The 55,546-nt window shown below is 62.4% G+C and carries 52 protein-coding genes, 1 tRNA gene and 2 pseudogenes (1 of these 55 running past the window's edge); 32 read left to right on the top strand and 23 right to left on the bottom strand.

Features of this window, described 5'->3' with window-relative positions; all coding sequences use genetic code 11:
• The 4 genes from G5V57_RS30290 to G5V57_RS30275 all read left to right on the top strand — a co-directional run.
• On the top strand, positions 1–705 hold the 3' portion of the coding sequence (locus G5V57_RS30290; RefSeq protein ID WP_165172378.1) for an outer membrane protein. Its footprint begins 33 nt before the window's first position; the window shows 705 of its 738 coding nt (coding positions 34–738); the start codon falls outside the window, past its left edge; it ends in the stop codon at positions 703–705.
• 495 nt (positions 706–1,200) lie between these two features.
• Positions 1,201–1,890 (top strand): outer membrane protein, encoded by a 690-nt coding sequence (locus G5V57_RS30285; protein WP_165172376.1) that lies wholly within the window; start codon positions 1,201–1,203, stop codon positions 1,888–1,890.
• A gap of 294 nt (positions 1,891–2,184) precedes the next feature.
• Complete coding sequence (locus G5V57_RS30280) at positions 2,185–2,952, top strand: outer membrane protein (RefSeq protein WP_165172374.1); 768 nt, start codon at positions 2,185–2,187, stop codon at positions 2,950–2,952.
• Positions 2,953–3,517: 565 nt separating this feature from the next.
• Positions 3,518–4,234 (top strand): outer membrane protein, encoded by a 717-nt coding sequence (locus G5V57_RS30275; protein ID WP_165172372.1) that lies wholly within the window; start codon positions 3,518–3,520, stop codon positions 4,232–4,234.
• A 186-nt stretch (positions 4,235–4,420) separates the two neighbouring features.
• Here the strand turns inward: G5V57_RS30275 and G5V57_RS30270 are convergent.
• Both G5V57_RS30270 and G5V57_RS30265 read right to left on the bottom strand, forming a co-directional pair.
• Positions 4,421–4,506: transfer RNA gene (locus tag G5V57_RS30270), tRNA-Leu, on the bottom strand.
• A gap of 44 nt (positions 4,507–4,550) precedes the next feature.
• Complete coding sequence (locus tag G5V57_RS30265) at positions 4,551–5,990, bottom strand: MATE family efflux transporter (protein ID WP_165172370.1); 1,440 nt, start codon at positions 5,988–5,990, stop codon at positions 4,551–4,553.
• A gap of 306 nt (positions 5,991–6,296) precedes the next feature.
• Here G5V57_RS30265 and G5V57_RS30260 point away from each other — a divergent pair, with 306 nt between their 5' ends.
• Both G5V57_RS30260 and G5V57_RS30255 read left to right on the top strand, forming a co-directional pair.
• Entirely contained in the window at positions 6,297–7,607 is a 1,311-nt protein-coding gene (locus G5V57_RS30260; RefSeq protein WP_165172368.1) for an aspartate aminotransferase family protein, read from the top strand.
• Entirely contained in the window at positions 7,604–8,077 is a 474-nt protein-coding gene (locus G5V57_RS30255) for an HIT family protein (protein WP_165172366.1), read from the top strand. Before G5V57_RS30260 ends, G5V57_RS30255 begins: the two co-directional genes overlap by 4 nt.
• Here G5V57_RS30255 and G5V57_RS30250 read toward each other — a convergent pair whose 3' ends face one another.
• Both G5V57_RS30250 and G5V57_RS30245 read right to left on the bottom strand, forming a co-directional pair.
• A complete protein-coding gene (locus G5V57_RS30250) occupies positions 8,078–8,803 on the bottom strand; it encodes a 2OG-Fe(II) oxygenase (protein ID WP_206530120.1) in 726 nt (241 codons plus the stop codon). It abuts the gene before it with no gap.
• Positions 8,800–9,354: a methylated-DNA--[protein]-cysteine S-methyltransferase gene (locus tag G5V57_RS30245; protein WP_165172364.1), complete on the bottom strand. Its 555-nt coding sequence runs from the start codon at positions 9,352–9,354 to the stop codon at positions 8,800–8,802. Before G5V57_RS30245 ends, G5V57_RS30250 begins: the two co-directional genes overlap by 4 nt.
• A gap of 253 nt (positions 9,355–9,607) precedes the next feature.
• Here G5V57_RS30245 and G5V57_RS30240 point away from each other — a divergent pair, with 253 nt between their 5' ends.
• Positions 9,608–11,008 carry an aminotransferase gene (locus G5V57_RS30240; protein WP_165172353.1) on the top strand — a complete coding sequence of 467 codons (1,401 nt, stop codon included), beginning with the start codon at positions 9,608–9,610 and terminating at the stop codon, positions 11,006–11,008.
• A 35-nt stretch (positions 11,009–11,043) separates the two neighbouring features.
• On the opposite strand, the gene G5V57_RS30235 is transcribed toward G5V57_RS30240, so the two are convergent.
• The 4 genes from G5V57_RS30235 to G5V57_RS30220 form a co-directional block, all read right to left on the bottom strand.
• Positions 11,044–11,577 carry a GNAT family N-acetyltransferase gene (locus G5V57_RS30235; protein ID WP_165172351.1) on the bottom strand — a complete coding sequence of 178 codons (534 nt, stop codon included), beginning with the start codon at positions 11,575–11,577 and terminating at the stop codon, positions 11,044–11,046.
• The gene (locus G5V57_RS30230) at positions 11,574–12,788 is read right to left on the bottom strand and encodes a winged helix-turn-helix domain-containing protein (protein WP_165172349.1); all 1,215 of its coding nucleotides are present in this window, start codon (positions 12,786–12,788) and stop codon (positions 11,574–11,576) included. Before G5V57_RS30230 ends, G5V57_RS30235 begins: the two co-directional genes overlap by 4 nt.
• Positions 12,785–13,264, bottom strand: a complete 480-nt coding sequence (locus G5V57_RS30225) for a GNAT family N-acetyltransferase (RefSeq protein WP_165172347.1) — start codon at positions 13,262–13,264, stop codon at positions 12,785–12,787. Before G5V57_RS30225 ends, G5V57_RS30230 begins: the two co-directional genes overlap by 4 nt.
• A 365-nt stretch (positions 13,265–13,629) precedes the next feature.
• Positions 13,630–13,875 (bottom strand): zinc-finger domain-containing protein, encoded by a 246-nt coding sequence (locus tag G5V57_RS30220; protein ID WP_165172345.1) that lies wholly within the window; start codon positions 13,873–13,875, stop codon positions 13,630–13,632.
• A 137-nt stretch (positions 13,876–14,012) separates the two neighbouring features.
• Between G5V57_RS30220 and G5V57_RS30215 the strand changes: the two genes are divergently transcribed.
• Positions 14,013–14,765 (top strand): alpha/beta fold hydrolase, encoded by a 753-nt coding sequence (locus G5V57_RS30215; RefSeq protein ID WP_165172343.1) that lies wholly within the window; start codon positions 14,013–14,015, stop codon positions 14,763–14,765.
• A gap of 22 nt (positions 14,766–14,787) precedes the next feature.
• Here the strand turns inward: G5V57_RS30215 and G5V57_RS30210 are convergent, their stop codons facing one another.
• Positions 14,788–15,582: an enoyl-CoA hydratase gene (locus tag G5V57_RS30210; RefSeq protein ID WP_165172341.1), complete on the bottom strand. Its 795-nt coding sequence runs from the start codon at positions 15,580–15,582 to the stop codon at positions 14,788–14,790.
• 233 nt (positions 15,583–15,815) lie between these two features.
• Here G5V57_RS30210 and cysE point away from each other — a divergent pair, with 233 nt between their 5' ends.
• The 4 genes from cysE (at position 15,816) to G5V57_RS30190 (ending at position 19,377) form a co-directional block, all read left to right on the top strand.
• Positions 15,816–16,646, top strand: coding sequence for a serine O-acetyltransferase (gene cysE / locus G5V57_RS30205; protein WP_165172339.1), 831 nt, complete (start codon positions 15,816–15,818; stop codon positions 16,644–16,646).
• Positions 16,647–16,712: 66 nt separating this feature from the next.
• On the top strand, positions 16,713–16,922 hold the full coding sequence (locus G5V57_RS30200) for a DUF3126 family protein (protein WP_165172337.1): 210 nt from the start codon (positions 16,713–16,715) through the stop codon (positions 16,920–16,922).
• A gap of 24 nt (positions 16,923–16,946) precedes the next feature.
• Entirely contained in the window at positions 16,947–18,668 is a 1,722-nt protein-coding gene (locus tag G5V57_RS30195; protein ID WP_165172335.1) for a SulP family inorganic anion transporter, read from the top strand.
• A gap of 172 nt (positions 18,669–18,840) precedes the next feature.
• Complete coding sequence (locus G5V57_RS30190; protein ID WP_165172333.1) at positions 18,841–19,377, top strand: gamma carbonic anhydrase family protein; 537 nt, start codon at positions 18,841–18,843, stop codon at positions 19,375–19,377.
• A 118-nt stretch (positions 19,378–19,495) separates the two neighbouring features.
• Here the strand turns inward: G5V57_RS30190 and G5V57_RS30185 are convergent, their stop codons facing one another.
• The 3 genes from G5V57_RS30185 to G5V57_RS30175 all read right to left on the bottom strand — a co-directional run bounded on the left by G5V57_RS30185 (position 19,496) and on the right by G5V57_RS30175 (position 21,847).
• Complete coding sequence (locus G5V57_RS30185; protein WP_246737422.1) at positions 19,496–20,143, bottom strand: transglutaminase-like cysteine peptidase; 648 nt, start codon at positions 20,141–20,143, stop codon at positions 19,496–19,498.
• A 359-nt stretch (positions 20,144–20,502) separates the two neighbouring features.
• Positions 20,503–21,069 carry a PilZ domain-containing protein gene (locus G5V57_RS30180; protein WP_165172331.1) on the bottom strand — a complete coding sequence of 189 codons (567 nt, stop codon included), beginning with the start codon at positions 21,067–21,069 and terminating at the stop codon, positions 20,503–20,505.
• A 142-nt stretch (positions 21,070–21,211) separates the two neighbouring features.
• Positions 21,212–21,847, bottom strand: coding sequence for a PAS domain-containing protein (locus tag G5V57_RS30175; RefSeq protein WP_256378620.1), 636 nt, complete (start codon positions 21,845–21,847; stop codon positions 21,212–21,214).
• Between the two features lie 54 nt (positions 21,848–21,901).
• On the opposite strand from G5V57_RS30175, the gene G5V57_RS30170 reads away from it, so the two are divergent.
• The 10 genes and pseudogenes from G5V57_RS30170 to G5V57_RS30125 all read left to right on the top strand — a co-directional run bounded on the left by G5V57_RS30170 (position 21,902) and on the right by G5V57_RS30125 (position 31,118).
• Positions 21,902–22,633, top strand: a complete 732-nt coding sequence (locus G5V57_RS30170) for a rhomboid family intramembrane serine protease (RefSeq protein WP_165172327.1) — start codon at positions 21,902–21,904, stop codon at positions 22,631–22,633.
• A gap of 40 nt (positions 22,634–22,673) precedes the next feature.
• Entirely contained in the window at positions 22,674–23,108 is a 435-nt protein-coding gene (locus tag G5V57_RS30165; RefSeq protein ID WP_206530119.1) for a CBS domain-containing protein, read from the top strand.
• Between the two features lie 36 nt (positions 23,109–23,144).
• Positions 23,145–23,972, top strand: coding sequence for a helix-turn-helix transcriptional regulator (locus G5V57_RS30160; RefSeq protein ID WP_165172323.1), 828 nt, complete (start codon positions 23,145–23,147; stop codon positions 23,970–23,972).
• Positions 23,973–24,223: 251 nt separating this feature from the next.
• A complete protein-coding gene (locus G5V57_RS30155) occupies positions 24,224–25,816 on the top strand; it encodes an ABC transporter substrate-binding protein (protein WP_165172321.1) in 1,593 nt (530 codons plus the stop codon).
• Between the two features lie 18 nt (positions 25,817–25,834).
• The gene (locus G5V57_RS30150; RefSeq protein ID WP_165172320.1) at positions 25,835–26,797 is read left to right on the top strand and encodes an ABC transporter permease; all 963 of its coding nucleotides are present in this window, start codon (positions 25,835–25,837) and stop codon (positions 26,795–26,797) included.
• A gap of 13 nt (positions 26,798–26,810) precedes the next feature.
• The gene (locus tag G5V57_RS30145; protein WP_165172319.1) at positions 26,811–27,671 is read left to right on the top strand and encodes an ABC transporter permease; all 861 of its coding nucleotides are present in this window, start codon (positions 26,811–26,813) and stop codon (positions 27,669–27,671) included.
• Entirely contained in the window at positions 27,668–27,904 is a 237-nt protein-coding gene (locus tag G5V57_RS30140; protein ID WP_165172318.1) for a hypothetical protein, read from the top strand. The genes G5V57_RS30145 and G5V57_RS30140 overlap by 4 nt, the downstream gene beginning before the upstream one ends.
• Positions 27,835–29,250: pseudogene (locus tag G5V57_RS34670) on the top strand (oligopeptide/dipeptide ABC transporter ATP-binding protein); the annotation flags it as partial. The gene G5V57_RS30140 and the pseudogene G5V57_RS34670, both read left to right, overlap by 70 nt.
• A 51-nt stretch (positions 29,251–29,301) precedes the next feature.
• Positions 29,302–29,703, top strand: a complete 402-nt coding sequence (locus G5V57_RS34665) for an oligopeptide/dipeptide ABC transporter ATP-binding protein (protein ID WP_371744841.1) — start codon at positions 29,302–29,304, stop codon at positions 29,701–29,703.
• Positions 29,700–31,118, top strand: coding sequence for a C69 family dipeptidase (locus G5V57_RS30125; RefSeq protein ID WP_165172311.1), 1,419 nt, complete (start codon positions 29,700–29,702; stop codon positions 31,116–31,118). The genes G5V57_RS34665 and G5V57_RS30125 overlap by 4 nt, the downstream gene beginning before the upstream one ends.
• Before the next feature lie 8 nt (positions 31,119–31,126).
• On the opposite strand, the gene G5V57_RS30120 is transcribed toward G5V57_RS30125, so the two are convergent.
• From G5V57_RS30120 to folE, 3 genes are read right to left on the bottom strand one after another with little or no spacing between them, the layout of a single operon-like run.
• Positions 31,127–31,969: a patatin-like phospholipase family protein gene (locus G5V57_RS30120; RefSeq protein ID WP_165172309.1), complete on the bottom strand. Its 843-nt coding sequence runs from the start codon at positions 31,967–31,969 to the stop codon at positions 31,127–31,129.
• A 38-nt stretch (positions 31,970–32,007) separates the two neighbouring features.
• Entirely contained in the window at positions 32,008–32,385 is a 378-nt protein-coding gene (hisI, locus tag G5V57_RS30115) for a phosphoribosyl-AMP cyclohydrolase (protein WP_165172307.1), read from the bottom strand.
• Positions 32,385–33,014, bottom strand: a complete 630-nt coding sequence (gene folE, locus G5V57_RS30110) for a GTP cyclohydrolase I FolE (RefSeq protein WP_165172305.1) — start codon at positions 33,012–33,014, stop codon at positions 32,385–32,387. The genes hisI and folE overlap by 1 nt, the downstream gene beginning before the upstream one ends.
• Positions 33,015–33,128: 114 nt before the next feature.
• Between folE and G5V57_RS30105 the strand changes: the two genes are divergently transcribed.
• Positions 33,129–33,584, top strand: coding sequence for an iron-sulfur cluster assembly scaffold protein (locus G5V57_RS30105; protein WP_165172303.1), 456 nt, complete (start codon positions 33,129–33,131; stop codon positions 33,582–33,584).
• Between the two features lie 6 nt (positions 33,585–33,590).
• On the opposite strand, the gene betC is transcribed toward G5V57_RS30105, so the two are convergent.
• Positions 33,591–35,141 carry a choline-sulfatase gene (gene betC, locus G5V57_RS30100; protein WP_165172301.1) on the bottom strand — a complete coding sequence of 517 codons (1,551 nt, stop codon included), beginning with the start codon at positions 35,139–35,141 and terminating at the stop codon, positions 33,591–33,593.
• A gap of 52 nt (positions 35,142–35,193) precedes the next feature.
• Here betC and yidD point away from each other — a divergent pair, with 52 nt between their 5' ends.
• On the top strand, positions 35,194–35,508 hold the full coding sequence (yidD, locus tag G5V57_RS30095; RefSeq protein ID WP_165172299.1) for a membrane protein insertion efficiency factor YidD: 315 nt from the start codon (positions 35,194–35,196) through the stop codon (positions 35,506–35,508).
• A gap of 77 nt (positions 35,509–35,585) precedes the next feature.
• Here the strand turns inward: yidD and G5V57_RS30090 are convergent, their stop codons facing one another.
• Positions 35,586–36,299: an outer membrane protein gene (locus G5V57_RS30090; RefSeq protein ID WP_165172297.1), complete on the bottom strand. Its 714-nt coding sequence runs from the start codon at positions 36,297–36,299 to the stop codon at positions 35,586–35,588.
• Positions 36,300–36,509: 210 nt separating this feature from the next.
• Between G5V57_RS30090 and thrS the strand changes: the two genes are divergently transcribed.
• On the top strand, positions 36,510–38,474 hold the full coding sequence (gene thrS, locus G5V57_RS30085; RefSeq protein WP_165172295.1) for a threonine--tRNA ligase: 1,965 nt from the start codon (positions 36,510–36,512) through the stop codon (positions 38,472–38,474).
• Between the two features lie 38 nt (positions 38,475–38,512).
• On the opposite strand, the gene G5V57_RS30080 is transcribed toward thrS, so the two are convergent.
• Positions 38,513–39,442, bottom strand: a complete 930-nt coding sequence (locus G5V57_RS30080; protein ID WP_165172293.1) for a LysR family transcriptional regulator — start codon at positions 39,440–39,442, stop codon at positions 38,513–38,515.
• Positions 39,443–39,506: 64 nt separating this feature from the next.
• Here G5V57_RS30080 and G5V57_RS30075 point away from each other — a divergent pair, with 64 nt between their 5' ends.
• From G5V57_RS30075 to G5V57_RS30065, 3 genes are read left to right on the top strand one after another with little or no spacing between them, the layout of a single operon-like run.
• The gene (locus G5V57_RS30075) at positions 39,507–40,397 is read left to right on the top strand and encodes a DMT family transporter (protein ID WP_165172291.1); all 891 of its coding nucleotides are present in this window, start codon (positions 39,507–39,509) and stop codon (positions 40,395–40,397) included.
• Positions 40,398–40,454: 57 nt separating this feature from the next.
• A complete protein-coding gene (locus G5V57_RS30070; protein WP_165172289.1) occupies positions 40,455–41,579 on the top strand; it encodes a linear amide C-N hydrolase in 1,125 nt (374 codons plus the stop codon).
• Positions 41,576–44,791 carry an AAA family ATPase gene (locus G5V57_RS30065; RefSeq protein ID WP_165172287.1) on the top strand — a complete coding sequence of 1,072 codons (3,216 nt, stop codon included), beginning with the start codon at positions 41,576–41,578 and terminating at the stop codon, positions 44,789–44,791. Before G5V57_RS30070 ends, G5V57_RS30065 begins: the two co-directional genes overlap by 4 nt.
• Before the next feature lie 207 nt (positions 44,792–44,998).
• Here G5V57_RS30065 and G5V57_RS30060 read toward each other — a convergent pair whose 3' ends face one another.
• The gene (locus G5V57_RS30060; RefSeq protein WP_165172285.1) at positions 44,999–45,880 is read right to left on the bottom strand and encodes a hypothetical protein; all 882 of its coding nucleotides are present in this window, start codon (positions 45,878–45,880) and stop codon (positions 44,999–45,001) included.
• Positions 45,881–46,049: 169 nt separating this feature from the next.
• Here G5V57_RS30060 and G5V57_RS30055 point away from each other — a divergent pair, with 169 nt between their 5' ends.
• From G5V57_RS30055 to G5V57_RS30045, 3 genes are read left to right on the top strand one after another with little or no spacing between them, the layout of a single operon-like run.
• Positions 46,050–46,637 (top strand): nitroreductase, encoded by a 588-nt coding sequence (locus G5V57_RS30055; RefSeq protein ID WP_165172283.1) that lies wholly within the window; start codon positions 46,050–46,052, stop codon positions 46,635–46,637.
• 4 nt (positions 46,638–46,641) lie between these two features.
• Positions 46,642–47,352 carry an HAD family hydrolase gene (locus G5V57_RS30050; protein ID WP_165172281.1) on the top strand — a complete coding sequence of 237 codons (711 nt, stop codon included), beginning with the start codon at positions 46,642–46,644 and terminating at the stop codon, positions 47,350–47,352.
• Positions 47,352–47,948 (top strand): flavin reductase family protein, encoded by a 597-nt coding sequence (locus G5V57_RS30045; protein ID WP_165172279.1) that lies wholly within the window; start codon positions 47,352–47,354, stop codon positions 47,946–47,948. The genes G5V57_RS30050 and G5V57_RS30045 overlap by 1 nt, the downstream gene beginning before the upstream one ends.
• Positions 47,949–48,236: 288 nt before the next feature.
• Here the strand turns inward: G5V57_RS30045 and G5V57_RS30040 are convergent, their stop codons facing one another.
• Together G5V57_RS30040 and G5V57_RS30035 are read right to left on the bottom strand one after the other, a co-directional pair.
• Positions 48,237–51,716: an RICIN domain-containing protein gene (locus tag G5V57_RS30040; RefSeq protein WP_165172277.1), complete on the bottom strand. Its 3,480-nt coding sequence runs from the start codon at positions 51,714–51,716 to the stop codon at positions 48,237–48,239.
• A gap of 169 nt (positions 51,717–51,885) precedes the next feature.
• A complete protein-coding gene (locus G5V57_RS30035) occupies positions 51,886–53,214 on the bottom strand; it encodes a hypothetical protein (protein WP_165172275.1) in 1,329 nt (442 codons plus the stop codon).
• A 264-nt stretch (positions 53,215–53,478) separates the two neighbouring features.
• Here G5V57_RS30035 and G5V57_RS34965 point away from each other — a divergent pair.
• Positions 53,479–53,610, top strand: a pseudogene (locus G5V57_RS34965) (transposase); the annotation flags it as partial.
• Between the two features lie 56 nt (positions 53,611–53,666).
• Here the strand turns inward: G5V57_RS34965 and G5V57_RS30025 are convergent.
• The gene (locus G5V57_RS30025) at positions 53,667–54,491 is read right to left on the bottom strand and encodes a CoA ester lyase (RefSeq protein ID WP_165172273.1); all 825 of its coding nucleotides are present in this window, start codon (positions 54,489–54,491) and stop codon (positions 53,667–53,669) included.
• A 7-nt stretch (positions 54,492–54,498) separates the two neighbouring features.
• The gene (locus G5V57_RS30020; RefSeq protein WP_165172271.1) at positions 54,499–54,951 is read right to left on the bottom strand and encodes a MaoC family dehydratase; all 453 of its coding nucleotides are present in this window, start codon (positions 54,949–54,951) and stop codon (positions 54,499–54,501) included.
• Between the last annotated feature and the right edge of the window lie 595 nt (positions 54,952–55,546).

The following is a 55,546-nucleotide window of genomic DNA, read 5'->3' as shown; positions in this document are numbered from 1 at the left end:
TCGGTTCTGGTGATTGGAGCGGCTCAGGCCGCCGACGTCGAGGCGCCGCCGGTCGTTTATGACTGGACGGGTGGTTATATCGGCCTTCAGGGCGGTTATGCCTGGGGCAAGACCGACGTCGAAACCGACATTGATCCGGACTTCATCGGCGTAATCGACTCGCTTGATGTCGACGACTTCAATGCCAACGGCTTTGTCGGCGGCGTCCATGCCGGCTTTTTGATGCAGTCCGACAGCTTCGTCTACGGTATCGAAGGCGACATCGAATATGCCGATATGAAGGACGACGTGGACATCGTCTTTAATGATGGGGCTTTGGGGGACGGCGGCACGGGCGAGAAGGAAATCGACTGGCTCGGCTCTCTGCGCTTGCGCGCCGGCGTCGCCTTCGACCGCGCTCTCGTCTATGCGACCGGCGGTCTGGCGGTTGGCGGCGTAAGCCTGGAGTCCGATCTGAGCCAAGAGGCGCTCGATGTCGGACTCTCCAACGACGATGATAGCAAGACCGCCTGGGGCTGGACGATCGGCGGCGGCCTTGAATATGCCTTGACCGACGATCTGAGCGCCCGTGTCGAGTATCGCTACACCGATCTCGGCAAGACCGATGTGCGCGTCGAGACCGAGGATGGCATTGGCGTCGACGGCGAGACCGACAACGACTTTCATGCCGTGCGCGTCGGTCTGAGCTGGTATTTCGCCCAGTAAAGTCCGCATCAGCGGCGAATTATCCGAATCAGGCGACAGGGCCGCTGCAAAGCGGCCCTTCGGCTTGAAGGGGCGGAGTTATCACCCGAGGGCTGACGGGGCAGGCTCATTTTGCCACATTTGGACAATTTGTCCGGGTACAGCTCGCGTTCCCAGCGCCGATTGGCAGCTGCGCCTGAGCTGATTCATAAATCGAGGCGGAGCCTCGATCGCGTTAATGCGACCGAGCTAAGAATATTATCCAACAATAAGATAATGCTCTGGGATTGGGGCGGCAATTACAGGATGCCTGCCCTGATATGACACAATTTAAGGCAGCAACGCTTCCCTATCTGTGGATTTATGGCAACACTCCAGTAGAAACAACGCAACCGTACGTAACGTCAATGTTGATTCCGTGCGACCGTAGGTTTCTAATGGCCTCAGTTGCAGTCCAGAGCAGGTTCAGCTCTTCGGTTGCAAAGAAGGGGATCAGCTCTAGCTATGGGGACCTACATGATCAAGAAATTGTCCGTCGCACTCGCTCTGGCAGTATCGTTCGGGACCGCGGGCTATGCCAGTGCCGCAGACATCGTAGAACCGGCCTGCAGGGATTTTTCCGGGTTCTATATCGGTGCCCATGCCGGCTGGCTCTGGGCAAATATTGACGCAAAATCGAACGACTTCCCCACGAACCTTAATGAGAACCTCAACGGCGACGGCTTCGTAGGCGGCGGTCTTGTGGGCGCCAACTTCCAGAGCGACTGCATCGTATTCGGCGTCGAGGGCGACCTTGGCTGGGTTGATGCCAATGGCAGCCATTTCATCAATGATCTCGGCGAAGCCGGCGACCGTCTCAATGTCGACACCGGCATGAACGGCCATATCCGGGCTCGCCTCGGCTGGTCAGCTGGCGATTTCATGCCGTTTATAGCCGGCGGCGCGTCGTACCTCGAACTTGACCATGATACTAACTTTGGTAACGGTACCGAATCGCAATGGGGCTGGAACATCGGTGCGGGCATCGACTGGGCCGTGTCGGACTCGCTCATACTGCGCGCTGAATATATCTACGACGATTTCAGCAGTGCAAACTTTAACGTCACCGATGACACGGATACCAGACGCGACTTTGACATCGATGCCAACAGCAGCACGGTGCGCGCCGCGATCATCTGGAACTTCGGCGGCCTCAGCGAATTCTGAAGCTGCTCCTCCGTTGAACTTGAAAAAGGGCCCGATTTCGGGCCCTTATTTCTTGAAGGCAAGTTCACCTGATGCCGAGAGAATCCCGGAGCGTGCCGATGCTGCTCAGACAAGGGGGATCTCCGTAAGGGCGTATCAAAGTGATGCAGCTTACGCGCATTTTCACTTAAAATTGCATGTGAGATGTGGCTCTTGGGCCACAGTCGCGCGCAAATCTGCATGATGTGCATGTTGATCTATTGATCCGCCCGGTGATCGCACGTCTTATCTCCCTCTGCACTGGAGGGGAATTACATGCTCAAGAATATACTCTTCGCCGGCACTGCTTCGGTTCTGATGATCGGCTCTGCACAGGCCGCCGATATCATCGAGCCGCCTTATGACTGGACCGGCCCCTATGTCGGCCTGCAGGGCGGCTATGGCTGGGGCGAGAATGATGTGAAGCCCGATGTCGATGTGTTGACCCAGGCTCCTCCGCCTGTCCTGTTTTCCAGCATCTTCGATACCGATGACGAAGATGTCATCCTTGATCCGTCGCAGCACGGCCAGATCGGCATCGATGGCTGGCTCGGCGGTGCCCATGCCGGCTACAACTGGGAGGTCAACAGCTTCCTCGTCGGCCTCGAAGGCGATATCGAGTTCGCGGATCTGTCGGGACAAACCGATGTTTTCCTGACTGATGGCGCTACGGATCCAATCGGCGAAGCGAAGAAGGACATTGACTGGCTCGGATCGCTCAGACTGCGGCTTGGCTATGCGATGGATCGCTCGCTCATCTATTTGACGGGCGGCCTGGCGGTCGGTGGTGTCGAGATGAAGTTCCGGTCCGATGTTCTGAACGACGAATCCGGGAGCGATACGCAATGGGGTTGGACGCTCGGCGGCGGATTTGAATATGCCTTCACCGACGAGCTGAGCGGCAGTATCGAATACCGCTATACGGATCTCGGTGATACAAAGCTCGACATAGACTCTCCTGGCGTCAATGGAGATTTCGAGTTCGAGAACACCTTCCATGCGGTGCGCGCCGGCCTGTCCTGGCATTTCGGCGCTCTCTATTAATTCTCATTGACCCTCCTAAAACTGGGCCGCCGCAAGGCGGCCCTTTTCGTTGCGGAAATGTCATGCGCCTTGCCGGTGAGAGCGAGATTGCCATCCTCCAGTCGATACATGTCGGAAACTTGATGCGAAAGTGAAACAGCATGCGCGCTCCTCCTGGAGCCGAGCTTGGCCCGGCTCTGTGGTTATAAAGCAACATTGCTTTGCGAAAAATGCGAGGCGAGTCGGATTCCGGCATTTCGGCACTCGGCCGCTCCAGTCGATTTTCCCGGATAGGGCCGCCCCATTTACGCTGTGATGTCCTTACGTCACGCCATCGCTGAGGCGCCGAGCGCGGGGCAGGGATGGTAATCAGGCCGTTAATTACGCCAAGCGATGCATTCCATGTGACGTGCAGGCATATGATTTTACGTAGCGTGTGCCCGTGGCTGCGGGAGGCAATAGTCGCGAAAGTGTACCATTGATGCAACACCCCTGGAACAATCTGGAGAAATCAGCCGCAACCTCCTTGACCGGAATTTCCTCGGCTTTCAAAAGGACACCGCAGTAATCTCTTTGGGGGACTTAAATGTTCAAAAAAGTACTTCTCGCCGGCGCCGCTTCGGCGCTCATGATCGCCAGCGCGCAAGCCGCCGACGTCGACGCGCCCGCCGCGTTTGACTGGACCGGCGCTTATATCGGCGTCCAGGGCGGCTATGCCTGGGGCGATTCGGATATCGATCTCGACGCCGCCGACGGCAGCGGCGCGACTGGCCCTGGTGGCGATGACAACGAGATCATCGTCGACGCGCGTGAAGGCAATATCGAGACCGACGGCTTCATCGGCGGCGTGCATGCCGGCTATAATTTCCAGGCCGACATGCTGGTCTTCGGTGTCGAGGGCGACATCGAATTTTCCGACATGAACGGTGATGCCGATATCCGCCAGGAGCGGGATGGCCCGGTCATCGGCGAAGGCAGCAAGGAAATCGACTGGCTCGGCTCGCTTCGGCTGCGCGGCGGTTTCGCCATGGATCGCGCCCTCATCTACGCGACGGGCGGTCTCGCGGTCGGCGGCGTCGAACTCAAGTCCGATGCGCCTAACGCCAACGAATCGAACAGCGACACGGCCTGGGGCTGGACGATCGGTGGCGGCCTCGAATATGCCATGACCGACGACCTGACGGCCCGGATCGAGTATCGCTATACCGATCTGGAAGACACCGAGCTTGAGAACATCCTCGGCAAGTCCACGGCCGACAACGACTTCCACGCCGTGCGTGCCGGCATCAGTTATCGCTTCTAGAGCAAATCCCGCCAAAGTTGAAGACTTTGGCGATGAGGATTTGCTCCAACATATTGATCTGGCGCGGATCCTTCTCGGCGAAGTGATTCCACTTCGCCGGGATGCGCGCTAAGAGAAGCGAATTGACCGACAAGAAGGGCCGCCATCTGGCGGCCCTTTTCGTGGCGGAAAGCGGTTGTCTTGAGATGGTGCCCCCTCCCGGGGTCGAACCGGGACGCCTTGTGGGCTCAGGATTTTAAGTCCTGTGCGTCTACCAATTCCGCCAAGGGGGCCTTGCCGACCTTCTAGAACATCGGACCGAAGAGTGGGAAGGGCTTTAGAGCAGAGGCCGGATCAGACCTAGCCGCTCGCGGTTGAGCCAGCGGCGCACCATCAGCACAGCGACCGCCGCGATTCCTGAAGCAAGGCCGACCCAGACGCCTATTCCACCCAGGCTTGTATATTGCGAGAGATAGAAGCTCAGCGGCAGTCCGATACCCCAATAACCGATCGCCGCATACCACATCGGTACCCGCGTATCATGGAGGCCGCGCAGCATGCCAGCCGCCAGCACTTGGCCAGCGTCGACGAGCTGGAACACCGCGGCGACGGCAAGGAAAGTGGTCGCCAGCGCCAGCACGGGAAGATGGCCGGGGGCGCCAAGATCAAGAAAAATGCCGATCAGGGTGTGGGGGATGGCGATCATGGCGGTGGCGGTGAGGACCATGAAGCTGGTGCCGAGAATGAAGGCGCTCCAGCCGGCGCGGCTGACGCCGAGCGGGTCGCCGGCGCCATAGGCAAGACCGACGCGAACGGTGGCGGCCTGCGCGATGCCGAGCGGCGTCATGAAAGCGAGGGTGACGACCTGTATGGCCACTGCATGCGCGGCCAATTCGGCCTCGCCGAGCCAGCCCATCAGAAAGGCGGCGGCGTTGAAGATGGTGGTTTCGAAGGCAATGATGGCGCCGATCGGCAGGCCCAGCACCCAGATGGCCTTCAGCTTTCCCCAGTCGGCCCTCCAGAAACGGCCAAAGACGTGATAGCGGCGGAAGCGCCGGTCGATCATGAGGACGCTGGCGAGCCCCAGGAACATCAGGAGGCTGGCGATGGCGCTGGCCAGGCCCGAGCCCATGATGCCGAGGGCTGGAAACCCCCAATTGCCGAAGATAAGCAGCCAGTTGCCGAGCGCATTCACGAGGATGGCGGCGATCGACATCACAAGCGCCCAGCCGGGACGCTCGAGCGCCGAGATGAAGGAGCGCAGAACGACGAAGCCGAGAAAGGACGGCATGGCCCAGAGCAAAGCGCGCAAAAAGCGGCCGGCCTCCTCGACGAGTGCCGGCTCCTGGCCGATTGCCGCGAGAAAGGCCGTGCCGTGCCAGAGCAGGAGCATGGCCGGGGCGGAGATCATCACGGCCGTCCATAGTCCCTGCCGGACGATGCGGCGCGTCTGGCGCACATCGCGCGCACGCCCACCTTTCTCGCGCGCCACCATGGGTGTGACGGCGCTGACGAGCCCGAAGGCGAAGAACGCGAAAGTATGGTAGATGTTCACCGCCAGCGAGCTCGCGGCCAGCGCCTGCGGTCCCAGCCTGCCGATGAAGACCACGTCGGTCACGATCATCGCCGCCTGGGCGAAATTGGTGAGGACCAGCGGCCAGGCCAGTTGCAGTATCGCTACGTAACTCTCTTTCCACGAAACAGGCGCGCCGGCGCCCGCCGAATCAGGCTGCGGAACGGTTTGCGGGCGGGCTGGTTCCTCGCGGACGGTCGACATTGCAGGGCCACCCTATAGGCTTCCACATGCTTGCGCCATCCCGCTCCGGTGCAGGGCGGTTGAAAGTGTTGCATGGCTGGAGCATTGCGTAACGGGATTGGCTCGGGCATGCTTCCGGGGCATATTCTCCGCAAAGGATGCTAGTGTGCTGAACGCGAAGTTCCTGATATCAGGCGGCTTGCACCGACAGGAACTTTGCGTTCAAAAGCACACTAGAATCATCAGGTTTTCAAGTGTCCCTCCGAATTCGAAGTTCGCTCGGAAGGTCCCGCTGGCTGTGGCGAACTTCGGATTCGGGACACCAGCATGAATGCGCCCCTCGTCGATGAGATCGATGCCGCTCTTGCCGAAGCTTCGGCGCGCTTCGTCACCGCGCGACCCAGGACCGTCGCGCTGCATGAGGCAGCCAAGGCGGTCATGCCGGGCGGCAATACGCGCACCGTCCTCTTCACGCCGCCGATGCCGATCCGTGTCGCCAAGGCGGAAGGCGTGTTCATCACCGATCTCGACGGGCACTCCTATGTCGACCTCCTCGGCGAATATTCGGCCGGACTCTATGGGCATTCGCATCCGCGCATCGCGCGCGCGGTCGCCGACGCGCTGGCTTTGGGACTCAATCTCGGCGCCCATCACGAAGTCGAGGTGAAATTCGCCCAAGCGGTAACGGCGCGCTTCGGCCTCGATCTCGTGCGTTTCACCAATTCCGGCACCGAGGCCAATATGATGGCCCTGGGGGCCGCGCGCGCCTTTACAAAGCGCGCGAAGATCATGGGCATCAAGGGCGGCTATCATGGCGGCACGCTCTATTTCGGCGGCGGTGGGGCGGCGGTGAACGCCCCCTATGATGTCATCCTGGCGCCCTTCAACGACGTCGCGGCGACCAGCCGGCTCATCGCGGAACATGGTTCCACGCTTGCCGCACTCATCATCGAGCCGATGATGGGCAGCGGCGGCTGCCTTGCGGCAGACCCGGTCTATCTCGCGATGTTGCGCGAGGAGACGGCGAAGCTTGGCATCGTCCTCATCTTCGACGAAGTGATGACGTCAAGGCTCGCGCCGAAAGGCTTGAGCGATGCCCTCGGCATCACACCCGACCTCAAGACGCTCGGCAAATATATAGGCGGCGGCATGTCCTTCGGCGCCTTTGGCGGCCGTCGCGACATCATGGAACAGTTTGACCCCATGCGGGTGAATTTCCTGCCGCATGCCGGAACCTTCAACAACAACACGCTCACCATGACCGTGGGCTTCGCCGCGCTCAGCGAGATCTTCACGGCCGAGGCCTGCCTCGAGCTCAACGATCGCGGCGACCGCTTGCGCGCCCGCCTCAATGATCTCTTCATGCGCTATCAGGTGGCGGTGCAGGCGACGGGCGTCGGCTCGCTGCTCAATCTTCACCCGCTCGCCGGCGAAGTTCGCGTGCCCGAAGACGCGGCCAAGGCCGATCAGCTCCTGCGCCAGATCATCTATCTCGATCTTCTGGAGGAAGGCTATTACATTGCCGGTCGCGGCTATATGGCGCTCTCCCTGGTGGTGAATGACGAACATTGCGACGGCTTCCTTTCCGCCCTCGAGCGCATCGTCACCCGGCGCCGGCATCTTCTGACGCCGCGATGAGCGACGGCTGCATCATCTGCCGCAAAGAGGCGGGCGACGCCCAGCTCCACCGTCTCGAGGTGTGGCGCGACGAGTTCTGGCGCGTGACCATCTCGCTCGATGCCGAGGTGCTGGGTTTCGCTTATCTGGAACCGTTGCGCCACATTCCGACCATCGCCGATCTCGACGGCCCCGAGGCACAGAGTTTCGGCGCTGTGATCGCCAGAACCTGCCGGGCGTTGAAGCAAGCGACCGGCGCGCCGCTGGTCTATGTCTATATTTTCGGCGATGGGGTGGCGCATCTCCATGTCCATCTGGCCGCCCATAGAGACGGTGACGCCCTCAACAGCCAGATGATCCGCGGCGAGATTGTTTCCGAGAAGATGCCGGACGGTTTCGAGCGTTTCTTCAGCCGCGAATTCCCGGCGCTGCCGGAAGCTGATCAGCGCAATGTCGCGGAGGCCGTTCGGCGTAGCCTGGCCATGCCTTGATCATTTCGCGTCGTGGAAGATGATGCCGAGGGTGTGGCGCCGACCGGAGCGCAATCGGCTCACACCGTGACGCAGATTGACCCGATAGACGCCGCGCGTGCCCTGAACGGGGCGGTGATGCACGGGAAAGATTACGCCGTCGCCTTGGCTGAGCGGCACCACCTCGGCGCGCGACTGCATGCGTGGGCGCTGCTCGGTCAGCACGAATTCGCCGCCGGTGAAGTCGCGGCCCGGCTCGGACAATAGAATGGCGACCTGAAGCGGGAAGACATGGTCGCCATAGAGGTCCTGATGCAGGCAATTGTAGTCACCTTCGCCATATTGCAGCAGAAGCGGGGTGGGCCGCTTCTGTCCGGCCTCGTGGCAGCGCTCGAGATAGGCGGTATGCGTGTCAGGATAGCGCACGGCGTCGCCGAGCGCTTCGTTCCAGCGATTGGCGATGCGCGCCAGGGGAGAATAGAGGCCGGTGCGCAAGGGGGCGACGATACCAGGCAGGGGATAGGCGAAGTATTTGTACTCGCCGCGCCCGAACCCATGCCGGCTCATAATGATGTGGCTGCGGAACTGCTCGCCCTTGTCGTAGCTGGCGGCCAGTTTTTCGCAATCCTGCGGGCTCAGGAGCCGGGAGACGACCGCCGCACCATGGCTGTCGAGCTCCCGGGAAATAGCGGACCAGTCGCGCTGGGCGACACGTTGCGCCAGAGATGCGGGCAGGGTGTCGGTCACAACGCGCCTTCCTTCTGCAGCAGCAAACGTTTGCGGTGTACGCCCCAGCGATAGCCGGAGATCGAGCCGTCCTTGCGCAGCACGCGATGACAGGGCACCGCGACGGCGATCCGGTTGGCGGCGCAGGCTTCGCCGACCTCGCGCGCCATGCCCTTCTTGCCGATCGCCTCGGCGAGAGCGGAATAACTCATGGTCCGTCCTGCCGGAATCGCGCGCAGGGCCTGCCAGACCGCGATCTCGAAATCGCTCCCTTTGAGATCGAGAACCAGTTCGATCGGCTTGCCGGGTGCTTCGATCATCGCGACGACAGCCATGATGTCGCCGGCGAGCAGGGCATCGCTCTCGGCGGCATGCGCGTCGGGAATGTCGCTGCGCAGGTCGGCCGCGAGCCTTGTGCGATCGCTGCCGATGAGAATGGCGCAAATGCCTGTGCTGCTTCTGGCCACAAGGACATGACCGAGCGTCGATTGCCCGAAGGCGTAGGTAACGGTCTCAGCGCCGCTGTCAGTCGGGACTTGGGTGGCGGTCGATGAGAGCGAGTCCAGTATCATGGTGAGTACTCCTCGTTGCGTGATCTCAATCTGGGGGAAAGGGCCCCCGACATCCACCCGAAACCGGACTCTCGCCGGTTAATCTGTGCACGGAGAAAAATACGGTATGATCGTGGACTAGGCTGTCTCGCACCTGCACAGGCATGGGCTTGGCGCCAATGAGCGGCCTGGGCTACAGTGCCAGAGACAGGGGAAGCGCCCTTTGTCGCGCTTTTATATTGAATGAACGTTCAATCAAAATAGAGGGAAAATCATGCTTCAACGGGCTAGCAACCGCTTCAATCCGGATGACCTCTGGCAGAAGGACCACGACCATTTCCTCCATCCCTACACGCATTTCGACAGTTTCAGGGAGGAGGGGTCGCTTGTTCTGGTTGAGGGCGAAGGCTGTTATGTGAAGGATGCGCAGGGACGGCGCTATTTCGACGGCATCGGCGGCATGTGGTGCGTCAATGCCGGCTATGGCCGCAAGGAAATCGCCCAGGCGATGGCCGAGCAGGCCCTGCAGCTCTGCTATACGACCACTTTTGTCGACGTCACCAACGCGCCCGCCGCCGAACTCGCCGCCAAGCTCGCCTCGCTGGCTCCAGAGGGCCTCAACCATGTGACTTTCGCGACCTCGGGCTCCTGCGGCATCGATACGGCGATTAGGCTCGCCCATTACTATCAGTCGCGCCGTGGCGAGAGCGCGCGCAGATACATCATCTCGCGCAAGAACTCCTATCACGGCTCGACCTTTCTCGGCATGACAGTGGGCATGCGCGACGGCGATCAATCACCGCATTTCCGCTATGTGCAGGATCTCGTCCACCACCTCTCGGCGCCTTATCCTTATCGCCGGCCCGACGGCATGAGCCTCAGCGAATTCAGCGACTTCCTGGTCGAGGAATTCCGCCAGAAAATCGAGACGCTCGGGGCCGAGAACATTGCGGTTTTCATCGCCGAGCCGGCGCAAGCCTCCGGCGGCGTCACCATGCCGCCGCCCAACTATCTGCCGCGCATGAGCAAGCTCTGCCGCGACAACGGCATCCTCTTCATCGCCGATGAGGTTGTGACGGCCTTCGGCCGGGTTGGCCACATGTTCGCCTCACAAGCCGAATTCGGCATCGTGCCCGACATTATCGTCACGGCGAAAGGGCTGACCTCCGGCTATGTGCCGCTGTCCGCGGTGCTCTTCTCCGACCAGGTGCATGAGGTGATCAGCGCGCCCGACGTCGACGCCTGGTTCACCCATGGCTACACTTATTCCGGCCATCCGGTCGCCTGCGCCGTGGCGCTCAAGAATATCGAGATCATCGAGCGCGAGGATCTGTGCGGCAATGCGGCGCGCGTCGGCGACTATCTCGAGCAGCGCCTCGGTGAGCTCGGCGCCTTGCCGATCGTCGGCGACGTGCGCGGCCGCCGGTTGATGATGTGTCTCGAATATGTGGCCGACAAGAGGACGAGAGAGAAGCTTCCCGACGAGGTGAACATATCCAAGCGCATCTCGAATGAATGCGAGGCGCATGGGTTGTTCGTGCGCCCGATCGGCCATCTCGACGTGCTCTCGCCGCCGCTCATCATCACGAAGCAGGAGGTGGATTTCGTCGTCGACACGCTGGGGGCGGCGATCTCCAAGGTGACGGACGAGCTCGTGCGCGAGAAGGCGATCTGAGATGACCCCGAGGGACGGCCGCATGTGCCGTCCCCTCAACTCAGCAGCAACACGTCTTCCGGCCCATCCTCCTCGTCGATCTGGACGCCGATCTTGCGGGCGCCGAGCTTGACGGCAAGGCCATGAGAGGCCGCATTGTCGGGGGCGACGGAAAAGATGAAATAGCGGGCGCCGCGCTGTTTCGCCCAATCCATCAAGGCCCGCACCGCTTCCTCGATATAACCCCGGCGGCGGTATTTCTCGAAGATCGTATAACCGAATTCGGCGCAAGCGTCGCGCCCGGCCATCTCATGATGCGCCGGGCATCCGTGGAAATTGACATAACCAACGGCCTCGCCGGTTTCCCGCAAGGCAATGGCGCGTATCGCCCAGGGACGATAATCCGGCTCCTCGGCCAACTGTACGAGACGGCGCTTGGCGAGCGCGGCGACATCCGTCCAGTCTGCGGGAAGCTTGAGATCCAGGAGACGGGCAGCTTCATCGATATCGCCCGCTTCGGTCGCGATGAGTGCTGCGTGCGGAAGGAGCCGCAGCACGAGCCTTCCAGTCATTATGTCGTCTTGGGTCATGATCGCTTCAATGCCTGGCGCAGCGCTTTGGCGAGCGAACCATGCGGAGCTGCCTCGACATCGGCAAGGCCGAGCCACCCAGCCATCCGCCGGAGTTCGGGAGCGGCCGCCGCGGCAGTTCGCACCGCATCGAAGCCATCCTCGCCATGGGCTGCGTTCACCCGCAGGATGCCTGCCTGACGATCGGCCTTGAGACAGAAGCGGGCGGTGAGCTGGTCACCCTCGAGGAAGGGGAGCACATAATAGCCGTAAACGCGCTTCGGCCCCGGCGTATAGATTTCTATCCGGTAGCGGAACCCGAACAGGCGCTCGGCGCGCGAGCGCTCCCACACCAGCGGGTCGAAGGGTGAGAGCAGTGTATTGGCGCCAGCCTTGCGCGGCGCGCCGGTATCGCGATGTCGGAACGCCTTGATCGTCCAGCCCTCGACCTTGACAGGCAAAAGCGTGCCGTCCTCGACGAGCGACGGCAGTGCCTGCTTGAAGGCATCGACCGGCAGGCGGAAATAATCGCGCAGATCCGCCTCGCTCGCCACACCGAGCGATTGCGCCGAAAGGTCGATCAGCCGCCGCACCGCATCCGCCTCCGGCACGGATGGCGTGTTAAGCGTCTCAGGCGGCAGCACGCGCTCGGGCAGGTCATAGAGTCGCTCGAAGACACGCCGCGTCGCCGCCGTCACCTCGCCGGTATGGAAGAGATATTCGAGTGCGATCTTGCCCTTGTTCCAGCCCCACCAGTTTCCGGTGCGCCCGCCGGGATCGGGCAGATCGCTCACCGCGGTCGGGCCGTTGGCCTTCACGAAATCACGCACCTCATCGACATAGGCCTTCTGTTCGCGGCCGAACTTCTCGAGGAAGCGGTGCTCGCCTTTGTTGTCGAGCGCGCGCTCCATCTTCCAGCGCAGGAGCGGATAGAGCTCGAGCGGAAGGAAGCTCGCCTCATGCGCCCAGTACTCGAAGAAGCGCCGCTTGCGCCTGCCGAAGGTGCGCTGGTCGAGCGTGTCGTGGCTATAATGGCCGGCGCGCGCGAAGACCGGGAGATAATGCGAGCGCACCAGCACATTCACGCTGTCGATCTGCAGGAGGTTCATGCGCCGGACGGCCTGATCGATACGGGTCCAGTTGGCGATGCCCTCGCGCTTTGGATTGCCGAAACCTTGCGCGACGAGCGCCAGGCGGCGTGCCTGGAGATTGGAGAGGGTGTCGTTCTTCATGTCAGGCGCTTGCGCATATCGACCAGCAGATCGTCGAAGCCGAGGGAACGGTAGAGCTCATGGGCGCCGCGATTGGCAGCGAGCACGGTGATGCGCAGATCTTCACGGCCGGCTTCACCGGCGCGGCGCTCGCATTCGGCCAGAAGTAGGCGGCCGATACCGCGCCGGCGCGCTTCCCGCGCCACCACCAGATCGACGATATAGGCGTAATCATAGGCGACTTCGTCCCCCGCACCGTCCTCGACCGCCCGGGTGAGGATCACGGCATAGCCGAGCGCCAGCCCGTTCTCCTCGGCGATCAGGATAACTCCCTCATCCTCGGCGCATTGCTTCTTGAGGAAATCGATATACCAGATGCCCATCTCGGACTCAGGCTTCATCCTGTCATAGAGAACGACCTCATGCGCCTGCAATTCGCGAATCAATGCGAGCAGGCGGTCCTGATCACTCTCGCGATATTCCCTGATCTCCATCATGCCCCACGAACGTGCCGTTTCAGCTCTGTCAAATCAAGCTGGACAATGGCAAGGGGCAGTGACAGTTTACGACAGCATGCTCACGCTCAGCCGCCTCATTGCCATTCTCGGTTTGACGGTGCTCGCTGGCTGCTCAGCTTGCGCGCCGGGAACGAGCAGACTCGATCAGGGCATGGTCACGCAAGCTTCCGCTCCTCAATAGTCAGCAGAGAACAATGCCGCCTAGATCACGATGAGTTTGGATTGAGTCAATCCAAACTCATAAACGTGATCGATTCTTATATGTTAGCGCGGGATTCTTGCGAAAAACCGGTGCCCACTTTTTCGCATCCCGCGCTAGGGTGCTGAACGCGAAGCTCCTGAAATCAGGCGGCTTCGTCGGTCCACAGGGCGTTTGCCGGCCGCGAGGCCGTCGCGGCAAGGCTCGGATCATATTTGTAGAGCGTCGAGCAGTAGGGACAGACGGTTTCGGTGTCCGCGCCCATATCAATAAAGATATGCGGGTGATCGAAGGGCGGCTTGGCGCCGACGCACATGAATTCCTTGGTGCCGATCTCGATCGCCGGCACGCCGTCGCTGTTCTGAAAATGCGGTGTTGAGCCCGACGCCATGATGCATCCCTGAAGTAGTCGTGATCGAATACATATATCCTGGAGCGTTTCCTTATCGCCAAAGTCGAGTAACTTTGGCGGGAAGCGCACTCGGCGCGAATAGCATATGTTGCGCCCTTCGCAAAGCATGAGGACAAATGCCAAGTTTCCGTTCCGACATCGTCGATATCGCCTATGAAGTCTCCGGCGAAGGACCGCCGGTCCTGCTGATCCATGGCTTCGCATCGAACGCCCGCGTCAACTGGATCGACACGGGGTGGGTCAAGTCGCTCAACGAGGTGGGCTACCAGACGATCACCTTCGATAATCGCGGCCATGGCGAGAGCGGCAAGCTCTATGATCCGGCCGGCTATCCGGCCCCTGAAATGGCCGAGGATGCCCGGCGGCTGGTCGACCATCTGGGGCTGCCCAAGGTGCGGGTCATGGGCTATTCGATGGGCGCGCGTATCGCGGCTTTTCTTACCCTCAACCATCCCGAGCGGGTGATCGCCGCGGTGCTCTCCGGCTTGGCCGAGAACATGATCCGCGGCGTCGGCGGGGCCGAGCCCATCGCCCGGGCGCTGGAGGCGCCGTCCGCCGACAGCGTCACCGATCCGTCCGCCAGAACGTTCCGCGTCTTCGCCGAACAGACCAAAGGGGATCTCAAGGCGCTTGCCGCCTGCATGCGCGCGTCGCGCCAGAAGATCACTTTGGCCGAGCTCGGCCAGATCCATGTGCCCGTACTGGTGGTGGCGGGCGAGATGGATGAAATCGCCGGCAAGGTCGACCCATTGGTCGCGGCCATTCCGGGTGCCCGCGGCGTCACGCTGGCACGGCGCAATCACATGAACGCGGTAGGTGATCGGCAGCACAAGGAAGTTGTAATTAGCTTCCTGAATTCAATAAATTAGGCTCTTTTGTTAATTTCATGAGTCAGCTTCCGGTGAAGCGTGGCTTGCGCTTTTCGAGGAAAGCCTTCTGGCCTTCCGCATAATCGGCGCTGGCGAAGCAGGCGGCCGCCAGGGCATCCAGATCCTCGCTGCCCTGCCGCCGGGCAAGCGCATCGATGGCGCGCTTCGAGGCCTTTAGGGTGAGGGGCGCGTTGTCGGCGATCTCGGCGGCGAGCGCCCGGGTTTCGGCTTCGAGCCGGCCCTTGGGCACGATCCTGTGGACCAGCCCGGCCGCGAGTGCTTCCATGGCGCGGTAGCGGCGCGCCGTGAACAGCATTTCCTTGGCGAAGGCGGGAGACACGGCTTGCAGGAGGTCGGTCAGCCCGTCGAGCGGATAGGCGAGGCCAAGCCGGGCCGGCGGGAGCGCGAAGAGGGCGTCGTCGGCAGCGATCCGCAGATCGCAGGCGAGCGCCAGCGCCAGGCCGCCGCCGATGCAGAAGCCCGAGATCATGGCGATGGCGGGCTTGGCGGTACCGCGCAGGGCTGCGAAGGCCTTGCCGTTCAGCGCCGCATAGTCGCGCGCCAGATCCGGGTTGGCGCGCGTTTCGGCGAATTCGGTGATGTCGGCGCCAGCGGCGAAGGCCTCCGTTCCGGCGCCTCGCAGGACCAGCAGACGGGTCTCGGGATCATTGTCGAGCGCCGCGACCAGTTCCGGCAAAGCGCGCCACATCTCCCGGTTCAGTGCATTGCGGCGATCGGGGCGGTTGAGCATCAGGAAGCCCACAGGGCCGTCGCGCCAGGCTTCGAGATAGGGCGTTGGGGAGGCGATATTCGTCATGGAAGGCGGCTATAGAGCCCTTCTCGCTCTAATTGAAACGTTCCGTTTCAATTAGAGCGAGAAAAAGGGCTCGAAAACATTTATCTTTAGCGCTTCCTTATCGCCAAAGTCGGGCGACTTTGGCGGGAAGCGCTCTAGCCCCAACATTAACGCAATGCTGTTGCTTTTGCGGGAAAGCTCCCCATTTCCCGGGCAGTGGCGTAAGATGGGTCCGGCAATTCATGGAGTATCCGATGGTCCGCCAGTCGACACATCCGCAAAGCGTCGCCAGCCTCGATCCGGTCTGGGACCGCATCTGCGAGGAGGCGCAGGAGGCGGCCAAGAAGGATCCGAGCCTCGGCGGCTTCATTTTCGGCGCCGTGCTGAACCAGCCGCGCTTCGAGGACGCGCTGATGCATCGCCTCGCCCAGCGCATGGCGAATGCGCTCACCGCCGAATTGATCCAGCAGGCCTTCCAGGATGCGCTCGACGCCGATCCCACCATCGGCGAGGCGGCGCGCGCCGACATCGTCGCGGTCTATGAGCGCGATCCCGCCTGCCACCGCTACCTCGAGCCGCTTCTTTATTTCAAAGGCTTCCAGGCGATCCAGACGCATCGCATGGCGCATCAGCTGTGGAAGATGGACCGCCGCGACTTCGCCTATTATCTGCAGAGCCGCTCCTCGGTCGTCTATGGCGTCGACATCCATCCCGCCGCCCGCATCGGCCGCGGCATCTTCGTCGACCACGCCCATGCCATCGTCATCGGCGAGACGGCGGTCGTCGAAGACAATGTCTCGCTCATGCAGGAAGTGACGCTCGGCGGCACCGGCAAGGAATCGGGCGACCGCCATCCCAAGATCCGTCATGGCGTGCTTATCGGCTCAGGCGCCAAGATTCTCGGCAATATCGAGATCGGTCATTGCTCGCGTGTCGCCGCGGGCTCGGTCGTGCTGCATGACGTGCCGCCCAACCGCACGGTCGCCGGCGTTCCGGCCAAAGTCGTCGGCTATGCCGGCTGCGCCGAGCCGGCTCTGGTCATGGATCACCAGCTCAAGGCGGATACGTCGCAGGGGGTAGAATAGGCTTGTCTTGGCTTCGACCGGCGGGGTACAGCTTGGTCTTCCCAGTCAAATCTAAGGACCGCCATCGTGCAACCCGATGAGATAAAGAAGCTCACCCGCTTTCTGAAAGCCAAATTTCAGCTCGCCAATATTGAAGTCCGCAAGCGCCCGCAAAAGAGTGATTCGGCGGAGGTCTATATCGGCGACGAGTTCATCGGCGTGATCTTCCGCGACGATGAGGATGGCGAGCTCTCCTACAATTTCTCCATGGCCATCCTGGATTTCGATCTCGAATAACGAAAAGGTGCGGGGCGGCTCGGAATGACGGACTGGTCGGGAAAATCACCTCTGCCCGCACCGGGGCCGAGCTTTGTTGAGCTGTTCACACCGAAGATCGTCACCGTGCTGCGCGAGCGCTATGGGCTCGTCGATCTGCGCGCCGATCTCCTTGCCGGCCTCACCGTCGCCATCGTCGCCTTGCCGCTGTCGATGGCGATCGCCATCGGCTCGGGCGTAACACCCGACCGCGGACTCTATACCGCCATCGTCGGCGGCTTCCTCGTCTCGCTGCTCGGCGGCAGCCGATTCCAGATCGGCGGTCCCGCCGGCGCCTTCATTGTACTGGTCGCCGCCACCGTCGAGCGCCACGGCGTCGACGGCATGCTGCTCGCCACCGTGATGGCCGGCCTGTTCCTGGTGGCAGCCGGCTATCTCAGGCTCGGCACCTATATCAAATTCATACCCTATCCGGTGACGGTGGGCTTCACCGCCGGCATTGCGGTGATCATCTTCGCGAGCCAGATCCGCGATCTCTTGGGGCTTACGCTCGAGCACGAACCGGGTGCGCTGATCCCCAAGATCGAAGCTTTGTGGGGTGTCCTCGACACGATCAACACTTCCGCGCTGGCGATCGCCGCGCTTGGCATCGTGGTGATGGTCGGCCTCAAGAAATTGCGTCCGCATTGGCCCAATATCCTCATCGCCGTGGTGCTCGCCTCGGTCGCCGTCTATTTCCTGGGCCTGCCCGTCGAGACCATCGGCACGCGCTTCGGCGGCATCCCGTCGACCTTGCCGGCGCCGCAGCTGCCGCCTCTGTCCTTTGAGAAGATCCAGGCGGTGCTGCCCGATGCGGTTGGTTTCGCGCTTCTGGGCGCCATCGAATCCCTGCTCTCGGCGGTGGTCGCTGACGGCATGACCGGCCGGCGCCATCGCTCGAATTGCGAACTGGTGGCGCAGGGTGTGGCCAATATCGGCTCGGGGCTTTTCGGCGGTATCGTCGTGACGGGCACAATCGCGCGCACCGCCACCAATGTCAGGGCAGGGGCGCGGGGCCCCGTCGCCGGCATCCTGCATTCGGCCTTCCTGCTTGTCTTCATGCTCGTCGCAGCACCACTCGCCAGCTACATCCCTCTCGCGGCGCTGGCCGCCGTGCTGGCGGTTGTCGCCTGGAACATGGCGGAGAAACACGCATTCGGCACGCTCATCCGCTCCTCATGGGGCGATGCGGCGATCCTGCTGTCGACCTTCCTGCTCACCATCTTCCGCGATCTGACGGAAGGCATCGTCGTCGGCTCGGCGATCGGCGCCTTCATCTTCATCAACCGTATGGCACATATGACGCGCGTCGAGCATGGGCCGCTCGCCGCCGATGACCGCGCCGACGACAGCAATGGCGGGCGCACGCCTTACGACGCCGAACTCGCCAGCGACCCGGAGGTCGTCGTCTACCGGATCAGCGGCGCCTTCTTCTTCGGCGCCGCCTCCGCCGTGGGCACGGTGCTCGAGCGCATCGCCGACCAGCACAAGGGGTTCGTGCTCGATTTCTCGGCCGTGCCCTTCCTCGATTCGACCGGCGCCAATGTGATTGCCGGGGTGGTGCGCAAGGCCCGCCACCATGGCGTGAAGGTCTATCTGACCGGGGCTTCCTTCGATGTGCGCAAGGAGCTGATGAAACACGAGGTGAAGGCACCGGATGTCATGTTCCTGCCGCAGATCGAGGATGCCGTCGAGGCGGTGCGCCGGCTTGGCGCCACACCCACTTAGATCAAGCCGGGACCTTTCTATCCAGGTGGGGCAAACAGCTCAAAGAGCAAATGGTTTGGAGCGCTCCTTGTCACCAAAATCGAGCAGCTTTGGGGAAGCGCTCTGTGACGCTGGCGCGGCGCCATGGGCTCTGTATAGTCCAAGAAAAGCCATGGACTGAGAGGGAAGGCGCATGACGGTCTATTCGCTCGACGGTGTTACGCCGGAGCTTCCGCCCGAGAACGACTATTGGATCGCGCCGAACGCGGTCGTCATCGGCAAGGTGAAGCTCGAGCGCAATGCCGGCATCTGGTTCGGGGCGGTGCTGCGCGGCGACAACGAGCTGATCCTGATCGGCGAGGGCAGCAACATCCAGGATGGCTGCGTGCTTCATACTGACATGGGGGCGCCATTGACCGTCGGGCGCAACTGTACCATCGGGCATAAGGCGATCCTGCATGGCTGCTCAATCGGCGACAACACGCTGATCGGCATGGGGGCGACCATCCTCAACCACGCCAAGATCGGTCGCAACTGCCTGATCGGCGCCAATGCGCTGATCGCGGAGGGCAAGGCAATCCCCGACAATTCGCTTGTCATGGGGGCGCCTGGCAAAGTGGTGCGCGAGGTTTCAACCGAAATGGCCGAGCAGCTCACGCTCTCGGCCAAGAATTATGTGAAGAACTGGCGGCGCTTCACTGCCGGTTTGCGCGAAATCCCGAGCGACTGATCGATCTGGAAATAGTGGAGCCGGCTCTGGGTGGGACAGAGCCGGCTCCCTTTGACCCGGTCTGGTGGGGGATGGGGAGGGGGACGCCGACCGGGCCTAGCTCCCAATATTCATCGGGCTATTTCCTCGCAGCTCCGGCCGCGACAGCGCCGACATGGGCCGGCGGCTTTTTGGTCAGCGACACCCACTGGCGCGGATCCTCCGGCGACTGACGCTTTAGATAGGTGTAGCCGGTGTTGTTCCAGCGCAGCACCTCGTTGCGGCGGTTGTCGAGAACGAAGTCGCCCTTGTCGGTGGTGACGGTCAACACGGCGTGGCCTTGTTGTTTCTCGTCCAGAACAACGGTGATCAGCAGGGCTTCCGAGGGAAAGCCCAGGCCTTCGAGGTAGCGCTTCTTGAGCAGCAGATAGTCCTCGCAGTCGCCGGCATCGGTCGGGAAAGTCCAATATTCCGGCTTTCCGTAGAGTTCGTCGTCGCTCACCGGCGCAATCTTGCCGTTCACGAATGTGTTGACCTGATAGACCAGGTTCCAGCGCTCCGGCGACAAAGCGAGATGCACCGCCTTGCCACCAAGCGCGCGGCATTCCTTCGGCTCACGCGCGCACATCTCGACATAGCCGATCGGCGGCAGAGCCTTGCCGTATACGGTCTGGAATTGTCCTTTGTTGGGATCGACCCGGACCTGGTCTGCATCGACGGCGTAAGCCGCCTGGATCATGCAGGCCAATCCGAGCGCAACTCCCCCGAGTCTTGCAAAGATGGTCATTGTTGACGTCCATTCCCCTTATCGTTGGACGTCACAGTATCGCGAAGGCTTTGCGATCGCGTTCAGTTTATCAATGTAAGTCTCTGAAAACTTGTAACAATTTAGAAAGGCTGAGAGTCGGGACTATTAACCAAGGAAGGCCAAGCTTCCTTAAGCATGGCAGGACCGGCGATCCGCAGCGCAGTGTCAAGGATGTCTCCGAACGCGTGTCCAGGATGTCTCCGAACGCCATAGCGGCGCGGAATGAGGCCAGCGATGCGCACAATCGCTAAAGTATTATGAGACTATGCCGCCCACTACCCTCACCGTGAGGCGCCCGCCGAAGGCTGGCCTCGAAGGGTCTAGAATATAGGCGCGCTCTAACGCATCTGAGCGGAAAGCTGGCTGGTGTTCAACGGCTTGAGGAATTCAATGGCGATGCCTTGCTCGACATAGCGTACGATGCGGCCACGCATCTTTCCCAGCATCAGATGCGTGCCGAGGCTCGGCATGACGTCGACCTTGACGGCCGCTCCCGACAAGGAAATATCAAGGATCTCACAGGGATAGACCCGGCCATCGGGCAAGGTGATATGCGACTGGGTGTTTTCCGGCGCATGGCGGGCGTGACGGCGCAGATCGGTGCCGGCGGTCGTGTTCTTGGTGGCGCGGCCGGCGAGGCGGGATGCAAAACGCTCGCGGCGCTGGCCCTTGTGGGAAAAATGAATGCGGAAACCGCCTGGGACGGTTTCGCCGCTTACCCCTTCGACCCGGCCGATCTCATCGATATAGGCGACGATCTGGGTACCTGCTTCCGGCGCCGCGGCCGTCGAGAACAGAGCGCCATCGACGGTCAGATCATTGACCTGGCAGGGATATTCGCTCGTGTCGGGAAGCATGAAACGGCCGAACAGCACGGTCGGTCCAGCCGGCTCGTCGGCAGACATAAATCTCGCGCCCGTCGCGATTGTTGCAGTCACGGCCGGAATTGCCTCTCACTTTGCCATGGGGCTGTGCTCTTTTGGGATACGCTAGCACCGGCAGATTAGCGAAGGCCTAAAAAAGTGCGGTTAAGGAGAGCTAAAAGAACTAATTCCCGGAGCGGCCGCCGTTAATGATCTGGAAGGCTTGTGGTAAATTTGCGCGGATCGACGGCCCGGGGGTGATGTCGCGAGCGCCGGGGACCGGCTCGGTCCAGATGGAGCGGGCGGCGGAAAGCTCGAATGTGGTTACCTGATCGTGGCGCGGCCAGTTGGCCTCGCGGAACGGCATGACTACCCCGAACACATAGGTCGCGCCATTATTGCGGGCGCGCAAGGGTGTGCCGACGAGTTCCGCCGCAACGGTCATTCCCTTGGCGGAATTCAGACGGAAGCGCAGGACGAAAGGCTGATGCTCGTCGACGACGCTGTCGAGGAGGCGGGCCACAGTCTCGCGCTCGAACCTGTCGCCCTGGGCCAGCGCCGGCATGCCGGTCAGTTCCATGCCCCACAGCTCACAGACCTTGGTGCCGGCCAGGCGCCAGGCATAGCCGCGGCTGGGTGTGCGCTCGATCATGAACAGGAAAGGCACAAGGCTGCGGATCTTCTGGAGGTCAAGCCAATCGCGCGGCGGCGCCGACATTTCGCCACGCACCGCCTCCCAATAACGGAACAAGGCGCGGCTGCCTGGGTGGAGGATTTCTTCTGGGGTTGCCGGGGCCTTAATGGTATCAGTGCTCTGCATGTATACGCCGCTGTGTATCAGGGGTGGACGATTGACGAAGAGAGTGCAGGTACCGTGCCACAATTGACGAATGGAGCCGGCGGCGGCGGTCCGCGCCAGGCCGGTATCGATAGGAAATTACGCAGCGGCAGTGGACCGGTCGTCAACGCCCCACCCGTGGTTCTCGTCACAATCGGCATTCTCATCGCCATCCATGTCGCCATCCTGCTGGGCGGCCACGATTGGCAAATCTGGACGCTTTATGCCTTCGCGCTCATCCCGGCGCGCTTCCAGGGACCTGGCGCCATCGCGATGATCGAGGGCTCGCAATATTGGAGCCTCGTCACTTACGCCTTCCTGCATGAGGGCTGGCTGCATGTCCTTTTCAACTCGCTCTGGCTCCTGGTTTTCGGCACACCGGTTGCCCGCCAGCTCGGCACGCTGCGCTTTCTGCTGATCGCGCTCGTCTCGGCATTGGGCGGTGCATTTGCCATGCTTATCCTCTTCTGGGGGACGCCGATCATCGCGGTCGGCGCCTCGGCCGCCGTCTCGGGGCTGCTCGCGGCGGCCATCCCGATCATGTTCGGCGGTGCCTACGGGCCGCTGAGCTTCCGCGAATTCCTGCGCGACCGACGCGCCATCATCTTCTTGGTGGTGTTCCTGGTGATGACGCTGGCCAGCAGCGTTCAATGGCTGCCGGGCTTCGCCGACGGCGCCCGCATTGCCTGGGAAGCGCATCTCGGCGGTTTCGTCGCCGGACTCTTCACTTACTTCGTCATCAGCCGGGAAGGGGTGCGCCGCGCCTGAGTTCATGTTAGACTGACGAACAGCGAAGCAGGAGGTGTGCATGACCGTTGCGCAAATTCTCAACGCCAAAGGCCGCGCTGTTGTGACTGCCGCGCCCGGTGACACGGTGCTTGTGGTAGCCCGGGTACTTTCCGAGAAGAAAATTGGCGCTGTCGTCGTCGTCGATGCGCAGGGACGCATCGGGGGTATCGTCTCCGAGCGCGATATCGTACGTGCCGTCGCAGCTGGCGGCGCCGAGGCCTTGAACAAGTCGGTCAAGGAATTCATGACCTCCACGGTGAAGACCTGCGCGCCGCGCGACACCGAAGCCGAGCTCATGTCGCTGATGACCGAGCACCGGGTGCGCCATTTGCCGGTGGTGGAAGGCGGCAAGCTCGGCGGCATGATCTCGATCGGCGATGTGGTGAAACATCGCATCGAGGCGATCGAGCGTGAAGCCGAGGAAATGAAGAGCTATATCGCTTCTTCGGGTTAGTGGTCCGTCAGGTAAGGCAAAAGCCAGAGTCAACTCATGGAGGGAGAGGATTTTTGCCGCAACCTGGCGTTGCTGTGCAGTTATGAGAAGTCGATCGCGGAAGTCTGCCGCCGTCTCGATGTCAATCGCCAGCAGTTCAACAAATATCTCGCCGGCGCCGTGTTCCCTTCACGCAACAATCTGAGACTGATCTGCGATTTTTTTGGCGTGCTCGATTCCGAAATCCTGCTGCCGCATGCGAATTTCGCGGAGATCGTCAAGCTCAAGCCGCGCAACTCGAATGCGCTGCCGGTGCTGACGCCGGCGGGTCAGACGCTGCGCCGGCTGGAAGCACAGTCGGAGCAGATCCCAGACCGCTATCTCGGCTATTACTTCCGATATTATTACTCCTTCGCCTTTCCGGGCTACATCACCAAGTCGCTGGTGCGCATCTACCGCAAGAATCGGGTCTGCTACTGGAAGAACATCGAGATCATCCGGCGGCGTGACCGCAGCGAGCAGACCGAGGCCATCTTCAAGTATCTTGGCCTCGTCACCTTCATTCTCGACCGGTTTTTCGTTCTCGAGGAGGAGGTCATCCTCAAGAACTCGGTCACCCAGACGATCCTCTATCCGAACCATTCCAGCCGCATTCACCAGCTCATCGGTATCCAGACGGCGACGTCCAATCTCAACCGGCGCACGCCCGCATCCTCGCGTGTTCTGCTCGAATTCATCTCATCCAGTATCGATGTGCGCCGCGCGCTCAGCTGCTGCGGCCAGATCCCGGAGCACGACAAGGAGATCAGGCCCGATATCGAATTGCGTATCAGCAACAAGATGGCGCGCGGTGAAAAGGTGCTCGGGGCTTGGGTGGATGTCTGACCTTCTCTCTGTGACGCTTTGAGTGCGTCATAATGCGAAAGGTTTGGGACAAGCAGCGAAATGGCCCTCCCGCCACTTTTGGCACATCTTCATTGCGGGGGTGAGCAGGGGAGACGGACAAGAAAATACAACGCGACCGTTCGCGGCTCTCTCGCAGTCTGCGCGGCTTCCTTCGTATGATTCCACCAGGAAAACACCATCACGGCCTGCACCGGCTCGACCGGAAGCCCGGCCATCTAGGGAGACTTTCGATGATCACTCGTAGACATCTGCTGTTGTCCGCCGCGGCTCTCGCGGCCGCCCGTCCATTCGGCGCCAGTGTCGCCTGGGCGGAGGGCAACGTCCTGCGTTTCGGCCCGCAGCTCGATCCCGGCACGCTCGACACGCTCACCAATGTCTATGACTATCCGTTCCCACCTTTCAGCACCGTCTATGAGGGCCTCACCAGCTACCTTCCGGGCAGCGAATGGAAACCGGTCAACCGGCTCGCGGAGACGCTTGAGCTTTCGGCCGACGGAAAGTCGATCAGCTTCAAGCTCAGAGAAGGCATCCAGTTCCACAAGGGATATGGCGAGCTGACGGCCGAGGACGTGAAATATTCCTTCGACCGCGCCACCGGCAAGGTGAAGCTCTATCCCGATGCCGGGGAGGGCGACGTCTCCTATTATGGCGGCGACTTCGGCAGCTACAAAGAAGTGCAGGTCACCGGCAAATATACCGGCGTGATCGTCTTCGAAAAGCCCTTCGCGCCGATGCTGCGTCTGACGCTGCCCTATGCGACGAGCGGCCTCATCGTGTCGAAGAAGGCGGTCGAGACACTCGGCAAGGAGGGCTGGCTCAAGGGCCCGGTCGGCACCGGGCCTTATGAAGTGGTGAGCTATACGCCGAACAAGGAGCTCGTGATGAAGCGCTTCGCCGATTACAGCGGCGCTGCGGGCGGGGACGCGAAAACCTATCCGTGGGAGGAGATCAGAGTCTCGCTTGTCAATTCGAGCAGCGCGCCAACGGGAGCGGCGCTCACAGCGGGCGTTGAAAGCGGCGATTTCGATTTCACCTATAATGTCTCGCCGCTCGACGCCCTGCGGCTGCAGAACAATGACGCGGTGAAGGCCCATGTGCTGCAACAGCCGATGAGCTACAATTTCCTCCAGCTCAACGTGCTGCATCCGAAACTCGAGAACCCAAAGGTCCGCGAGGCCATTCGCTATCTCATCGATGTGCCGGCGCTCATCCAGGCCCAGGATCTCGACGTGGCGACGAGGCTCAATGCGCTGATCGCGCCGCAAATGGGCGTGGGCTACTGGCCGGAGGCACCCGTCTATGCGCGCGATGTCGAGAAGGCGAAGGCGCTCCTCGCGGAGGCAGGCGTTTCGGGGCTCGAACTCGATCTGTCGACACCGGCCGGCGGCCAAGCGACCGCCGCCACCGTCATGCAGGTGATCCAGGCCAATCTCGCCGAAGGCGGCATCAAGGTGAATGTCCTGCTGACGCCGCCCGACACTTACATCAAGGACAAGGCGGTGGGCCAGCTGTCCTGGAGCAACTATGGCGGCGCGCCGGATCCCTTCTATCAGTTCGAATGGTTCACCTGCGACCAGTTTGGCCTGTGGAACTGGGCCTTCGCCTGCAATGCCGACTACGACAGACTGCATGAGGAACTCGCCGCCGAGAGCGACGAGGCCAAGCGCACCGAGATCGCGGTCAAGATGCAGAAGCTGATGGACGAGTCGCTCGGCTATATCTGGGTCAATCACCAAGTGGCCTGCGCGGTCACGGCGGCCAATGTCGAAGCCGCCTTCGACCCGAACGGCAATCCCTATCTGCAATATTTCAAGCGGGTGTGAGCCGGCGGAGTCTGTGGCGTGGCGGGGTATCTGCTCAAGCGACTGGGAGGCGCCGTCGTCGTTCTGTTCCTGACGGCGCTCCTCCTTGCGGCCGCCGTGCATATCGTGCCGGGCGATCCGGCGCGCGCGGTGCTTGGCGCCCACGCCACACCGGAGCTCATCGCGCAGATGCGCGCCAAGATGGGGCTGGACAGACCGGTGGTCGAGCAGCTGTGGGATTTCTTCTCGCGGCTCATCCGCGGCGATCTCGGCACCGATTTCGTCGGCGGTACGCCGGTGACCACTCTCATCGCTCAGGTGCTTCCCGATACATTGGCGCTGGCGCTCGCCAGCATGATCCTCGCGGTGGCGGGCGGTATCCCGCTCGGCATCGCGGTGTCGCGGCGGCCGGGCGGAGTGCTCGACCGGCTGACCCATGCCCTGTCGATGATCTTCGTCAGCGCGCCGGTATATGTGACTTCGCTCATCCTGCTGCTTATCTTCGCCGTGAAGCTGCGTTTTCTGCCGGCGGTGGGTGCCGGGCAATTCTCCGATCCCGGCAACTACCTCCTGCGCCTCATCCTGCCGGCGACCGCGCTCGCGGTGTTCTGGTGGGGATACCTGCCGCGCATCCTGCGCGCCACCATGCTCGACGTGCTAGGCTCGCAATATATCCGTAGCGCCCGCGCCTTCGGCTTCCGCGAGAATGTCATCTTCTATCGCTATGCGCTGCGCAACGCGGTGCTGCCGATTATCGCCTTGTTCGGCCTTATGGTCGGCTACAGCCTCACCGGCACCGTCTTCGCCGAGACGGTCTTCGGTCGCTCGGGACTGGGGACCCTGGCGTTGTCGGCGATCGACCAGCGCAACTGGCCGGTCATTCGCGGTGTCGTCTTCACCTACGCGCTGTTCTTCATCATTGCCAATATCCTGGCCGATCTTTCCTACCGCGTGCTCGATCCGCGGGTGCGGCTCAGCGAAGAGTTCGAGACCGGTGTCTGAGATGAGCCAAATCATGATGCGGATCCTGGGCCGGCCCACCGGTCTGATCGGCCTCGTCATCATCTTCGCGACACTGCTCGTCGCGGTCGCCGCGCCATGGCTCGCCCCCTATGATCCGGCCGCCATCGCGATGGCCAAGCGCTTCGCCGCTCCCTCGGCGGAGCATTGGCTGGGGACTGATCATCTTGGCCGCGACAACCTCTCGCGCGTGATCTTCGGCACCAGGCTGGCTCTCACCATCGCCTTCCCCGCCGTGCTCTCAGCCTTCACGGCCGGTCTTCTCCTCGGGCTGGTGGCCGGCTATGTCGGCGGTCTCGTCGATCGCGTGCTGACCGTCATCGCCGATACGTTCCTGTCCTTTCCGTCGGTGATCCTGGGCCTGGCGCTCCTGACCCTCGTGGGCCAGTCGATCCTCAACACGACGCTGGTCATCGCGCTCTCGCTCTTTCCCTATTATCTGCGGCTGGCGCGCGGGCTGGCGCTTTCGACCAGGCACCAACCCTATATCAAGGCGGAGCGCTCGCTCGGTGCCGGCCGCGGCCGCATCATGTTCTTGCATATCCTGCCGAACATGCTGCCGCCGCTATTGGTCGTCGTCGCCATGGACATACCGAGCGCCATTGTCATCGAGGCGGGGCTGGCCTTCCTGGGTCTCGGCGTGCCGCCGCCCGCGCCCGATTGGGGCGTGCTCCTCAATGAAGGCTTCGTGTATGTCGCGATCTCGGTATGGCCGCTTCTGGGTCCGCTGATGGCGATCATCTTCGTCACCACCGGCTTCACGCTCCTGGGCGAGACCTTCCGCGACATCGCCGATCCGCGCCTGGCAGGGCTCGGCCGGCGGCCGGGCCGATTCCTGATGAGACGCGCCCGATGAGCGATCAGACACTGCTTGCGGTAAAGGGCCTCGACGTCTCCTATCATCTCGATGACGACGTCTTCGCGGCGCTGCGCGATATCGGGCTCACTGTCCGGCCCGGCGAGATCGTCGGTGTGGTGGGCGAGTCGGGCTGCGGGAGTCGACGCTCGCCGCCGCACTTTTGCGGCTCCTGCCACACAATGCCGAGATTGATCGCGGCGAGGCCGCGCTCAAGGGCCGGGATATCCTGAAGCTCGGCGAGGAGGAGCTGCGGCGGATGCGCGGGCGCGACATCGCGATGATCTTCCAGGACCCGATGCAGAGCCTCAACCCGACCTTCCGCATCGGCTCGCAGATGGCCGAGGCCTGGCGCTCGCATCAGGACAGGGGCGACTTTCATGCGCATGCGGTGAAGGCGCTGGCGGGTGTCGGCATTCCCGACGCGGCGGAGCGCATGGCGTCCTTTCCGCACGAATTCTCGGGCGGCATGCGGCAACGCATCTCCATCGCGACGACGCTGCTGCTCGAGCCCGCGATCCTCGTCGCCGATGAGCCGACATCGGCGCTCGACGTCACTCTCGAGGCGCAGATCCTCGAGCTTCTCAAACAATTGCGCGAGAAGCACGGCACGGCCATCGTCTTCGTCTCGCATGATCTCGGTACCGTGGCGCAGCTCTGTGACCGTGTCGTCGTCATGTATGCCGGCCGGGTCGTCGAGGAGAACGATGCCGTCACGCTGTTCGACAATCCGGCGCATCCCTATACGCGCGCGCTCGTCGACTGCGTGCCCTCGCGCTATCGCCGCGGCATGGCGCTCGCCACTATACCGGGCCGGGTGCCGAGCCTGTCGGCACTGCCGTCAGGTTGCTCTTTCGCCGAACGCTGCGCCATGGCGCGCGAAATCTGTCGTGAAGAGGCGCCGGGCCTTGTCGCGCAGTCGGGCGGCGCGGTGCGCTGCCATATTCATGATCCGGCCCGGGCCGAAGCCTGGCGCGTGCCGGGTCGGCCGGCTGAGGCGGCCATCGCGGTGCCGCTGACCGAGGTGCGTGTCAGGGAGCCCGAGCGCGAGGCGCTCATCGAGGTGCGAGATCTGCGCAAGCATTTCGGCGAGGCTTCAGGCTTTGCCGCCAGGCTCCTGTCGCCCAGGCGCAACCCGGTGCGCGCGATCGACGGGATCAATCTTACCTTGAGACGTGGCGAAGTGCTGGGCCTTGTCGGCGAATCCGGTTCCGGCAAGACGACGCTCGGCGAGGTGATGCTGAGACTTCAGGCCGCAACCAGCGGTGACATCACGTTCGCCGGCAAAGACCTGCGCCGGATAGAAGAGAAGGAGTTCCGGCGCAGGGTGTAGATGATCTTCCAGGATCCGCATTCGAGCCTGTCGCCGCGCCAGCGCGTGGCATCCTTGCTGACCGAGCCTTACCGTATCCACGGCGTCCCTGAAACCGAGCAGCAGAGCGTCGATGAGCTTCTGGCGATGGTGGGACTCTCCGCCGATCTCGCCGCGAAATTCCCCCATCAGCTGTCGGGCGGGCAGGCGCGCCGTGTCGGTATCGCCCGGGCGCTGGCGCTCGAGCCCGATTTCATCGTGGCGGATGAACCCACCGCCGGTCTCGACGTCTCGGCGGCGTCGGCGATCCTCAATCTGATGCGCGAGCTTCAGCAGGAGCTTGGCCTCACCTTCCTTATCATCACCCACAATATCAATCTGATCGCCTATATGGCGCATCGTATCGCGGTGATGTATCTGGGCCAGATCGTCGAGATCGGTCCCACAGAGACCGTCTTCGACCGCCCGGCGCATCCCTACAGCGCGAGCCTCCTGTCGCTCAGCTCACAGATCGATGCGCGGGACAGGAAACGTGGCCGGCTTCTGGTGCCGGGCGAGATCCCAAGTCCGCGCAACCCGCCGCCCGGCTGCCGGTTCCATACCAGATGCGCGCATGCCACAGAGCGTTGCCGCACCGAAGCCCCCCGTCTAGAGACCGCCGGCGAGAGCCATGAGGTCGCCTGCCATCTCTGGCGGCAAATTCCACAGGAGAAGTCATGAGCTACGCCCTCTATATCGGAAAGAACCATACCTTGGACGGCGTGCCTTATCTTGCGGGCTATGGCGATGAACCCTCGAGTCACTGGCTGGAGATCGTGCCGCGCCGGAAGCATGTGGCCGATGCCACCGTCACTGTGGGGGTTACGGCGGAATCGGATTTTCCCGGCGCGCTCTCGCATATCCCGCAAGCTGGCGAGACGGCGCGCCATATCAGGGTCAGCTACAGCTATTTCCGCGGCGTGCCGGCGCCGCTCACCAATGGTGGCCTTAACGAATATGGCGTGGCGGTGCGCGACGTATGGTCGGCGTCGCGGGCGGAGCTCAACGCCATGACGCCCAAGACCCAGAGCGGACCCAACTACAGCGATCTGGCGCGGCTCGTGCTGGAGCGGGCGAAGAGCGCCCGCGAGGGCGTCGAGTTGATCGGTGAGCTTATCGCGCGATATGGCCATTCGACCTACGGCGGCAACTCGCATCTGATTGCCGATGCGGAGGAGGGCTGGGTGGTCATCCAGTTCTCGGGCGGCCAGGGCCTGTGGGCGGCCGAGCGTCTGGGCCCCGACAGTATCCGCGCGTCGAGGCCCGGCTATATCGGCGACATCCCGTTCAAGGCGAAGCATCCGGACTTCCTCTATTCGCCCAATCTCATCTCCTTCGCGGCAGAGCAGGGCTGGTTCGATCCCGAGAAGAGCGACACCTTCAATGCCAACACGATCTATGGCGATGGACTCCACCGCTGGGCCGGCGTCACCTGGATCGAAGACGAAATGAAAGCGAGGGCGAAGCGGCCGGCCAAGATCGGCTTCGAAGATATCGTCTGGGCGATGCGCACACCGTTATTGACCGGCGACACCGCGGGCTACGGCCAGATCGTGCCGCTCGCGCAGCCGCGACATGACGATCTGCGCGTCTTGTGGCACACGCAGATCGGCTCGCTCGCCGCGCCCTTCGTGCCCGTCTATATGGGCGTCGCCGACGTGCCCGACGAATACCGGATGCATCGCTATCTTACCGCCGGCGAATCATCGCGCTTCGTCGATATGCGCAAGCCCGACCAGGTCTCGCTCGTGCTGCAACAGATCGAAGCGACGCGCTCCGCAGCACAGGTCTTCAAGCGGCTGCTCTATGTGATGCTGCAACAGGAGACCTATCTGCCGGAAGTCACCGCGGTATGGGAAGGCGTCGAGCGGAGACTGATGGTGTTGCATGAGAGCGTCAGCGAGGCGGCGGGCACTCTCATTGCTTCGGGCAAGAGGGAGCTCAGCGCGGATTATCTCACCTACTTCACCCAGACGGAGCTCATAAACGCGCTCAACCTCGCTGAGACCCTGGCCGATGCGCTGGAAGCGCGAACACGCGCACTCAACAGTTTCAAGCCCTTGCCGGTGCCGAAACAGGTCGAGCAGATCTGGTAGGGTTTGGTCTACAACACCGAGATCGCGCGTTCGATCTCGGGCATGGCGCGGTCGACCGCCTCGCGGCCGGCCGCGATCGCTTTCTCGGCCTTGTCGAACTCGAAGAGGCCCACACCATTGGCGCGCAGATTGAGCGAGATATCGGGTGGATCACCGGCGAGGCGCGAGCGCGACAGCCGGTCCTGCGTGATGTTGAAGGCGGCGACCAGCACCGAGGTGAGGCTTGGCGCCGTGTTGCTCTTCTCGCTCGCCGCGATGTCGGGTGGATTCTGGATGGCGATACCGGTCGCCGTCTCTGGGCCGAGATTGACCGCGATCACCATGCGGGCGCCGAGCGCTCGGCAGGCGGCGACCGGCACCGGATTGACCACGCCGCCATCGATCAGCCAGTGGCCGTTCACGCGCACCGGGCGGAACACACCGGGAAGGGCATAGGAGGCTCGGATCGCCGGGGCGAGCTCGCCCGAGCGCAACCACAATTCATGGCCGGTGCCGAGCTCGGTGGCGATGCAGATGAAGGGGATATGCGCATCGGCGAAGGTTACACCGCCCACCGCCGTGTCGAGCAGATTGCCCAGTCTCTCGCCGGCGATGAGGCCCGAGCCGCGCCAGGAGATGTCGATCAGCGAGAGGACGCGCCGACGCGTCAGACCGAGCGCAAAATCCTTGAGAGCCGGGAGCTTTCCCACGGCGTGCATGCCGCCGGCCAGCGCGCCGATCGAGGAGCCGGCAATGGCGCAGACGTGAATGCCGTTTTCCTCCAGCCGTTCAATGGCGCCGATATGGGCCCAGCCACGCGCTGCGCCCGCGCCGAGGGCCAGCCCGATCGCGTGCCTGATATTCCCGTTCATGGCACAACTTTACATCGCAGCCAGGCGAACGGGAAATCTCAAATTATTTCAAGCCTGTAACCTTGTGGTGAAGGCGTCACCCGGCGATAGAAGCAGGAATGCCGCCCGGTGTGGCAGGCCACGCCCCGCCCGGCCATGGCGACGGAAAGCAGAACCGTGTCCTGGTCGCAGTCGAGCCGGATGTCGATAACCTTCTGGGTATCGCCAGATGTGGCGCCCTTGCGCCAAAGCTCGCGGCGCGACCGGCTCCAATAATGCGCCTCGCCGGTTTCGAGCGTGAGGCGCAAGGCTTCGGCGTTCATGTAGGCCAGCATCACCACGGAGCCGTCCTTGGCGTCCGTCACAATGGCCGGGATCAACCCGTGGTCGTCATAGCGCGGCGCGAAGGCGGTCGATTCTTCGTCACCCTTGGACATCAGAGGGAGAAGCCGCCCGAGGGCGCCCGCACAAGCTCCATGAAGCGGGCCTGGAGGGCCGGATTGGCTTTGAACTCACCGGTGAACTGGGTGGTGATGGTGGCGACATTGCGCTTGTTGACCCCGCGCAGCGACATGCACTGATGCACCGCCTCGATGAGGACGGCCGTACCCCTGGGGTTCAGCGCCTTGTCGATCGCCTTGGCGATCTGCGCCGTCATGGTCTCCTGCGTCTGAAGCCTGCGGGCATAGATATCGACCACGCGGGCGAGCTTGGAAATACCGACCACCGCATGGGAGGGGAGGTAGGCCACATGGGCGCGGCCGATGAAGGGGACGATATGGTGCTCGCAATGCGAATTGAACTCGATGTCGCGCAGCATGACGATGTCGTCATAGCCTTCATCCTCATCGAAGGTGCGCGAAAGGGCCTGCAGGGGATCTTCGCTGTAGCCCTTGAAAAACTCGCGGTAGGCCTTGACCACGCGCTTGGGCGTATCGACCAGCCCCTGGCGGGTCGGGTCGTCGCCGGCCCAGGCGATCAGCGTGCGAACGGCCTCCTCGGCCTCCTCCTGCGAGGGGCGCTTGACCGCCGATTCCCGTGCGATTTTCTTGACCACAGCATCCATATTAGGGCTCACTTTGACATCCGTTTTGGCCGCTCCCATATCATGGGCGGGTTCCAGGGGCAAACGTGCCGGGCGGCGCCTTGCGGCGTGCTTCCGACGCACTAGAATGTGTGCATGATCAACGAAGTCTACAATCGAAAGATCCTCGAATTCGCGGCCGATATTCCCCGGCTGCAGCGTCTCGCCGCGCCCGACGCTACGGCAACCGCGATTTCGCGGCTCTGCGGCTCCAAGGTGACGGTCGACGTCAAACTGGCCGACGGCAAGGTCAGCGACTTCGGCCATGAGGTCAAAGCCTGTGCGCTGGGCCAGGCGTCCTCCTCGATTTTGGCCCGCCATGTGGTGGGCTCGACCCCTCAGGAGCTTCGCGACCTGCGCGGCCGAATGTATGCCATGCTGAAAGAGGGCGGTGAGCCGCCCACCGGCAAGTGGCAGGATCTCGAAGCGCTCCTCCCGGTGCGCGACTTCAAGGCCAGGCACGCCTCGACGCTCCTCACTTTCGATGCGGTAGTCGACGCGCTCGACCAGATCGCGGCCAAAGCTGAACCGAAGGCCGCCGTGCCGGCCTGATATCTCTCAACGCCTCTTGTCCTCGATATCGGGTGCCGCCGGGAACCGGCTTCTGAGGTCGCGATCGGTGACCGACATGTGGTTGCGGGTATATTGTTCGGAGGCTTGGCGCAGCGGCTGGAAATCCCAGGGGAAATGCGCGCCGCGCCGCAAGGCCTCGAACATCATGAGACGCGACTGCTGGCTCTCCAGCACCTCCCCGGTGATGCGGGCGATATCGAAAGCCTGCTCGACCTCGCGGCGGAACGCCTGCGCCTGCGCCTTATGGCGCGGCTCATCCGCCAGGTTGACGCGCTCCTGGGGATCCACCGCCAGATCGAAGAGCTGATCGGGATCGACGGGCGTATGGATGAACTTCCAGTTGCCGCGCCTCAACATATAGAGCGGGGCAACGGCGCCTTCGGCCAGATACTCGCCCCAGGCGGTCGCCTCCTTATCCTCGGGCGCACCGCAGAGCAGGGGATAGAGAGACCTTCCGTCGATCTTGCGGGCAAACCTCGCCTTACCGTCGGCCGCGATATCGGCGAAGGTCGGCAACAGATCGCAGAGCGTCACCGGCTCGCTCACCCGGCGCGATGCGAAGCGCTTCGGTGACCAGACGATGAGAGGCACATGCGCCGAGGGCTCGAGAAAAGACATTTTATACCAGAGGCCGCGCTCGCCGAGGAAATCGCCATGATCGGAGGTGAAGACGATGATGGTGTCGTGGAGCTTACCCGTCGCCGCGAGGGCCGCCATCAACTGACCGATCAGGTCGTCGACATAGGATATGTTGGCGTAATAGCCATGGCGCGCGGCGCGGATATCCTTCTCCGTCACCACATAATCGCCCATCGCTGACATCTCATAGAGACGCCGGCTGTGCGGATCGAGATCCTCCTTGGCGAGGGCCGGGATCGCCGGCAGGTCGATGTCCTCGTCGCGATAGAGGTTCCAGAACCTGGATCTGGCCGCGTAGGGATCGTGCGGATGGGTGAAGGAGGCCATGAGGCAGAAGGGCGCCTCATTCTCGTATCGGGCATAGTCATAGATCTTGCGGGTGGCGAGGAAGGCGACTTCGTCGTCGAATTCGAGCTGGTTGGTGATCTCGGCGATGCCTGGCTGCAGGACGGAGGTCATATTGTGGTACCACCAGTCGATGCGCTCCTGACGCAGGCGCCAGTCGGGGGTCCAGCCGAAATCGGCAGGATAGATATCGGTGGTGAGGCGCTCTTCGAGGCCATGCAACTGATCCGGGCCGACGAAGTGCATTTTCCCTGACAGGCTCGTGCGATAACCCGCTATCCTCAGATAATGCGCAAAGGTCGGAATGGCTGAAGGGAACTCGGCGGCGTTGTCATAGACGCCGCTGCGCGAAGGGAGCAGGCCATTCATCACCGCGGCGCGGGCCGGGGCGCAGAGCGGGCTCGGCGTATAGGCATTGTCGAACGCCACCCCTTCCTGCGCCAGGCGATCGAGATGGGGTGTCTTCACCAACGGATGGCCGTAGGCCTTCAGGCTGCGCGCCGCCAGTTGATCGGCCATGATGAAGAGAATATTGGGCTGGGGCGTGGGCATGCCTATCTCCGTAACGGTCGCCCGACTTTAATCGGCTTGCGAAAGAGACAGAATGTGTGAACGGCGCGATGAGGCTGAAAACCGACAGGCGACTACGCCTGTGGGCTTGGCGTTGCTGGGGCTGATCCGGCTCTATCAGCTCACCGTCTCGTCCGTGCTGGGACGGCGCTGCCGCTATCTGCCGACCTGCTCGGATTACGCCATGGATGCGATCAGGTTGCATGGCGCCTGGGCCGGCTTCTGGCTCGGCCTATCACGCGTCTCCCGCTGCCATCCCTGGGGCGGCGACGGTTTCGACCCGGTGCCGGGAACATTCCCGCATAATGACTGGCGAGCCTGGCGCCACGTCGCCTGGAGGCGAAAATGAGGAAGGCGCCGGATGGGAACTCCAGCGCCTTCCAACTGCAGGCAGCCTAAGCAACTAACAAGTAACGTCTGGAGCGATCAGAAGTAGTTGCCGAAGTTGATGGTCAGGCCGGCGCGGATCAAATGGATGCCGCCGTCGAATTCGAGATCGACCGTGCCGACGTTGAGGTCATATTCCTCGTCATCCATGCCGAGGTAGAGATACTCGAGGCGGGCGTGCAGATACTCGCTGAAGGCATGTTCGATGCCGCCGCCGCCGGTCCAGCCGCCGGTCCACTGGGTGTCATCGATGTACTCACGGCCATCGACGATCGAGCCAACCTCACCGCCGAAAGAGGTCTTTACCCAGGCAAAACCACCGGTGGCGTAAAAGAGAGTGTCGTGATTGAAGATGTAGCCGGCGCGGGCGCGCAGCGTGGCGATATCCTTGATCTTCATGTCGGTCGCTTCGTCCGGATCGTCATTGTCGACGCTGCCGGCCCAGCCATAGTCACCTTCGACGCCGATCAGGATGCCGTTGCCAATATCGTAGTTGAAGCCGGCCAGCAGACCGCCACCCCATGTGAAGCCGCTCATCTCGGGATCAATAAGGCAGTCGGCCGGGTCGTTACATTCCGCGTCATAGCGGCTCTCGACGCCGACGCCCATGACAAACCCGCCGATATAGGGACCGGTCCAGGAGCCGCGCATTTCGGGCGGCGGCGGCTCATAATCGGCGGCCTGGGCCACCGTGGTGGTCACGGCGACAAGGGCCGCCGTGCAAAGGGAAAGGCGAAGAAGGAATTTGGTCATAGTTCGTCCCCAGCTGTGTTGCTGTGCAGTTCGGTCAGGGAGGATGACTTGTTAAGGTTAATACGCGGTTATCGAGCTTACATCTTCCGGCTGCTGATCGTCCGTGTACGGTCAGCAACCGTTGACCGGGGGCGACTGCGCTGCCATAAGCGGCCCGTTGCAACTTGAAAGCTTACCTGCTGCGTGTGCAGGAGTGAGCAGGAGAAGACCATGATAAATCTGACTTTTCCCGATGGCGCCGTGCGCCAGGTCAATGCGGGACTTTCCGGCGCCGAGCTCGCCGCCTCCATCTCCAAATCCCTCGAGAAGAAGGCCGTCGCCCTGATGAAGGACGGCGTCCTGACCGACCTCGCCGATCCGATCACCGCGGACGCCAAGGTCCGAATCATCACCAGGGATGATGCCGAAGCGCTCGAACTGATCCGGCACGACGCCGCCCATGTGCTGGCCGAAGCCGTGCAGGAGCTTCATCCCGGCACCCAGGTTACGATCGGCCCGGTGATCGAAAACGGCTTCTTTTATGACTTTTTCCGCAATGAGCCGTTCACCCCGGAAGACTTTCCCGCGATAGAGAAAAAAATGCGGGAGATCATCGCCCGGGACAAGCCCTTTAGTAAACGAATCGTTTCACGTGAAGCGGCGAAGGAATTCTTCAAGTCAAGAGGGGAGCTGTTCAAGGTCGAGCTGGTCGACGCCATCCCGGAAGATCAGGAGATCAAATTCTACGACCAGGGCGGCTGGATAGACCTATGCCGGGGCCCCCATATGACCTCCACCGGCAAGATCGGCTCCGCCTTCAAGCTCATGAAAGTGGCAGGCGCCTATTGGCGCGGCGACGCCAAGAATCCGATGCTGACCCGCATCTACGGAACCGCCTGGGCCAATGACAAGGATCTCCAGACCTATCTGACGGCCCTGGAGGAGGCGGAAAAGCGTGATCATCGCCGGCTCGGGCGTGAAATGGACCTGTTCCATTTCCAGGAAGAGGGGCCGGGCGTGGTGTTCTGGCATCCCAAGGGCTGGACCCTGTTCCAGGCGCTCATCGCCTATATGCGCCGGCGACTGCGCGCCGACTATCAGGAGGTGAACGCGCCCCAGGTCCTCGACAAGGTCCTGTGGGAGACCTCAGGGCATTGGGGCTGGTACCGCGAGAACATGTTCAAGGTGCAGACGGCGGGCGATGAAACCGAGGACCAGCGCGTCTTCGCGCTCAAGCCGATGAACTGCCCGGGCCATATCCAGATATTCAAGCATGGCCTCAAGTCCTACCGCGATCTACCTATAAGACTTGCGGAATTTGGCGCCGTGCACCGCTATGAACCATCCGGCGCGCTGCATGGGCTCATGCGGGTCAGGGGGTTCACCCAGGACGATGCGCATGTCTTCTGCACCGAGGAGCAGCTCGCCGAGGAGTGCCTCAAGATCAACGACCTGATCCTCTCGGTCTATGCCGATTTCGGGTTCACTGAGTTCGTCGTGAAGCTGGCGACGAGGCCGGAGAAGCGGGTCGGCACCGATGCCATGTGGGACCATGCCGAGGACGTGCTGAGCCGGCTCCTGGAGCGGATCTCGCGGGAATCGGGCGGCCGCATCAAGACCGGCGTCAATCCGGGCGAGGGCACCTTCTATGGCCCCAAGTTCGAATATACGCTACGCGATGCGATCGGGCGGGAATGGCAGTGCGGCACCACCCAGGTCGACTTCAACCTGCCGGAGCGTTTCGGCGCCTTCTATGTCGATGCCGATGGCCAGAAGAAGATGCCGGTCATGGTGCACCGCGCCATCTGCGGCTCGATGGAGCGTTTCACCGGCATCCTGATCGAGAACTTCGCCGGACATTTCCCGCTCTGGCTGGCGCCCATCCAGGCGGTGGTCACCACCATCGTGTCGGATGCCGATGACTATGCCGAGAAGGTCCGCCAGGAGCTTGCGCGCGCAGGCCTCAGGGTCGAGACCGATCTGCGCAACGAGAAGATCAACTACAAGGTGCGCGAGCATTCGGTGGCCAAGATCCCGGTCATCCTGGTCGCTGGCAAGCGCGAGATGGAGGAGGGCACACTCAATGTCCGCCGCCTCGGCTCGCAAGCCCAGCAGTCGCTGAAGCTGGAAGAGGTGGTTAAGATGCTGGTTGAAGAAGCCACGCCACCTGACGTCAAGCGCGAGCGGACGGCGTAGTTCGCCGGGCTACTTAATTGATCTATGAGGTTGTGCGGTTAACCATCTGAATTAACGAAGTTTTCTTCACTTTTCTCGGAGAGGCCGGCGGCCGCCATGATCCTCCTGGCCAGGATCGTGGCGGCAGGCCGGGGCTTCCGTGCCGGCCGGTCGAGCCAATACGAGACCGGGTTTTTGACTCTATGGGAGTCGACCTGAACAGTGCGGCGCTGGTGGTGCGACCCCTCGGTCAGGGGCGGCCGGGCAAGCGCTATCCCTAAGCCATGGGCGGCCGCGTCGAGGACCAGATTGTAGTCCTCGAAGCGGCGGTCCTGCGGGCGCGGCCGGTAGTCGATGCCCTGGCCGGCGAACCAGGCCCGCCAGGCTGCCGCATCTGAATCGTGGATGAGCGGGAAGCGAAGCAGGCGTTCGGGCTCTCCGGAGCCGATACGCTGGGCGAGATCCGGCGCGGCGATCGGATAGCACAGCTCCTCGAAGAGCTGCACGGAAATGCGGTTGGGGACACGGCCCCGCCCACAGCGGATCGCCAGGTCGCCGCCCTCGGCCTCGAGATCGGCATAGCGATGCTCGACCGTGAGCTCGATGCGCAGAGGCGGGTCGCCACCCTCGAAGCCGGCGAGCCGCTGCATCAGCCAGAGGCTGCTGATCGAGGGGATCGAGGTCAGGCGGACCACCGCGGTGCCGCGCGCTTCGATCCAGCGGTCGGAGCCGTCGGCAATGATCGACAACGCTTCAGAGGTGCGCAGGAAGAGGCGCTGGCCCTCCCGCGTCAGCGCCACGCCGCGCGCCTGGCGTTCGAACAGCCGGTGACCGAACCAGCGTTCGAGCTTGGCAATTTGGCGACTGACGGCGCCATGGGTGAGGTTCAGGGCGTCGGCGGTGGCCGAGAAGCTCCCGGTTCGCGCCGCCGCATCGAAGGCGCGCAAGGTGTCGAGGGGCGGCAAAGGGGTCGATGAGCTGTGATCCATGTTCACAGCTCATGCTCGATTGTTTCGTTTGTCAAGGAGCTCGTTTGGTCCGACATCGGAACCCATGTCCAACACCGCCACATCCACCGCTCCGGTCACCCGCGACGTCACCGCCATCGGCGCCGTTATTGTCACTATCCTGATCTGGGCCTCGGCCTTCCCGGCCATCCGGGCCGGCCTCAAGGACTTCGGTCCGATCGAGCTCGGCGTCTTGCGCTTCGCGATCGCGGGCGTGCCGGCCGCCCTCTATCTCCTGATCACCCGGCCGGGCTGGCCCAGGGGGGCCGAGATCTGGCGCATCCTGATCGGCGGCATCTTCTTCGTGGCGCTCTATACGGTGCTGCTCAATATCGGCGAGCAGACCGTGTCGGCCGGGGCAGCCGCCTTCATCATCAACGTCAACCCGATCATCACCGCCATCTTCGCGATGCTGCTGCTGAATGAGACCTTCAGCCGCTGGGCCTGGGCCGGCACGGCGGTCTCCTTCGCCGGCATCGGCTTCATCGCCTTCGGCGAGGGCGAGGGGCTTGCCCTCAATCTGGGCGCGCTCTTCGTCTTCGGCGCCGCTCTGTGCAACACCGTCACCACCATCGCTCAGAAGCCGCTCTTCAAGACGCACAAGCCGGTCACCGTCGCCGCCTGGAACATCGTCATCGGCGCTCTCATCCTGGCGCCGGCCATGCCGGATGCGATAGCGCAGGTTCCGCAGGCCTCGACCGAAGCAATCCTGTCGGTGATCTATCTCGGCATCGGGCCCAGCATGATCGCTTATGCGAGCTATTCCATCATGCTGTCGAAGTTTCCGGCGAGCCGCGCCTCCAACTTCCTCTACAGCGTGCCGCCGATTTCGACCTTGCTGGGCTTTCTGTGGCTTGGCGAAGTTCCGGGGATCGTGGCCATTGTCGGCGGCGCCATGGCGCTGGCCGGTGTCGTCATGGTCAATTTAGCAAAGTAGGCCACGCGGGGCAGGGATCCGTCATGGTACTCTCCACAAGAGACAAGGGAGAGTACCATGCCGCGTCTCCTGCTTCTTCTTATCGTGGCGCTGCTGCCGGCCGCCGCCGATGCCTGCACGACGATCGCCTTCACCAACCCTGAGCGTCCCATCCTCGCCTATAATTTCGATTTTCCGATCGGGCAGGCCGTGGTGCTCGTCAATAAGGCCGGCCTCGACAAGACCTCGGAGACGCAAGGCCGGCCGGCGCGTTGGCGGGCGCGCTACGCCTCCATCACCTTCAACATGTTCGGGCGCGACTCGCCGATGACGGGTATGAACGAGGCCGGGCTGGCGACGAGCCAGATGTGGCTCGACGAGGCGCGCTATGAAGCGCCCGATGCGCGTCCCACCATTGGCGTCGCCGAATGGATGCAATATGTGCTCGACACCTCCGCCACGGTCGAGGAGGCGCTCGCCAATATCGCCAAGGTCCGCATCGAGAGCCGCATTCCGCTGCACTACAAGCTGATGGATGCGGGCGGCAACGCCGCGGTGGTCGAATTCCTGGACGGCAAGGCCCAGATACGGAGCGCGGACGGGTTACCCTATGCAGTGCTCGCCAATGACAGCTATGCACGCTCCCTCGATTTTCTGAACCAGGTGAAGAGCGGCGGTGCGCAGGCGCAGGGCAGCGGGTCGCTGGCCCGTTTCACCCGTGCCGCTCTCGCCCAGCAAAGCGCGCGCGATCCAGCCGGCGATCCGGTGGCGATGGCTTTCGCGACGCTCGCCGATGTCGCCCAGAGCGGATATACGCAATGGAGCATCGTCTATGACGTGGCGAAGCGCGAAGTCCGTTGGTATACACGCGGCAATGCCGCCATCCGCTCGGTCAGTCTGGCGGGGTTCGATGCCTCCTGCGCCACGCCGACGCTCTTCATCGACATCCAGGAAGGGGCGGACGATGTTTCCTCGCGCTTTCGCCCCTTCGCGAGCGCCGACAATGAACGGCTCATCCTCGCGACCTTCAAGGCCACGCCCTTCCTCGCGCATATCGAAGAGGCTTCGATTCGGCAGTCGGCGCGCTGGCCCGATCAGAGCCCGTGCCGGGGGAATGAGGATCGATGCGCGGCGCGGTGGAAATGTGATATCGCTCGCGTGATCATGGTGGCGACACATCAATTTACCGGAAGAGGCACATGAACTGCACGGCGTGCGGCACACAAGCCAAGCCTGGCCAACGCTTCTGCACCGCCTGCGGGGCGGCGCTGGCGCTCGCCTGCCGGGCGTGCGGGGCGCAGAATGCGCCGGGATCGCGCTTTTGCGGCGCCTGCGGCACCAACCTGACCGCGGCGCCGGAAGTTCGTCCGCCGGACAGCGAATTGCGTCCGGTCACGGTTCTCTTCGCCGATCTCTCGGGCTTTACCGCGCTCTCCGGCGAGCGCGATCCGGAAGACGTGCAAAGGCTGCTCAATGATTTCTTCGCCATCGCCGACGGCGTGATCGTCAAGCTCGGCGGCACCGTCGACAAGCATATCGGCGATTGCGTCATGGCGGTCTTCGGCGCCCCCATCGCGCATGGCGATGATGCCGAGCGCGCGGTCTCGGCCGCCCTGGGGATCAGCGCCGGGCTGGCGCCGCTCGCCGCCCGCTATGGCGAGGACAGGATCGAGGTGCATTGCGGCCTCGCCGCCGGCACCGTGCTGGCGGCCTCGACCGGCAGTGATGTGCACCGGCCCTATACGATGACCGGTTCCTCGGTGAATCTGGCGGCGCGCCTGTGCGACCTCGCCAGGAGTGGCGAGATCCTGCTGTCGGAAGATCTGGCCCAGGCGGTGGCGCATCGCCATGCGGTGGAAGATATGGGGCCGCGCCGGCTCGACGGCTTCGCCGAGGCGCAGGTGGTCTTCAAGCTGGTTTCGGGCGAGGTCAGGCAGGGTATCGGGGCGCCAAGCTTTGTCGGGCGCAAGGCGGAATTGCGCCAGATCGAAGCGCAGCTCGATATCACCGCGAAAGAGCGGACGGGCCGCATCGCCTTTATCCGCGGTGAGGCTGGCATCGGCAAAAGCCGGCTGATGGAGCAGGCTGTGGCGGCGGCGCGCGGCCGCAATTGCCGCTGTCTCGCCGCGGCGGTGATGAGCTTTGGCGCCGGCAGCCATTCGCAGCTGCGCCCACAGGTCACCCAGGCGTTGCTCGGCGGCGACGATCTGGCCGCTTTCGTCACCCGCGCCAAGCTCAGCGAGCGCGACGAGACCTTTCTCCATGATCTGCTGGGCATAGGCCTGCCGCCTCGGCTCGCCCGGGTCTTCGATACGTTCGACATGGCGGGCAGACGGGCTGCCCGGGCCCGGACGCTCACCATGATCGCCGGGCTTGCGGCGCAGGCGAAGCCGCTTCTCATCGCGATCGAGGATCTTCATTGGATCGATGAGGACGGCCTCGATGTGCTGGCGGCGCTGGCCAAGGCCGCCGAGGCGCATCCGATCACGCTGCTGCTGACCGCGCGTCCCGATGGTGATCCGCTCGATGCGGGTTTCCGCGCCCGCATCGCTCCGACGCCGCTCACCACCATCGATCTGGCTGCCTTGCCCGACAAGGATGCACTGAGCCTCGCCGAGCAGATGCTCGAGGGCGGCAGTGCTCTGGTCAAGGATGTGCTGGCGCGCGCCGCCGGCAATCCGCTGTTCCTGGTGCAGCTTCTCCATCATAAGACCGGGGCGGGCGGCGAGGCGCTGCCGCAATCGATCCAGAGCCTCATCGTCGCGCGGCTCGACCGGCTGGGCGAGACCGACAGGCGCATCGTGCAGACGGCCTCGGTGCTCGGCCAGCGCTTCACCCAGGCCGAGATCGACCACTTGATGGAGGGGACAAGCGTCCCGCTGCGCGCTCTGATCGACGCCTTCCTGATCCGGCCCGGTGCGCAAGGCTTCGAATTCGTCCATGCGCTGGTGCGCGAGGCGACCTATGGCACCTTGCCCAAATCACGCCGCCAGGCGCTGCATGTCAAAGCGGCGCACTGGTTCACGGCGCGCGACCGGCTGCTCGCCGCGAGCCATCTCGATCAGGCGCAGGATCCGGGAGCCGCTGCCGCCTATGACGCGGCGGCGCAGGCCGACTGGGCGATCTATCATTATGAAACGGCGATCGCGCTAAATGCGCGCGCCGTGGCATTGGCCGGGGAAGGGCCATTCAAGGCCGAGCTCCTGACGCGGCGCGGCGAGATGCTGCTCGAGACCGGGCAGATCGCTCCTTCGCTCGCGGTCTGGCCCGAAGCGCTGAAACTCGCCGGCGAGGAGCGCGCGCTCGTCTGCCGCGCCAATATCGGCTTCGCGCAAAGCCTCAGGCTCGCCGACCGCTTCAGTGAGGCGAATGCGGCGCTCGACCGCGCCATGGCGATCGCCGAGGAGGACAAGCTTCTGCATGATCTGTCGCGCGCCTATTTTCTGCGTGGCAATCTCCTGTTCCCGCAGGGCCGGCACGCCGAATGCCTGGCCGCGCATCAGAAGGCGCTCGATTTCGCGCGCGAAGCGGGATCGGTCGAAGCCGAGATCCGCGCCCTGGGGGGCCTGGGTGACGGCTATTACGCCGATGGCCGCATGCTCAGCGCCCATGACGCCTTCACGCGCTGCGTGGCACTGGCGCGCCAGGAGGGTTTCGGGCGGATCGAGGCCGCCAATCTGCCGATGTGCGCCATCGCGGCCTTGTCGATCGGCGAGTGGCGTGAGGCCAATGACTATAATCGTGAAGCGCTGGCGCTCGCCGAGCGCGCCGGAGCACCCCGGGCGGCGATGATCGCTCATCATTGCAGCTATTTCGCGCTGTTCGAGGCCGACGAGCTCGCGGCGGCGCGCGTGCATGCGGCGAAAGCCGACGAGATCGCCATCGCGCTCGGCGCCAAGCGCTTCGAGGCGGAGAGCAAGATGTTCTTCGCCGAACTTGCCATGGTCGACGGCAAGTTTGATGAGGCCCACTATTATACGCGTCTCGCCTATCAGCTGTGCGAGGAGACCGGGCTCAACTATATGGGTCCCATCGTGCTTGGCCTGCTGGCCGAGCTCGCGGCGAGCGACGAGGAACGCGAACGCCATATCGAGAAGGCCCGGGCCATATTGGCGTCCGGAGCGCCCAGCCACAATCACATGTATTTCAACAGCCACATGATGACGGCGGCCCTGAAGCGGCGCGACTGGCAGGAGGCCGAGGAATTCACCCAGGCGCTAGAGGCCTATGCCGCCAAAGAACCCTTTCCCTGGGCCCAGTTCCTCATCGACCGGGCCCGTATCCTGAGCCGCATCGGCCAGGGAGAACGCTCGCAAGAGGCGCAGGAAGAACTCCACCGCGTCGCCGCTTTCGGACGCAAGCTCAACTTCGTCCGCGCCACCAAGGTGCTCGATGACACGATCGCCGCCTTTTGAGGCGGGCGACCAGAGCCTGGCCGGCTCGTTAAAGCGCGATGATTTTAGACTGCAACACACCCTCATGCTGAGGCGCGACCCCGGCCTCGAGCCGGGGGAGCCTCGAAGCATGATCCAGGTCCACAGGCCTTGCCGCTTGCCATCCTTCGAGGCCCGCCTTCTGCGGGCGCCTCAGGGTGAGGGTAGTAGGCAGTACTGCGCTGAAACTCAGTTCGCCTGGATGATGGCGCTGATCTTGCCGGGCTCGATGGTGAAGATCGAGTCCTTCTCGCGCCCATCGATTTGTGTACGGAGCTTGTAGCGGCCAGGCTTCAGCACGACATCGGCGGCGGGGCCGGGGACGCCGGGCAGTGCTTGCCCTTTGGCATCGGTGATGAACCAGACGACATCGCGGTCGTCCGCGCCGGGTGCGGCGAGGCGGGCGATGCCGGCGCTCAGGTCGATCTCGACCGCCGAAAGCAGACCCGGCTTCACTGTGACTTCCGTCATCGCCGAGGCGTTGCCGGGCTGGAAACGGCTTTCGATGCGATAGGAACCGGCGCCGACGCGCAGGATCTCGCCGGGCTCCTCGGTGATCGCCACCAGCGAGCCGCCGTCGATGCCGGACACCTTGTAGATGCTGGTGAAGGGACGGGCGGCGGGCAGGCCGATCTGCTGCAGCTTGGGCAGGATGCGCAGGCCGCCGGCATTGAGCACGAAAGTGACGCCGAGATGCTGGCCGGCGAGCAGGGTGACCTTGCGCTCGATCTCGATCATGCCGTAGCGCGCCTCGACGATGTAGTCGCCGGGCTCGGCGGCAAGTTCGGCGAAGTCGGCATCGCGGGTGAGGAGGGTCTCACCGCCAAAGCCCTTCACCCGCCACGAAATCGGCAGATTGATGAGGCCGCCATCCTCGCTCAGACGCGCATTGAGGGAGAGCCCTTCCTGGCCGGGGCTGGTCATCTCGATGCGGATCTCGGAAGCGACGTCGTTGCGGACTTCCTCGATCTCCGGGGTCCGATCGATGGCGGCGGTCGAGGGGGCGGCGAGCGTAGGCGAGGGCAGGAGCAGTGCCGCCAGAAGAACGAGTATTTGGCGGCCCTGATGCATTCTCGAACTCCCTGTTTCCCCACGACCGTCCGGCCGGCTGTCAGAGCCAACACTCTTTGGTGCCCGGCCTCAACCTTATGCTTAATTATTGGTTAACGGCAATCGGCGCATTTGAGCTTTGTTGTTTCCGATCTTGACTTTGGCCGGCGGGGCCCTTTGTTTGGCGCCCATGACCAGCCTCAATGACACTTCCTCCGCCCTTTCCCTCCTCAAAACCCGCAAATCGGCCTCCGTGAAAACCATGGGAGCGCCGGGGCCTACCGCTCAGCAACTGCAGACTATTCTCGATATCGCGGTGCGCGTGCCCGACCATGGCAAGCTCGCCCCCTGGCGCTTCGTCCTGTTCGAGGGCGAGGCCCGCGGCAAATTCGGCGACGTCCTCAAGACGCGCTGGCAAACGCTCCACCCCGAGCACGGCGCCGATTCGCTCGAATTCCAGCGCAACCTGTTTCTGCGCGCCCCCACCGTCATCGTGGTCGTCTCCAAGGCCGCGCCGCATGTGAAGATCCCCGAATGGGAGCAGCTGCTTTCCGCCGGGGCGCTCACCCAGAACATGCTGCTGGCGGCCGCCGCCCTCGGCATCGGCGCGCAATGGAACACCGACTGGATCGCCTATGACCAGGAGATCGCCAAAGCGATGGGCTTGAGCGAGACGGAGAAGGTGGTCGGAATCGTCTATTTCGGCACGCCCCAGGCGCCGCTCGAGGACCGGCCCAGACCCGATCCACAGACGCTCGTCACGCGCTGGCACGGCTGAAGCCATGGCGATCAAGGGCGTTCTCTTCGATAAGGACGGCACGCTGATCGACGTGACCGGCACCTGGGTGCCGGTCTATCGCGAGCTTCTGGCGGACGTCTTCGCCGATCTCGGCGCCGACGAGATAGAGGCCAAATTCGTCGCGGCGGGTTTTGACCCCGAAGCCGGCGCCTTCCGCGCCGGCTCGGTGCTGGCGCAAGGCACCACGCGCGACATCGTCAATGTCTGGTGGCCGGACCTCGATGAAGCCGGCATCGTTGCGAAGATGCGGCTCCTCAATGTCGATTACGCACATCTGGGCATGAAGCACCTGAAGACATTGATGCCGCTGAAGCCGGTGCTCGACGAGCTCCATGCAATGAAGCTCAGGCTCGGCGTCGGCACGAACGATACCGCGGCCTCCGCCGTTCTCCATATGCGCGCCCTCGACGCGGCGGATCTGTTCGACGTCATTCTCGGCGCCGACAGCGTGGCGCGGCCCAAGCCTCATGGCGACATGATCCATGCCTTCGCCGATGCGATCGGCATCAGGGCGGATGAAGTGGCGATGGTCGGCGACAATCCGCACGACATGGAGACCGCGCATGATGCGGGCGCGGGGCTTGCCATCGGCGTGCTCACCGGTAATTCGGACCGGGATCACCTGGCGCCGCTCGCTGATCATGTGATCGACAGCATCGCCGACCTGCCGGCGCTGCTCAGAAGGCTCGGCTGATGCATTACGACGCCATCGACAACAAGCACGGTTTGCCCAATGATCCCTTCAAGGCGATCGTGGCGCCGCGCCCGATCGGCTGGGTCTCGAGCATGGCGAAGTCGGGTGTGCCCAATCTGGCGCCCTACAGCTTCTTCAACGCCATCGCCGAGCAGCCGCATTATGTCGTGATCGGCTCGGGCGGCATGAAGGACTCGCTCACCAATATCGAGGCGACGGGCGAGTTCGTCATCAATCTCGCGACCTATGATCTGCGCGAGCCGATGAACATGTCGTCGGCCCGGGTGGGCCCCGATGTCGACGAGTTCAAGCTCGCCGGCCTGACGCCCGAGCCATCGCGCTTCGTCAAGCCGCCTCGCGTGAAGGAAAGCCCGGCGGCGCTCGAATGCCGCCTGTTCCAGATCGTACCCTTGCCGGACAATCACGGCGATGCGCACCAATATGCGATCATCGGGCGCGTCGTCGGCGTCTATATCGACGACCGTTTCATCCATGACGGCCGCGTCGACACCGCCGCCATGCGGCCGATCGCCCGCATGGGCTACAGCGAATATGCGACCGTGGAACAGGCCTGGCGGATGCGCCGGCCGGATTAGAGCAAATCCCGCCAAAGTTGAAGACTTTGGCGATAAGGATTTGCGCCATGCGGGTGCCATTCAGCTTCTCGAACTGCGAAGACATAAACTGGCAGCCGCGGTTATGTGGGTCGATTGTTCGGTAGGCTTGCTCATCAGGCTCGCGGAGCGCAATCGGACGATCACCATGGCGCTTCCACCAGAGTTCGAAGAATTCGGCGATCACTTGCTGAGGCGTTTGTGTCAGCCAACTACATGCGTCGATAGCGGTCCCCGTTACTGACTCCTTTGATTCCCGCTGGAGGTGGCTCAATAGCCCCAAAGCGTCTGGGTAGAGGGCACAAAGTTCTTCGGATCCATGCTGAATCGCATACCGTTGTTGCCACAGAAAGCATCGCTTGCCGCCCAGTCGGCAGACCATGATGAAAGGCCGGTCTGGGGGTGTGATTTCAGTGCCCGGCAAATCGTGGCTTCGAGTATTTTGAACTGATTGGTCGGCTTGTACTGCATTTTCAAGATGCCGTCAGCGAAGGGGAGAAACTGCAGGGCACCATCTGCATCGACATACGCTTCCTTGAGCGACGTTACGAAAGAGTCGGAGTAGTAGGCGATGCCGGTGACCCCGTAGATTGGGTGCCCCTGGTTCGGAAAGGCTCTTATCCCCCTGTCGAAGGTCAGATACGCCGACGGCTTCCGGGTCGCGCTGAGCGCCGTGGGCTTGCCGTTCACCGTTCCGCTGTTCAAGGTCACGACAGCAGGCCCGCCGCAGTTCAGATAGGTTAGATAGAAGTGACCCTTGCCTGCTTGAAGGATATCGCCTGAGCTATTGACGGCCTCCTGGAACCTGAAGCCAATTTTCTGACCGAGTGTCGAGCAGTTCCCGTTCGGGAGAGCTGTGCTCGTGATGTCCACCCACTTCTCGCTTGCTGGATCAAGCTTGTAAATGCTGCCGGTTCCGCGACTGTTGTGGAAGAAGAGGAACGTCTCGCGCGCCAAGCTTCCGGTCATCCCTGTCCCCCAAGACGCGAGCGAGAGGGATGAGTTATCATGCGCAACAAGGCCGACTGAAGGGCTCGCGTCGTTCCAGAGTGCGCCGCGCAGGATCGGCACCTGAGTCGTACCAGCAGGCTTGCTTGCCCACCGAAGTTCCCTGGTATTGGTGTCGATCCAAAACAACGCCAGGTGCTCATTGACCTTGTCACCGGTAAGAAGGGGAGCCCGTACAATCTCGTATTGCAGGTCGCTTCTCGGTGAAGAACTGAGTTTGAGACCGCCGACAAGGGAGGGGCCGGTGCCCATCAATCCTGTGGAGTTGTTCTGACTGGAGAGATGATAGAAGTGGATATTGCTATCGCTCGAGTTGCTGGCGGCAATTTCAATTCGGTCCGACAACGCTGTCACGGCGAAGCGTTTGAGACCGTGTATCAGAGAAACAAGTGCCGCGTTCGACCAGGTGATGCACGGAGTCGTTGTGCCAGGGCCCCAGCCGTTTCCCAGGAACTCCATGCCCGCGCTGCTCGCGCATCCACCAATCGACTTGTCACTGCCGACTCTGCCGGCTCGGTAATAGAGCCTCGTCCCATACGAAGGATCCGTTTTCGCATAGAAGATATACAAGAAGCTATTGGGGGCGCTGCCTAGGCGAACCATCTGGGGGGCGCCAACAATGGTGCCAACGACGTCGCCTGAACCAACTCCGAAGCTCCCGCCCGCGGTCCCGTCGGTCTTCGAGAGAGTCTGCTCGCCTTGAACCGGGGCATCGTTGTCGATTGGACCAGCCGAGAGGTTCGCCTTTACCCGACCGCCGGTGGTGCAATTGGTGATGACTCCATCCCGGTTCCAATCAACGGTGTTGGCGTCAGACCAGATTCCGTGATTGTTCAGCAAGTAGCTCCGGTAGCTCGGGTCTGAGAGCGCCGTTCCGATCTCATTGCTCGACTCGCAAAGACTCGAAGAGTTGATCCCACTCTCCAGGAATTGGTTCCCCAGGAACTTGGCATCCGGATTTCGCCATTGGGTATAGGAAACCAGCGCGGGCGTCACCACCGAACTGTTCAGCCCGCCCCTGACGCTCTCGTGCCCAATAAGCAGCGTATGGCTGAACTCGTGCCAAGTCTGGTCGTTGAATCCGAAACTGCCTGTGCCTGCTGTCCCATACTCCACGACGGGGAAGAACCAGGGCTCCTTTCGATTGTCGTGGCCCGGGTACTGGAGTTGCCAGGTGTTGCGAGCAGCTTCCGCTCCGTGCGTTCCGCCGTTGCCCCAATTGCCATAGAGCGTCTCATACCCGGCCTGAGGAGCGAGCCCAATGTCAAGGTGAACGTTGATTCCATCTTGATTGTCCTTGTTGCCGATTTCAGACGCGAGCGCGCCGGAAAAGAGCCCCTGGACTGCCAAAGCATAGGCATGTGTGAAGGGGTTTACACCAATCTCGTCTTTATAGTCGAGTTCGAAGAAGATGTCCTTGTGGCGAGGATTGGCCCCCCATTTGGGAAAGAGGAAGGATGCCGCTGGCGCAGTTTGGCCGTTCTGTACATTAGGCGGAACATCCACCCCAAGCACCTCAACTCGGTCCTCAATCCCATCGCGGTCCGTGTCGCTCAGATTGAAGACTGTCGCACATCGTGCTTGGACATTCTTCATGTCGCATATACCGAGTTCGCGCTCCAAACCGTACCCTAGTCCATCACCGTCATTGTCGCGAAATACATCGTTCGCGTACAACATCGAGGGTCCGCTGATGCCATTGACCGTACCAACCACAATTCGGGATGTCCCTGCACCGGTGATCCGAGAGGCGCGACCTATTCCACTATCATCATCAAATCCCTCAAGATAATTCAAGTTACTGAGCGCAAGGATGAAGGTGTTCTCAACTCCGCCGGGCAACGCGACAGTCTCATATCGAAACGGGGATGAGTTGGTTGAGCGAGGAACATCGACCACTGTTCCCCCAAACGAGAAGTTCATAATTTGCCTGAGGACTGAACCATTCTCCCGAACGGTCAGTGTGGCCGTGCCAGGTGCGGCTCCAGGAGCTGCGTGAACGAAAAGGGTATATGCCCCTCCTTTACCGGCAGGAACCACGTAACTCAAAGTGGGAACCCTTGAGGCAAGCATGTTCTGCCCCAGAGGCGTAACGTTTCCGTGGACGTTGCTCCAGAGATGCATGAAAGGAACAACTCCAACAAGATTGGATAGTGAAAAGGAGTAGGACTGACCATCTCGGAGAGAGATGGGGTGACGTCCGATGGGAGTCGCAGATACCTGAAAACTATAAGGCCCACTAGGTGCGTATACCCAGCGCTGATTGCGACCCAAATGACAAGGGAATTGCTGGATCAACACCCCATCCTGAGTACTGCCCGAAGGAACATCAAGGCAATAACCCGAATGCTTTGCAACGATGCGCACTCCGCCCGCCGGGTCCGCCTGCGGCTCAAGGCGGAATAGCTGATTGTCGCGGTAGTGGCAGGTATACTGCTGCAGCGTCCCATCCTGTGCTCCACCAATGCGGACATCAAGACATAGACCGCTGTTTTGATTCACGAAGTACACATATCCTGGTGCGCTTGCATCTCGTGCCATCCATTTCTGGTTTGCGCCTTCGTAACAACTGTATTGCCTCACATCTGAGCCAGAAGTCAGACTGCCATTTCCGACGTCCAGACATTTTTCCGCTATTAAACTAACGATTTCTGTTCCAATGTCGGCCTGCGCGTGACTCTCTCGCAAATCAGAAAATATAGAAGTGAATATGGCCAAAAAGACAATCACTCCCTTTGCCATGTTTACCTCCTACATTGCTGTGCCGGCAGTACCGGTGGCGGCAGTGGCCGCACCGGCTTGTCTGGCCAATGGAAGAACCAGCTTCAGGTCCCCCCGCCGGGGTATTCGGATCCGACTCGCGCTCGCCGGACCATCCAGCGGCAAGATGCGCTGTCCTACAAACTTTCGTTCAATAGCAATCCATCCCGCAGGCCGGCGGCATCATCGGTACGGTGAAGCTGCCCACACTGTTCAGGTGGCACTGGCCGCCGCAGCTCGGGTTCGTCATGGCGCTGTTGCTCCAGCCTCCCCGCGGCGGCGTGCCTGACATTGGCCGGTAGCTCGAATGGACTGTCGAGGTCATCGGCTGTGGAATGGGGTTGATATTGCCGTCGAGTTCGAGAGTCAGATTCGCCGCGTTGGCCCCGTCCGGCGCCGTGCAGGAAACCCCTATCTGGCCGCCGCGCAACAGCCGGCACCAAGTCGGATCGTCGGGCGCCATCAGATAGACATTGTTGCCCTTGTGGCACGAAGGGCAGGTTTCGACGAGGTCGCTGCCGTCCTCGAGCTGGTTGATGTGCATGGTCGCGCTCGCCCACGGCACCCGATTACCGGTTGCCCGCTCGATATTATCCCAAAAGCAGGCATTGCCGCTCTCCGCCCCCTGGCAGATGATACCGGCGAAGGAGTTGGCGCCCCCGGTGCCACGCGGCAATGCCACGCAGGCGCCGCGCAAGGAGGACGAGGCCCAGGTCCACACCTCCGCCACCCCGCCCGGATCGAGCATATTGATGGTGAGATCGCCCTGATGCGCCCACACGCTGCCCGAGACCGAGAAATCCGGCGGTACCGGCACGCCGCCGCGGGTGCAGTCGTCCATATAGGCGGTCTGGCGGAACAGCTCGCGCAGGATGTCGCGCAGCCGCTCGCTGACCTGCAGGATCTCAGGACGCAGGCGGAAAGCATCGCTCAGCTTGTAATGATGCCAGAGATAATTGGCACGCCACAGATAGGCGCTGCGCCGCTCGTCATTGAGGCGATTGGCGAGCGCCCGAATGGAGAGATGGCGTAGCGCCGCCGCCTGCTCGGGTTCGAGTTTTTGTGAGGCAAGCCCGTCGAGTTCTTTGGCGAGATCGCCGAGCTTCGCGACTGCATCCTCGGACACACCCTTGCCGCCCGGCTCCTCCCGGCGTAGCGCGTCCAAAAGTTCGGCCTGCAACTTGTCCGCCTCGCCCGGCTCGAGATTCACCAGCTTGCCGTCGATATCAAAGAGAATGCCGTGGCCGGAAATCGCCATGCGCTTCTGAAAGGTATAGCGCAGATCGCGCCGCGCCTCTGGCGGCACGACGACGGGGGAGCCCGGAGCCTGCTCGACCTGGAACGCCCGCTCCGGCCGCTTATTGAGATAGGCCTTGATCTGGGCTTGGATGTCGTCTTCGATTTCCGCCGCGGGCGCTAGCGAGGCTGCGGCGAACACTGGTGCGAAGATCGCCAAAAGGAGGCTCGAATGTTTGGACATGGCATCTCCTTCCAGCCGTAGGGCTGGCCCAACCGTCCCACGTTCGAGAAGAAAACTGATGATATCACAAGAGCGGCCGTAACGGAAGGTATCCGCCCACCCAGCGGACTCATCAGCGCCCAGGGCTTGAGGCATCGACGGCCCGATGCAAGCGAAGAGACGATATTCGCCGCCGCCTAGATCACGATCACTTCAGATCGAATCGACCTGAAGTGATAAACGTGATCGGGTTCTTAGGGTAGCGCGTGATCGGACGGAAAACCGGTGCCCACTTTTCCTGATCACACGCCAGCGGCGGCTCGGCGGCGATCCGTTCACTTTTCTTGGCGGCGCGAGCGTGAGGCGGGTGATGTTGCCCGCAAGCACGGCATTTCGGAGGCCACTCTGTATAACTGGTAGACGAAGTTCGGCGACATGGATGTTTCTAATGCGTGCCGGCTGAAGGCACTAGACTAGCCGGCCACCCGGGCCAGCAGGGCCTTCGCTGCTTTCAGATGCGGCACATCCAGCATCTCGCCGTCGAGACCGATAACGCCGGCATCGCCTGCTTGCGCGAAGGCATCCACGATGCGCCGCGCCCGTGCCACCGCCTCGGGCGAGGGCGTGAAGATGCGGTTGACCACGTCGATCTGATCGGGGTGAATGCACATCTTGGCGGTGAAGCCGTCGCGGACCGCGTCATGGCATTGGACCTCGAGGCCCGCGAGATCGCGGAAATTGGCATAGACGGCATCGATCGGCTCGACGCCCGCGGCGCGGGCGCCGATGAGGCAGAGCGTGCGGGCAAGCTCATAGGGACCGGTCGGCCGGCCTAGCGCATCGCGGTTCGCTTGCGCGCCCAAGGCGGCCGCGAGATCTTCCATGCCCCAGGTCAGGCCCAGAAGCTCAGGCCCGCAATCACCATAGGTGCCGAGATTGAACAGCGAGGCGGCCGTCTCGGTGGCGATGGCGACAACAGGAAGCCCGGCCATTTCGACGAGGCGTTTCACGTCGGCGCCCGATTCCGATTTGGGCAGCACGAGCCCGTCAGGTGCCGCCGCCGTGACGGCGTCGAGGTCGTCACCGGTGAGGCCGGTGGTCAGCGCATTGACGCGCACGAAGAGTTTCATGCTGCCGCGCGGCGCGGCGAGCACCTCGCGGGCGAGGGCGCGCGCCTTGGGTTTGTCGGCGAGCGCCACGGAGTCCTCGAGATCGAGGATCACCGCATCGGCGGCGCCGCCGAGCGCCTTGCGAAGCTTCTTTTCACTGTCGGCGGGAACGAAGAGAAAGGAGCGCATGGCGGGCTCAGGCCGGACGCTTGCGCATGAAGGCCTGGCGGCGGCACTCGGCGACGAGGGTACCGTCCTGCTTGAAGGCCTTGTGATGGAAATCGACGATGCCGGCCTCCGGCCGCGACTTGCTTTCGCGCTTGGCTATTACTTCGGTGGTGACGTTCACCGTGTCGCCCTGGAACAGCGGGGCGGGAAACTTCACATCGGTCATGCCGAGATTGGCGATGGTCGTGCCCAGAGTGAGCTCATTGACCGAAATGCCGATCATCAGACCCAGCGTGAAGAGCGAGTTCATGAGCGGCTGGCCCCATTCGGTCCGGGCGGAGAAATGCCGGTCGATATGGAGGGGCTGCGGGTTCATGGTCAGGCAGGAGAACATCATATTGTCCATTTCCGTCACGGTGCGCGTGATGGAATGGCTGTACACTTTGCCGATCTCGAATTCTTCGAACCACAGTCCGGGCATGCTGGCCTCCGTTTGACCTTTACCTAAAGCATCGCCGGACGGATGTGTACTGCCCCGAGTTCGTGCTTTCGGACAAGGGGTGCGTTACAGATTGGGAAGCCCCGCTTGGCGGCCAGCCTCGATCAGTTGCTTGTCCAGCGAGGCGAGGGAGCCGCCGCCTGATCGCGAGCTCGAGATAGACGGCGTCGTAAGCGGCTAGGGCGTGCTGTTCCGCCAGCTCCAGAGTGGTCGTCCAGATATGGAGCGCGGTCTCCGTATCCGTCTTTATGGGAAGGGCAGCGAGTTGCCCGATCGCCTGATCGCGATGCGATCGGTTAATGCGCCTGCGCCGCATCGCCGTCTGCAGGCCGTTGGCACTCGATCTTGCAAAGGGCCGGGAAGGCGATCGTCAGTGATGCGTCCTTACAATAGGCCACCCCCGATATGATCCCGTCTATTAGATTATAACGTTAAGTCAATTTCTCAAGGTGCGGTGCCCAAGCGAGGTTATTACAATCAAAGATTGTTAAGGCCGGCGCCTGAGTCGCGCAGCGAGTCTCCCGAAAAGCCCGTACAGAGTGTGGAGCTGACCCTGTGGATAACTTCCGCGCGTGGA

Source organism: Nordella sp. HKS 07, from assembly GCF_011046735.1.
GTDB lineage: Bacteria > Pseudomonadota > Alphaproteobacteria > Rhizobiales > Aestuariivirgaceae > Taklimakanibacter.
The sequence above is the reverse complement of the archived record's forward strand: the minus strand, read 5'-3'. Positions and strand labels throughout refer to the sequence as shown.

What these genes read in the sequence shown, in the direction of transcription:
- G5V57_RS30160 (WP_165172323.1), top strand. Translation starts at nt 23,145, where the DNA reads ATGGAGGGAGAGGATTTTTGCCGCAACCTGGCGTTGCTGTGCAGTTAT.
- G5V57_RS30260 (WP_165172368.1), top strand. Translation starts at nt 6,297, where the DNA reads ATGAATGCGCCCCTCGTCGATGAGATCGATGCCGCTCTTGCCGAAGCT.
- G5V57_RS30165 (WP_206530119.1), top strand. Translation starts at nt 22,674, where the DNA reads ATGACCGTTGCGCAAATTCTCAACGCCAAAGGCCGCGCTGTTGTGACT.
- G5V57_RS30105 (WP_165172303.1), top strand. Translation starts at nt 33,129, where the DNA reads ATGATCAACGAAGTCTACAATCGAAAGATCCTCGAATTCGCGGCCGAT.
- G5V57_RS30185 (WP_246737422.1), bottom strand. Translation starts at nt 20,143, where the DNA reads ATGACCATCTTTGCAAGACTCGGGGGAGTTGCGCTCGGATTGGCCTGC.
- G5V57_RS30120 (WP_165172309.1), bottom strand. Translation starts at nt 31,969, where the DNA reads ATGAACGGGAATATCAGGCACGCGATCGGGCTGGCCCTCGGCGCGGGC.
- G5V57_RS30045 (WP_165172279.1), top strand. Translation starts at nt 47,352, where the DNA reads ATGCATTACGACGCCATCGACAACAAGCACGGTTTGCCCAATGATCCC.
- G5V57_RS30235 (WP_165172351.1), bottom strand. Translation starts at nt 11,577, where the DNA reads ATGACCCAAGACGACATAATGACTGGAAGGCTCGTGCTGCGGCTCCTT.
- G5V57_RS30245 (WP_165172364.1), bottom strand. Translation starts at nt 9,354, where the DNA reads ATGATACTGGACTCGCTCTCATCGACCGCCACCCAAGTCCCGACTGAC.
- G5V57_RS30075 (WP_165172291.1), top strand. Translation starts at nt 39,507, where the DNA reads ATGTCCAACACCGCCACATCCACCGCTCCGGTCACCCGCGACGTCACC.
- G5V57_RS30220 (WP_165172345.1), bottom strand. Translation starts at nt 13,875, where the DNA reads ATGGCGTCGGGCTCAACACCGCATTTTCAGAACAGCGACGGCGTGCCG.
- G5V57_RS30080 (WP_165172293.1), bottom strand. Translation starts at nt 39,442, where the DNA reads ATGGATCACAGCTCATCGACCCCTTTGCCGCCCCTCGACACCTTGCGC.
- G5V57_RS30155 (WP_165172321.1), top strand. Translation starts at nt 24,224, where the DNA reads ATGATCACTCGTAGACATCTGCTGTTGTCCGCCGCGGCTCTCGCGGCC.
- G5V57_RS30240 (WP_165172353.1), top strand. Translation starts at nt 9,608, where the DNA reads ATGCTTCAACGGGCTAGCAACCGCTTCAATCCGGATGACCTCTGGCAG.
- folE (WP_165172305.1), bottom strand. Translation starts at nt 33,014, where the DNA reads ATGGATGCTGTGGTCAAGAAAATCGCACGGGAATCGGCGGTCAAGCGC.
- thrS (WP_165172295.1), top strand. Translation starts at nt 36,510, where the DNA reads ATGATAAATCTGACTTTTCCCGATGGCGCCGTGCGCCAGGTCAATGCG.
- G5V57_RS30175 (WP_256378620.1), bottom strand. Translation starts at nt 21,847, where the DNA reads ATGCAGAGCACTGATACCATTAAGGCCCCGGCAACCCCAGAAGAAATC.
- G5V57_RS30125 (WP_165172311.1), top strand. Translation starts at nt 29,700, where the DNA reads ATGAGCTACGCCCTCTATATCGGAAAGAACCATACCTTGGACGGCGTG.
- G5V57_RS30225 (WP_165172347.1), bottom strand. Translation starts at nt 13,264, where the DNA reads ATGATGGAGATCAGGGAATATCGCGAGAGTGATCAGGACCGCCTGCTC.
- G5V57_RS30050 (WP_165172281.1), top strand. Translation starts at nt 46,642, where the DNA reads ATGGCGATCAAGGGCGTTCTCTTCGATAAGGACGGCACGCTGATCGAC.
- G5V57_RS30140 (WP_165172318.1), top strand. Translation starts at nt 27,668, where the DNA reads ATGAGCGATCAGACACTGCTTGCGGTAAAGGGCCTCGACGTCTCCTAT.
- hisI (WP_165172307.1), bottom strand. Translation starts at nt 32,385, where the DNA reads ATGTCCAAGGGTGACGAAGAATCGACCGCCTTCGCGCCGCGCTATGAC.
- G5V57_RS30190 (WP_165172333.1), top strand. Translation starts at nt 18,841, where the DNA reads ATGACGGTCTATTCGCTCGACGGTGTTACGCCGGAGCTTCCGCCCGAG.
- G5V57_RS30255 (WP_165172366.1), top strand. Translation starts at nt 7,604, where the DNA reads ATGAGCGACGGCTGCATCATCTGCCGCAAAGAGGCGGGCGACGCCCAG.
- G5V57_RS30230 (WP_165172349.1), bottom strand. Translation starts at nt 12,788, where the DNA reads ATGAAGAACGACACCCTCTCCAATCTCCAGGCACGCCGCCTGGCGCTC.
- G5V57_RS30285 (WP_165172376.1), top strand. Translation starts at nt 1,201, where the DNA reads ATGATCAAGAAATTGTCCGTCGCACTCGCTCTGGCAGTATCGTTCGGG.
- G5V57_RS30060 (WP_165172285.1), bottom strand. Translation starts at nt 45,880, where the DNA reads ATGCATCAGGGCCGCCAAATACTCGTTCTTCTGGCGGCACTGCTCCTG.
- G5V57_RS30055 (WP_165172283.1), top strand. Translation starts at nt 46,050, where the DNA reads ATGACCAGCCTCAATGACACTTCCTCCGCCCTTTCCCTCCTCAAAACC.
- G5V57_RS30065 (WP_165172287.1), top strand. Translation starts at nt 41,576, where the DNA reads ATGAACTGCACGGCGTGCGGCACACAAGCCAAGCCTGGCCAACGCTTC.
- G5V57_RS30180 (WP_165172331.1), bottom strand. Translation starts at nt 21,069, where the DNA reads ATGTCTGCCGACGAGCCGGCTGGACCGACCGTGCTGTTCGGCCGTTTC.
- G5V57_RS30145 (WP_165172319.1), top strand. Translation starts at nt 26,811, where the DNA reads ATGATGCGGATCCTGGGCCGGCCCACCGGTCTGATCGGCCTCGTCATC.
- G5V57_RS30195 (WP_165172335.1), top strand. Translation starts at nt 16,947, where the DNA reads ATGACGGACTGGTCGGGAAAATCACCTCTGCCCGCACCGGGGCCGAGC.
- G5V57_RS30210 (WP_165172341.1), bottom strand. Translation starts at nt 15,582, where the DNA reads ATGACGAATATCGCCTCCCCAACGCCCTATCTCGAAGCCTGGCGCGAC.
- G5V57_RS30275 (WP_165172372.1), top strand. Translation starts at nt 3,518, where the DNA reads ATGTTCAAAAAAGTACTTCTCGCCGGCGCCGCTTCGGCGCTCATGATC.
- G5V57_RS30020 (WP_165172271.1), bottom strand. Translation starts at nt 54,951, where the DNA reads ATGCCCGGACTGTGGTTCGAAGAATTCGAGATCGGCAAAGTGTACAGC.
- betC (WP_165172301.1), bottom strand. Translation starts at nt 35,141, where the DNA reads ATGCCCACGCCCCAGCCCAATATTCTCTTCATCATGGCCGATCAACTG.
- G5V57_RS30040 (WP_165172277.1), bottom strand. Translation starts at nt 51,716, where the DNA reads ATGGCAAAGGGAGTGATTGTCTTTTTGGCCATATTCACTTCTATATTT.
- G5V57_RS30265 (WP_165172370.1), bottom strand. Translation starts at nt 5,990, where the DNA reads ATGTCGACCGTCCGCGAGGAACCAGCCCGCCCGCAAACCGTTCCGCAG.
- G5V57_RS30090 (WP_165172297.1), bottom strand. Translation starts at nt 36,299, where the DNA reads ATGACCAAATTCCTTCTTCGCCTTTCCCTTTGCACGGCGGCCCTTGTC.
- G5V57_RS30035 (WP_165172275.1), bottom strand. Translation starts at nt 53,214, where the DNA reads ATGTCCAAACATTCGAGCCTCCTTTTGGCGATCTTCGCACCAGTGTTC.
- cysE (WP_165172339.1), top strand. Translation starts at nt 15,816, where the DNA reads ATGGTCCGCCAGTCGACACATCCGCAAAGCGTCGCCAGCCTCGATCCG.
- G5V57_RS30280 (WP_165172374.1), top strand. Translation starts at nt 2,185, where the DNA reads ATGCTCAAGAATATACTCTTCGCCGGCACTGCTTCGGTTCTGATGATC.
- G5V57_RS30070 (WP_165172289.1), top strand. Translation starts at nt 40,455, where the DNA reads ATGCCGCGTCTCCTGCTTCTTCTTATCGTGGCGCTGCTGCCGGCCGCC.
- G5V57_RS34665 (WP_371744841.1), top strand. Translation starts at nt 29,302, where the DNA reads ATGCGCGAGCTTCAGCAGGAGCTTGGCCTCACCTTCCTTATCATCACC.
- G5V57_RS30025 (WP_165172273.1), bottom strand. Translation starts at nt 54,491, where the DNA reads ATGCGCTCCTTTCTCTTCGTTCCCGCCGACAGTGAAAAGAAGCTTCGC.
- G5V57_RS30215 (WP_165172343.1), top strand. Translation starts at nt 14,013, where the DNA reads ATGCCAAGTTTCCGTTCCGACATCGTCGATATCGCCTATGAAGTCTCC.
- yidD (WP_165172299.1), top strand. Translation starts at nt 35,194, where the DNA reads ATGTGTGAACGGCGCGATGAGGCTGAAAACCGACAGGCGACTACGCCT.